Below are 55,150 nucleotides of genomic sequence, written 5' to 3' on the forward strand. Positions count from 1 at the left end.
AAAGACGTTCGGGCCGGCGACGTCACCTTCCACACCAACACGCCGCCGCCGCCGATCCGCGGCGGACTGCCGACCGCACAGCCGATCGCCTCGCCCAGCATCGCGCCGCATGCGCCGCTCGAGGCGACCGCGCACCATCTGCTTGATGATACCGATGCTGCCATCGCGCGGCAGACGCTGCTGCAGGTCGCCTCCTTGCCCGATCGCATCGATGCGGGGCCGAAAGCTGACGTCACCGCGCCACGCTGGAATTTCGAAATTCCCTTCGTGACGCCGCAGGGCACCGCGATGGCGCAGTTCGAGATTTCCCGCGATAGCGGCAGCGAAGCCGTCGAGGCGGTCAAGCGGGTGTGGCGGGCGCGATTTTCGCTCGACGTCGAGCCGGCCGGCCCGGTTCACGCGCTGATATCGCTGACCGGCGAAAAGACTTCGGTGCGGATCTGGGCGGAACGACCGGCGACCGCAGAGCAACTGCGTGCCGGGACCTCGCAGCTGAGCGAGGCGCTCAGCCGCGCCGAGTTGCAGCCCGGCGATATCGTGATCCGCGACGGCGCGCCGCCGCAGGCCGCACCCGCGGCCCGTGCCGGCCATTTTCTGGACCGCGCGCTATGAGCGTCGAGACCAGAAGCAAGCTTGCGGTCGCGCTGCATTATGACAAGACCGGCGCGCCGCGGGTCGTCGCGAAGGGCAAGGGCGTCATCGGTGCGAAGATCATCGAGCTCGCCCGGGAACACGATATTCCGATCGAGGAGAACGAGGTGCTGGCGGGCGCCTTGTCCCATGTCGAGATCGGCGACGAAATCCCGCCGGAGCTCTACAAGGCAGTCGCCGAAGTGCTGATCTTCGTGCTGCGGCTGTCGGGCCGGATCCGGTGATTGCTGTGGTTTTTCGCGCGAGCGGATGCCGGCTTGCGCCGGGAACACGGATCAAAGTAAGGGCCACTTGTCATAGTTTTTCCACGATGCCATCCGCATCGTCGGCATTCCTCAACCAGTTCGGATATCCTCGTGATCAATCGTCGTCATGCGCTCGGCCTGCTTACTGCGACCACGCTGTTGCCCGCGCGCGCCCTTGCCAACGTCTCCTATCAGCGCAGCGAGTTTCGCGACGATCTGGCCAAGCGCTTTTTCGATCTCGGCACGACCGGCACCTTCGTTGGCTACAAGGTGGATGATTACCTGATCATCGCCAGCGACAAGGTGCGCTCGGGCGAGGGCAGGCTACCGGCCTCGACGTTCAAGATTCCGAATTCGATCATTGCGCTGGAAACTGGCGTGGTCGAGGACCCCGACAAGGACGTCTTCAAGTGGGATGGCGTAAAGCGCAGCATCGAGCCCTGGAACAAGGATCACACGTTGCGCTCGGCGATCGCGGCCTCCGCAGTGCCGGTCTATCAGGAAATTGCCCGGCGCATCGGGCAGGAGCGCATGCAGAAATATGTCGACCTGTTCGACTATGGCAACCGCGACATCGGCGGCGGCATCGACCAGTTCTGGCTGACCGGCAACCTGCGCATCGACCCGATCCAGCAGATCGATTTCGTCGACCGGCTGCGGCGCGGCGTGCTGCCGGTCTCCAAGCGCAGCCAGGAATTGACACGCGACATTCTTCCCGTGACGAAGGTCGGCGACGCCACCATCCGCGCCAAGAGCGGCTTGCTGGGCGCCGAGCAAGGCAAGCCGTCCTTGGCCTGGATGGTCGGTTGGGCCGAGAAGGGCAGCCAGCAGACGGTGTTCGCCATGAACGTGGACTGCAAGGAGCAAAGCCACATCGCCGCGCGCATGACGGTCGTGCAGCAATGCCTAGCCGATATCGTGGCGATCTAACCTAACTCGCTGCTAGCGCCGGTTGAGCGCCAGCGAGACCGCCGTGACGTTGGTGCCCTGGGGCTGGATCGACACCGTCTGCCTGCCGCCGCGGGTGGTCAGCGACAGATGGGCCGAAAAATTGTCGCCTCGGGCGGCAGCCTCGACATGATCGCCGGCGGCGCGCCCGGTAAGCGTTCCGGAAGCGTTGCGGCTCGCTTCGCTCCATGAGCCCGAAATCGCGCCGCCACGGTATTCGACTTCGCTTGCGAGATCGAAATTGTAACTCTGGCTCGCGCCTCTCAGATTGAGTTGAAGCTGATCGCCCCTTCCAGCGACGTCGTACGACGCGCGGCAGCGCAATTGCTCGCTTTGTCCGTCACTGGTGCTGAGCACGCCGCCGCCCGACCATGTACCCGCCATGGCGGCGAAGGGCGAGGCGGATGCGGCGAGCGCTGCGCTGCCGGTCAGGCTGAGCGATGCCAAGAGAAGCGCTGCTCTCGTGAGACTGGATCCGTACATCTGATTGCCTCCTTCGGTTTGGCAACTAACGTCCAAACCAGCAGCGGGTTCATGGTTCCGCCGTCGGCACGCTTTGAAGGCGAGGTTCCGTTGCCTGAGATTGCAGCAATGCCTCTCCGATATCCGGACGGAGCAATCGCATATGCGGTCATTCTGCTGGTTCGGTAGCTGATCGGTCCACAAGCCCGGCCGTGACGCGAAGAAGCTGCTCGCAAAGAGCCTGAAAATGCCGGTTGCATTTTCAGTCAGGCTCTAAGGGCAGGTACGACTACCCGAGCTTCAACAACGCCTGCAGGAAGTCGCTCACCGCTTTCCGCGCTTCCTGCGCGGTGGCCGGGTTGCCGCCGACGTGCGGATTGAGCGCGATGCAGGCATCCTTGTAGGTGAAGGGCGCCTTGGTGTCGTCGTTCATCAACACGCCGCCTTCGCCTTCCTTGAGGCGACAATTGCGCGCGGTTTGCGCATTGGCGGAAACGGCAAGCCTGCTGACGCCGAGCAGGCCGACGTCGAAGCCGTGCGGCGAATCCGGATATTCGGTCAGCACGACGTCGCGCTTGGCTTCCTGCAGGCGGACGAGATAGGCCTTGCAGCTTGCGACGGGATTGTAGTCGTCGGGCGTGCCGTGAAAAATGCGGATCGGGCGCGCCACGACGTCGGTGTCGGTAGCATAGGTCGTGGAGCAATCCGGATAGAACGGAATATAGGCGGCGAATTGCGCCCCGGACTTGTTCCAGAGCTTGTGGAAGCGCTCGAGGCTGGCGTAGAGCGTGGCCTGTCCGCCGCGTGAAAATCCCATCAGCACGATGCGATCAGGGTCGACGCGCGGATGCTTGGCAAGAATATCCAGCGCGCGGTAGATGTCGACGATGAAGTTGAGCCGGCCTAGCAGGGCCTGGTTCGGGCCGACCATCGTCAGCCCGCGCCCGCTGAAGCCGTCGATGACGAAGGTCGAAATCCCCATTGCATTGAAGTGGCGCACCCACGGATCCATCGCGGCGCCGACGCCGCTCGAGCCGTGCATCAGTACCACCACGGGGAGTTTGCCGGTGCCTTGCGCGATGCGGAATTGGCCGGCGACGGTGACCTGCTTGCCGTTGGTATCGCCGGTCAAAAATTGCTGGTCGGAAATCGTCAGCGACGGGATCGCGTAAATCTCGGTGCGCGCGGCGACGTCTTTCGGGATCGATTGCGCTGACGTTTCGATGCAGGTGAATAGCGTAGCGGTACAAAGAATCGCAGCTCCCGCTGCGACGCGCCAACCCGTCAGCATCTGTTTCCCCCAATATTGGCCGTCCTGCGGCAGCCTTAGGGAGACTACATCAAGCTACAGATCGGCTGTCAATTCGAAGGCTTCCCGATCCGGCCCAGATGCGTGAAACCAAAACCGGTGGCGTATTTCAGCCCGTAGCCCAGCGCGCGGTCGAAGCCGATATGGGCCAGCCAGATCATGGCGATCGAGAGTGTGAGCGGCGCGGCAGTGGCAAATCCGGTCGTCATGATCGCCATCGGCGCGAGGTAGCTGTGGGCGGTGTTGTAGACGAGGGCGCCGGTTCGCGGTCCTCCCAGATAGGCGGCAAAGCTCAAGTCCGGCACGAAGAACAGCAGGGCGTAGACCCACCACGATCCGTCCCAGATATAATAAAGCAGCGTCATACCGATAAAGAGCGCTAATCCCTCCAGCCGCAGCACCGTTCGCGCACCCCCTGTAACGGCGCCCGAGGTGTCGGCGCTTGCGGTATCGGTCATTCCGTTCCCCATAGTCAGGATGCGCATATAGGGGGCGCCGGACCGCGGTACCAGAGGCGGGATGAGGGTGTTTCCGCTTCCGAAAATGCCGTGTTAGAAGGCCTTCAAATCGTTACTCAAAAGGCGGGCGGAAGCAGCATGAAGGATATCCTGGACACCCTCGAAGAACGGCGCGCCGGCGCCAAGCTGGGCGGCGGCGAAAAGCGCATCGAGGCGCAGCACGCTCGCGGAAAATTGACCGCGCGGGAGCGCATCGAGCTTCTGCTCGACAAGGGCTCGTTCGAGGAGTTCGACATGTTCGTCGAGCACCGCTCGACCGAATTCGGCATGGAGAAGACGAAGGTGCCGGGCGATGGCGTCGTCACCGGCTGGGGCACCGTCAACGGCCGCAAGACCTTTGTGTTCGCCAAGGATTTTACCGTGTTCGGCGGCTCGCTGTCGGAAACCCACGCGCTGAAAATCACAAAGCTGCAGGATATGGCGATGAAGGCGAGGGCGCCGATCATCGGCCTCTACGATGCCGGCGGCGCGCGCATCCAGGAGGGCGTGGCGGCGCTCGCAGGCTATTCCTACGTGTTCCGCCGCAATGTCATTGCCTCGGGCGTGATCCCGCAGATCTCCGTCATCATGGGGCCATGCGCCGGCGGCGACGTCTATTCGCCCGCCATGACCGACTTCATCTTCATGGTGAAGAACACCAGCTACATGTTCGTGACCGGACCCGACGTGGTGAAGACCGTCACCAACGAGGTGGTCACGGCCGAAGAACTCGGCGGCGCCTCGGTCCACGCCACGCGCTCCTCGATCGCGGACGGCGCGTTCGAGAACGACGTCGAGACGCTGTTGCAGATGCGCCGGCTGATCGATTTCCTGCCCTCCAACAACACCGACGGCGTGCCGGAATGGCCGAGTTTTGACGACATCGGCCGCGTGGACATGTCGCTGGACACGCTGATCCCGGACAATCCGAACAAGCCCTACGACATGAAGGAGCTGATCCTCAAGGTGGTGGACGAGGGCGACTTCTTCGAGATCTCGGAAGCGTTTGCGAAGAACATCGTCACCGGCTTTGGCCGCATCGCCGGCCGCACCGTCGGCTTCGTCGCCAACCAGCCGATGGTGCTGGCGGGTGTGCTCGACAGCGACGCCTCGCGGAAAGCCGCGCGCTTTGTCCGTTTTTGTGATGCCTTCAACATCCCGATCGTGACGTTCGTCGACGTGCCGGGCTTCCTGCCGGGCACAGCTCAAGAGTATGGCGGCCTGATCAAGCACGGCGCGAAGCTGCTGTTCGCCTACTCGCAATGCACGGTGCCGCTCGTCACCGTCATTACGCGCAAGGCCTATGGCGGCGCCTTCGACGTCATGGCGTCCAAGGAAATCGGCGCCGACATGAACTACGCCTGGCCGACCGCGCAGATCGCTGTCATGGGCGCCAAGGGCGCCGTCGAAATCATCTTCCGCAGCGACATGAACGATCCCGAGGCGATCGCCAAGCGCACCAAGGAATACGAAGACCGCTTCCTGTCCCCCTTCATCGCCGCCGAACGCGGCTATATCGACGACGTCATCATGCCGCATTCGACCAGGAAGCGGATTGCAAGGGCGCTGGCGATGCTGAAAGACAAGAAGGTGGAAATGCCGGCGAAGAAGCACGACAATTTGCCGTTGTGAGGGCACGCAAATGCCGGCCGACATCGAGTTCGATTTCCATATTGACATCGATCGACTGGTACGGGCGATGGATACGCCAGATGATGTTGGCACAGTCTTACGGGTCCATCTTGAGCTTGAACGCGTATTAGATCACGTGATTGGCAAAATACTGCCAAAACCGGAGAAAGCTCAGTGGCGGTGGGGTGATTAGCGCAGCAACCCACCGGCCGAACCAACCGCGCGTTGAGAGTTTGGTACGTTACGCTGCGCTAACGAACAGTTCGAAAACTCAGGACCGCGCCCCCTTTTCGAGAAATGGCCGCCAGGAGAGCGCTTCCCTCCTGGCTTCGCTAAAATCGCCATCCTCCAGAAGCCTGCCGACGCATCTGAGGTATTCGCAAAGGAATGACGCATCCGGCAACTGGTACACGTGCTCGTTCGGGACCCACAGTTCGAATTTCCTGGCTGAGCTCAATACAGACAGCAGTGCAGGCTTGAGATCAGGCACACTGTCCGGCCACCCTGACGACGCGGTCCGAGTCCTGATGCTCTCTGAAAGACTGCGAAACTTCCAGCCGAGGCTGCGCAGCTCGGAGGCTTTCTTCTCGTCCGACCTCCGGCTCAGCCATTCCAGCGAGACGCCGGCGACAATTCCGGTCAGGAAGACCAGCGCGAGTTTGAACCAGGGCTGTTGGCCCAGCGCCAGGAAGTAACTGAAAACGGGCGTGGCCATCGCGTCACGAAAGGCCGCTGTGGCCATACCCTCAGGATCGGAGAAGATGTTTTCCTCCAACCATTTTTTGACGGCAGGCGCGATCAGCGGGACGAGCAGAACACCCCAAATCCCGAACAGAAGCTTTTTGAGCCACCTGGACATAGGGCTCTATTGTCTAGCATGCCGGCGCAGCGATCCAGCCGAATTAGAGGCCAAATCATTCCAGCCACCGCCGGAAAACCCAAGTGCGGCTGCCGCCTGCCGCAGCGCATCTTGCCTCTCCTCCTGAACTCAACCCCCGGGCCAATAGTGCGTGGGGCGGGTTGGGCGGAGCCGTTACCCGCCGCCTACGTGACTGGCAGATTGGCGGATTACGCTAACGCTGATCCGCCCTACGAGTTCTGACGAAGCTTACGAGCTCCGCCTACGCCGCCTTGTGCTGCTGCTTCATGAACTCCGTCGCGCGCTTCTTGAGTTCAGTCGGCGATACGTCCTCGATGTGGGTGCCGATGTGCCAGCTATTGCCGGCCGGGTCCTTCACGCCGCCGCTGCGGTCGCCATAAAATTGATCCGCGGGCTCCATCAACGATGTTGCGCCGGCCTTAAGCGCCTTCTGATAAACTGCGTCGACGTTGGGCACGTAGAGATACAGCATGGTGGATGTCGGTTGTGCACGCTCCGAGGAGTCGGAAATCATCACGATGGAATCTCCGATTTTGAACTCCGCATGCATGACCTTGCCGTCGGGCCGCATCATCGGCTCGAATACTGGTTCGGCTCCGAAGGCCTCCTTCATGAAGCGAATGACCTTCTCCGCCCCATCGACGACGAGATAAGGCGTGACGGTGTGAAATCCCTTGGGAACCGGCTTTACCTGTGTTGCCATGGCTGTCTCCTCTGGTTTGATGGATTTAAATCCATGCAGGACGGCCCAGCCCGCTTATTGTTTTGCCCGCGATGTTCGATCCAGTCTTTGAGCAAAGTGTGGCGGCTGCGGTCCGCGCACTCGTGGTCGCGTCAACGTGTTCCGCTGCCAAGTTCCCCTAACTGGCGAAGCTAGCTCGGCAAGGGGGATTATATACTTTGACCACAGGCCCCCAAAGGTAGTTCGGCAAGCGCGGACAGTGCTTCGGCACTGGATGCTGGCGCGCCAGAGGTTATTTTTTCTGCCCCGGTTTGTAGGGGTTGTCAGCTTCGTCCCCAAATAGCCCTGCCCATAATCCAAGCGGAGTTGGAGTTGTGGGACTGGACGCCTTTTTTGAGTGCAGAAGTAGCGGAGTGGATTCTGGAAGCGCTAAATTCTTCAGACTGACGCTGGGCTTATTCAGCAAGCCGAGAATGCCCCCGAAATTCTGGTTCTTTGCGTTATGTCGCCTCATCCAAGCTTTGTGGGCTGCCGTTCGCGCGCCATGCCTCTTCTTGCTCATTATTCCAACGGAATGGAGGCAGAGCGATATGTATTTCCATTGGGGGTCGAAGGAAGCGGTTGGAGCAAGTTTCCGCTTTTGGCCTCTTGGGAATGCCATTTTCGCCAATTCATCTGCGATGATGGAATGATCGAAGCTAATCAGCCGCTTAGTATGAGCAAACCTGTTCCGAACATTCCGGATGATGTCCAGGTTGGCTCGGATTTGCTCATCTAAGAGGCCGAGATAATTCGCGAACTTTATCTTTCGGTCGAAAGAACCTAAGGGGCCTTCCTTGTCCGAGAGTATCGCCTCCCATTCTTTTTGCGATATCTTGCGCAGGCGGGACTTGATCAACAATTCCAATTCATGCTCGACGGTTAACGCGCCAATGATGCCATATGAAATGGCAATGGGTGGTTTGAGCAAAGCGTCGAGCATGGCGCTTCGTTCTTCGAGGGAAAGTTCGCGTGTTAAGAGATCGCGTTTCTCTCTGGTTTTTTTGCCCCTGTTTCGCGACATGAGTTCTCCATGAACAAAGAGAAAGATGACAAGTACGGCGAGAAAGAAGCCCAAGCCCGCTTTGAGGCAGCATTGCGCGGCGCGCTCAAGACGCCCCACGCGCCTTAAAAAAAGAAACGCGATGCGAAAACTAAACGCCGCCCGATAAAGAAAAAACCAAACACCGGGATTGATTGAGCTCCTCTGCCAGTGCTTTATCCCAGCCAAGCAGGGAGGGCACAATATGGCGGAAGATGCAAAGGCGCCGGAAGAGCAAAAAACTGACCCAGAAGCAGCGCCAGTTCGTTGCAGATTGGGTGTTTTCTAAGGGCGGGACCCCGGCAAAGGGGTGTGCAGTCTGTGGCGCGGTAAAGTGGGTTGTCGGCGAGTACATTGTCGCTCCAGTGCGACTGCAGGGCGCGTCAGTGATGCTGGGTGGCGGGTCGCTCTACCCTCTCGTTCCGTTGATCTGCGGAAATTGCGGAAATACTCAGTTTTTGAACGCAGTCATAATGGGCCTCAAGGAAGATGGAGGCGAATCGTGACTGTAGAGGGGGGCATTTCAACTGCTGCGCCGCCAACCCATTTCGTCACACACGAAACGCAGGTTATTGACCACTGGATAAGCGATGACCAACTAATGGCTCTTTCAAGGGGTGGGAAGGACAAGTCATTCGATGTTGCGCTCGCCGCAAGCGGTGCCTCGTTGGGTTTTCTGCAGAACTTCATCACTATCGTTTCAGAGGTCTCCGCAAGCAAAGCGTTAGCTGCCGCTCAGCTCAGTGGCGCTTTTGCATTCGCTATTGCCGTTACAATAGCCGGTTTTTCCTTTTGGTCCCACTTCTCAACAAAAGCTAACGTTGATGATCTCGTTAACAAGATCAAGTCTCGCACCCATGCGAGGGTACCTAGCCCAGCGACAGAGGGATAGCTGGCTGTTTTGTCTGCCGCCTACGAAACGGCTATCGTTCACTCCTCTTCGTCCCTTATGCGCTGCTCGCCCTCGCGCAGCCGCTGGGCGATTGCCTTTCGCCTTGGGATCAGCGCGGCTTCGTCGGCGAGCCGTTGCGCAAGGTCGGAGTGATATTGCTGTACGACGTCGAGGACCGCTTCCTTGGCGAGTCTTCGGTGGTACTCGGCCAGGAATTTGTGCAAGTCAGCAAGCTGTTCGTCATCCATTTCTATCGCGCCTCAGCCGCGATATCGGAGTATACAGCAACCCGTTGATCCCGCACAGCTTGCACCATCCCAATCTCGGTGGGGGTCACCACCCGGCCGGGCAAAGTGGCGGCCGCGGCACGCTGAAGTCGGCACCCGGCTGTCCTTTAACTGTTTGTTAACCATGATCCCCCTAACTTAGGGGGACTATCCGGTCATCATCAGACGATTCCAGCGCGGTTCGTTCGAGGAGAACAGCCGATGTCCGTTGAGATTCTGACCTACGCAGCCCTGGGCGCGCGCCTGAACATCTCGGCCGCGGCCGCCCGCTCGCTCGCCAGGCGGCTCCGATTGCCGCGTTCGCTTTCCGATGATGGGAAAGCCCTGGTGAGCGTCGATCTCGCCGAAGTCAGGCATACGCCACACCCACCGGGCGGTCACCGGGCGGGCGAGGCCGCTCAGTTGAGGGCAGTCATCGCGACGCTGCAGGCCGAGGTCGCGCGGCTGGAGGCCAGGGCCGCCGGTCACCGCGCGGACTTCGAGCACGAACGCGAGCGCGCCGATCGCCTGATCGCTGAGCTGCTACAGGCGACGGCCGAGACCAAAGCCGCCGGGGAGGCAACGGCGCGGCTCGAGGGGGAGGTGGCAGCTCTGCGGACCGCTCTCCGAACTAGCAGTTCGAACGAGAATCACGGACATTCTGCACGCCGGGTGGGGCATCTGGCTGCGAGCTTGGTGGAAGCAGACCGCAAGGCTGCTCGTGGGTAACAAATCTCTTCCTATTCCGCGGTTTGGCGGAGCAACCGTGGGGCAAAAATGGGTGGCACTGATATTCGCGAGTTGAGGGCGCGCATTATCGTGTTCGGGGTGGGCGGTGCCGGCGGCAATGCCGTCAACAACATGATCGACGCGGGGCTTGAAGGCGTCGAGTTCATCGTCGCCAATACCGACGCCCAGGCGCTCACCAGTTCGAAAGCCAGGCGCGTCATCCAGATGGGCACGCAGGTGACCGGAGGCCTTGGCGCCGGCGCGCAGCCCGACGTGGGGCGTGCCGCAGCGGAAGAGACGACCGACGAGATCCGCGACCATCTGACCGGCGCGCATATGGTGTTCATCACCGCCGGCATGGGCGGCGGCACCGGCACGGGGGCCGCGCCCGTCATCGCCAGGATTGCGCGCGAGCTCGGCATTCTCACCATCGGCGTCGTCACCAAGCCGTTCCAGTTCGAAGGCCAGCGCCGCATGCGCTATGCCGAAGCCGGCATTGCGGAACTGTTGAAGGCGGTCGACACGCTCCTGATCATCCCGAACCAGAACCTGTTCCGGGTGGCCAACGAGAAGACCTCCTTTGCCGATGCGTTCGCGATCGCCGATCAGGTGCTCTATTCGGGCGTGGCCTGCATCAGCGACCTCATCGTCAAGGAAGGCCTGATCAATCTCGATTTTGCCGACGTTCTCTCGGTGATGCGCGAGAAGGGCAAGGCCATGATGGGCAGGGGCGAGGCTTCCGGCCAGAAGCGCGTGCTGAACGCTGCGGTAGCTGCGATTTCCAACCCGTTGATCGAGAATCCCTCGATCAAGCGCGCCAGCGGCCTCATCGTTTCCATCACCGGCGGCCGCGACCTGACGCTGTTCGAGGTCGACGAAGCCGCCACCCGCATTCGCGACGAGGCCGATCCGGACGCCAACATCATCGTCGGCGCGACCTTCGATGCCAGCCTCGAAGGCATCGTCCGCGTCTCGGTGGTAGCGACCGGCATCGATAATCTCGACGTGGCAGGCCAGACGCAAGCCGCGGAAGGCCTGCTCACGGACCTCGCCGGCAGGCTGAGCAACGACCGGCGCCGCATCGCCGAGCGCAGCGTACCGCCGCCGCAATTCGCCAGTCCGCCTTCGCTGATTCCGGCACGCCACCTCGAAGGACGGCCGCCGATCGTCGAACAGGCACGGCACGTGGCGCCGCAGCGCCTCGATCCGTACGGCCGCGCCTCACCCGCGCGCAACCCGATCGAGGAACAGGTTCTGGATATCCCGGCATTTCTGGGCGGCAAGGGCAACTGACTGGCGTAAGCGCCAACCCGCTTCAAGGTGGGCAGACCGCCGCACCGCGACTTCAACAGGTCCGTCGTCGAGGCCCCCAAGGCGATGGCTGAAGGGTTTTGCCTAGAATCGGTCCCACACTTTCCATTCTCCAGCCTTGCTTTGGTCAAAACGGCGGGAGGAAGTGTCCAGAATTCGACGACCGTCGATTCAGGTGATCGCAAACCGGGCAGGAGGCGCTCATGGATACCGCGGTAAATACCAGGCAAACCGATCCACGCGATGGCAATCCGGGACTGTCCACGCAAGACGTCGAGCTGGTCGCGCGCGCCGATGAACGGCTGGCGCATGCTTATGAAAAGATCGCTCGCGCGGATGAACAGCTCGCGCTCGTCAATGAACAGATTTCCAGGCTGGAGAAGAAGCCCGTAAACGGGGTTCGTCGGCCATCACGCGGCAGGCCGGCGCTGCGCGGCTTTATCGGCCTGCTGTTGACAGCGGGTATTTGCCTCGCTGCTTTCGCTTCGCAATCCTATGGCGAGGCGGCGAGGCTGATGATCGCTCCGTGGGTACCGCAACTGGCTCCGGCTTCCTCGTTGCCATCGGAAACACCCAAGCTCGCCGCCCAGCAGAGCGAGCCTGCCGTTCAGGTGGCTGCGGCGGATGCAGCGGTTTCGCAATTGCCGGCTCAGACTGTAGCGCAAGATGCGGCAGCCGCCCCGATCCCTCCCGAGGTGACACAGTTGCTCGAAACGATGGCGCGCGATCTTGCCAACATGCAGCAGGAGATCGAACAGCTCAAGGCTGGCCAGGAAGGATTGGTCCGCGAAAATGCCAGCACCGCCGAGCAGCTCAAGGCAAACCAGGAGCAAATGGCGCGCTTGATCGCCACCGCCGCAGCGCAGAAGCCGCGGCCCGGAACATCTGCGGCGACATCACCTAATCCGCCAGCGCCGCTCGCCGCTGCGCCTTCGCGTAAGCCCGCGCCGACGCTTCCACCGACACAAGCCAGAGCGCAAGCGCGAGCGCCAATGCAGTTGCAGTCCGGACAACAATAACTTTCGGCGTTGGCAGAAGGCTTGTCTTTGCCGGGAGAGGGGCAACCCGACAGTGGGAAGTCGGGCGGAGTGTGTTCACTCTGCCCAAGGAACGACTTGTTCCACCAGGGCTTCGATCCTAGATAGCGGACGGTGCCTTCGATTTTGGATGGCCGCATGATCATGAAGATCCTGCTGCTGCTCGTTCTGTCCATGGTTGTCGTCGCGCGGGAGGCGACAGCACAGGAACCACAATGCGACCGCGAACGCGCCGCCATGGTGGAAACCATCCGGACCTACGCCCGCTCCGACGCCAGTGTTTTGGGGCGGCAGGGCCCGTCGGAGAGAGTCCTTGAGGCCATCGGGCGAACGAAACGCCATCTGTTCATCCCCGAGCGGTCTTGCTCCATCGCCTATGCGAACAAGCCGGTTTCGATCGGCCACGGCCAGACCATATCGCAACCGTTCATCGTGGCCTTGATGACGGAGTTGGCAGAGGTCGCGCCCGATCATGTCGTGCTCGAGGTCGGTACGGGCTCGGGCTATCAGGCCGCCATCCTTGCGCATCTGGCGCGGAAGGTCTGTACCATCGAGATCATCCCGTCATTGGCCGAGACCGCCACGAAAACACTGCGCGGCCTCGCGTATGAAAACGTGAGCGTCAGGCTGGGCGACGGCTATGCAGGCTGGCCCGAATGCGGTCCTTTCGACGCCATCGTCGTAACCGCGGCACTGGGCCAGGTACCGCCACCGCTGATCGAGCAGCTCAAGGTGGGTGGCAGGCTCGTCATGCCGGTGGGATCGGCCTACACCAGTCAGCAGCTCACGGTCGTTGAGAAAACCGCCCCTGACAAGACGACGTCGCGCGCCGTTGCCCTCGTGCGCTTTGTGCCCTTTACGCGTTCAAAAGAGTAAGAGCCGGTACGGTGGCTCAGATGGAAAATAGCAGGGAGGAGGCCGTGAGCGGTGCAAGGCTAAAACATTACGGCTGGGGCCGCGAAGACGAAGGCATGACTACCGAGGAGCGGGCCTTTGTGCTCGGCCGCTACAGCGAAAAATTTGCGCGCGATGCATTTGAGACAAAAGTCGTCCCGCGTCTGGAGGACCTGACATTGCGCGCGCCGCGCGTGGCGCCACCGGCCTCACTTGCCGCTATTTGCACGAGCGACCGATACGACCGCGCCGCGCACGCCTACGGCAAATCCTATCCGGACTACGTGCGAGCCATGCTCGGCGATTACGATAGCGCGCCCGACGTGGTTGGCTATCCAAGGAACGAAGCAGAGATTGCCGCTGTCATGGACTGGGCCGGCGGCGTCAGCGCGTCGCTGACGCCGTTCGGGGGCGGGACGAGCGTCTGCGGTGGTGTCGAGCCGCGCGTTGACGGTATCAGCTACAAGGCGGCCGTCACACTGGACTTACGCAATCTCGGCAAGGTCGTCGAGGTGGATCAGATATCGCGCGCCGCACTGATCGAAGGCGGTGCCTTTGGTCCGTCTCTGGAGAACCAGCTTAAGCCGCATGGCCTCACGTTGCGTCATTTTCCCCAGAGTTTCGAGTATTCAACCCTTGGCGGCTGGATCGCGACGCGGTCGGGCGGTCATTTCGCCAGTCTCTACACGCATATCGACGATTTCGTTGAAAGCCTGCGCGTCGTGACGCCGCGCGGCACATTGGAAACGCGTCGCTTGCCGGGATCAGGTGCTGGGCCGAGTCCCGACCGCATGTTCATAGGCTCGGAAGGAACGCTCGGGGTGATTTCGCGCGCCTGGATGCGATTGCAGCCACGTCCGAAATTCCGTGCCGGCGCATCGGTTCGTTTTCACTCGTTCTTCGGTGCGGCCCGCGCGCTGCGCGCGATCGCACAGGCCGGCCTCTATCCATCGAACTGCCGCATCCTTGACGCGCAAGAGGCGTTCAACACCGGGGCGGCCGACGGCAGCGTCGCGATCATGGTGCTCGGCTTTGAATCGGGCGACCATTCGCCGGATGCCTGGATGGCACGCGCGCTCGAATGCTGCGCCGACCATGGCGGGACACCGGAGGCGGCAAAGGCCGGCGATTCACATCTCGAAGGCGCGGCAGGAATCTGGCGTAACGCATTCATTCGTATGCCCTATGCGCGCGAGTTTCTGACCCCGGCCGGCATCATCAACGACACCTTCGAGACCGCAATCACCTGGGATCGGTTCGAAAGCTTCCACGACAAGGTGAAGGCGGCGACAGAGGATGCGATCCTTGAGGCGACGGGCGTAAAAGGCGAGGTTACATGCCGCTTCACCCATGTCTATCCTGACGGGCCCGCGCCCTATTTTTCTTTCCATGCGCTCGGCCGCCACGGTGCTCTGCTGGAACAGTGGCAGGCAATCAAGAATGCGGCCAGCGATGCGCTGATCGAGGCAGGCGGGACGATCACGCATCATCACGCCGTTGGCCGTGATCATCGTCCCTGGTACGATCGTCAGCGTCCGGAGCTCTTCGCGGCCGCGCTTCGGGCGGCAAAAAGAGAACTCGATCCGCAAGGCATGCTCAACCCCGGAGTGCTTATCGATCCGTAAGGCTGATCGGCGCGGCAATAAGGAGTGCGCTCTTTGGTCGCGGTACAGGGCTCGGCGGAAGGTCCTATGGTCGCCACGACATGATCCACGTCCTCGACATCGATCCGCGCACCGCGCGACGTTGCTTGCACGCCGGACGCCTCCAAGCAGGAGCTTAGCCGGACGGTAGTTGTGCCGTCCGGATACTCCCTTCCTTCATCAAACAGCTTTGGTGTGAGGCTCTCCCGCGAGGGGAGCCCAAGCAAGGAGGCATGTCGTGAACAACCCCTCTATCCCGGACATCACTCTTCCGGCGTCTGACCATCGCCGCTTGGAACGGCTCGCGCGGGTGGGCGCAGATCAAGGCGACTTGGACGCACGCTTTCTGTTGAGTGAGATCAACCGTGCGGAAATCGTCCCTGATCGCGCAGCCAGATTGGACAACATCGTCACCATGGGTTCGTGGGTGACGTTCTGGATCAACTTGGGCTTCCCTCGCGAGACGAGGCAACTGGTTTACCCCGAAGACTACACGTCCGAGCGAACCCAGATCCCCGTGACGTCACCGTTTGGCGCAGCGTTGGTGGGGCTGAAGGTCGGAAGCGAAATCCCCTTCTTCACCGCTGGGCGCACCAACGTGGTCAGGATCGAACGCGTCAGTCGAGGTGATCCGAATGATGTTGTCAGGGCTCTGTTTAGCAATCCGGTGGTCCAGGGCCAAAAGCTCTTTGATGACGATGATCCAGGACCATCAGCCGCTTAGGAAAGGAGAGCAGGTAATGAGCAAGACCAATCGCAAGAGCAAGCCTGAAATCGTGTTGCCGCCCATCACGGTGATGGAGGATGAGGCCAGGCGTCTGAACGCCCTGGCCAGTTCGAGCGCGGTGCTCTTCCCTCGCGTGGCCCATTTCCTTGCACAGGAGATGGAGCGTGCAAGCGTGGTGGCGGACAATTCCGATCTGCGCGGCGTGGTCCGGATGGGTTCGCAGGTCCGGTACTGCGATGACAAGACCGGTGAAGTCCGCGACGTGGTGTTGGTATATCCGCACGAAGCGGACATAACGCTAAAGCGCGTCTCGGTTCTTACGCCGGTTGGAGCTGCGTTGATCGGCCTGTCGGTTGGCCAGGCTATCGAGTTTCAAACGCCGGGCCACAACAAGCGCTCTTTGAGAGTGCTAGGCGTGTCCGATTGAAGGAGGCGTTTGATATGCGCGACGTTTCAACTAAACAGGCCGCCTTGACAGTCATCGGTATGACTGTCGTTTTGGCTGCCGTGTTCTATCTTGCGACCGTCTTCAATGCTTGAAGGCCCAACCTCCAAGGTGGCCCCTCTCGGTCTATGATTGAGCTGGGGCCACCTTCCACCGCCACCTGCTTCACTCGGCCGCCACGGTGCTCTGCTGGAACAGTGGCAGGCAATCAAGAATGCGGCCAGCGATGCGCTGATCGAGGCGGGCGGCACGATCACCCATCATCACGCCGTTGGCCGTGATTAGGGCCACGAAACTCGCAATTGATCCTGACCGTGCTGTTCGGCTTTAAGCATCCATGACCTACGAACTCGAACGGTTCCCGCCGGGACCGCCATCTTCCGTAAACATGCCGTTGCTTGTCCTGGCTCGGGCATGCACGACCGCGGTATTCATGACTTATCCCGCGTGTCTGAGTTGGCTCATGGACGCTTGGCAAATGACAGCAACCCGGGCCGGTTTGGTTCAGGGGGCATTCACAGCTTCGTTTGCCGTCTCCTTGCTCGTCGTCTCCTTTCTGTGTGACAGGTTCGGCGCAAAAAGTGTGTTCGCCTGGGCGGCTATCTCCTGCGCCGTTTCAGCTTTCCTCTTTGCAGCGTTCGCACGATCTTTCGAGAGCGCACTTGTATGCATGACGCTTTTGGGGCTGGCCCAGGGTGCCACTTACACGCCCGCCATCATGCTCGCTTCGACCAGTGCACCGCCGAATCGGAGGGCTTCGGCTGTCGGATGGATTCTCGCCGGCATGTCAGCCGGCTACGTAGCGTCCATTCTTATTGCAAACGCCATGCTCGCAGTCGCGGACTATCGACTGTCGTTCGCCGTTACGGCTGGCGTCGCGGTTGTCGGCTCGGCGCTCAGCATTGCCGCTACGCGAAACGCACGCGATCAGGTCGCGCAAATGGACCTGGTCAAGACGTCGTACGATCGGTCTTGGAAGCGCCAGGCCCGTCTTCTCACTCTCGGATACATTGGCCATACGTGGGAGCTGTTGGGAGCGTGGGCATGGATCCCTGCTTTTCTGACAGCGTCGTTGCTATCCCAAGGTCGAATGACCGGCATCGAGGTTGGCGTCTGGACAGCGGTCACGCTCCACGTCTCGGGCTTCTTCGGCTCCTTCCTGTCGGGTTACGCAGCCGATCACTTTGGCGCTAAGCCGGTTCTGGTGACGTTTGCACTGGTCGGCGCCGCCTGTTCCCTCGTCATGGGCTGGCTGAGTGAGCTCAACGCTGCGCTATTGCTTGCTCTGGTTTGGATCTACGGCTTCGCGATCATTGGCGACTCATCGGTGCTTTCCTCAGCCATGACCGAGGCAGTGCCTGCATCGCAACTGGGCCGGGCACTTGGCTTGCGATCAATCTTGGGCGTTGGCGCGGGTTCCGTGTCACCCATTGCGTTCGGCATGGCACTCGACATGGCACCCGCTACTGTGTCGTGGGGTCTGGCCTTTTGCACTTTAGCCTTTGGCGGGGCGCTGGCGTTGGCCAGCGCCATAGCATTGCGGAAATGACTCCTATTGGCGCCAACAGCAGCCATTCATTGATCAGAGGTAACGCAAAGGACTGACTTCGAAGGTCGCCATTTGTGCCGCGCGTTGGTGTATTGCGGCAAAGCGGGTGCAATAGGGAACTCGCTACTCACGGATGAGTTTATTCGCAGGGATTCACAGACCTTCAACCCGGAGGGAAGCCATGGAGCATCTGCGCTACCCGAACGAAACCGCCGAGTATCGCGCTGCCAGAAACGCGCTTCTAGACGACGAGATCGCGCTTCGTGCCCATATTGAAGCTGTTGCAGCCAAGCGCCGCGCCTTGCCGCTCGGCGGCGAAGTACCGGAAGACTATGTATTCGAGCGGATCGGCAAGAATGCGGCGCCTGAGAAGGTCAGGATGTCTGAGCTGTTCGGCCCGCATGACACGCTCATTCTGTACAGCTTCATGTATGGACCCGAGCGGGAGCTGCCATGTCCCGGCTGTACGCACCTGCTCGATGGGCTCGATGGCGCGGCAAGGCACATCGGCCAGCGAGCTGCACTTTACATCATCGCGAAATCCTCAATCGCGCGTCTCACCGCGTGGGCTCACGAGCGCGGCTGGGATCATCTGCCGCTGGTGTCTACGGCGGGCAATAGCTACGACGCGGATTATTTTGGTGACACGTCGAAGTTTCCCAAGGGCTTGCGTGCACAGCATCGCGTTCCGGACGGCGAGAACTGGGACGAAACGATCTTCAACGTATTCAAGAAGAATGGCGGAGCAATTCGTCACTTCTGGGGTTCAGAGATGAGCTTCGCACCAACCGAACCCAATCAACATCATCGCGCCGGGGATCAGGTCGACCCCTTGTGGGGTCTGCTCGATATGACCCCCGAAGGCCGCGGAGACTTTTTTCCCAAGGTAAACTACGATTGATCTTCGGCCCCTGTGACCAGCGGAACTTTGTGCCGTCACACTCAAGCTCATGCGCTGGAAAAAGAACGTCGGCTTACCTACATTGACGGCGAGTGATCAAGGGAGCGACACGATGTCGGCGGCACCGGAAGTCAAATCCGCGGACGCAAACGACCGAGCAAACGCGATCAGCACCATTGTGCTCGGCTTTGCGGCCGACCCGATGGCGCGTTGGGCTTGGTCCGATCCGTCCGAATACCTCAGAATAATGCCTCGGTTCGTCAACGCTTTCGGCGGCCGTGCTTTCGAGTATGGCACAGCCTACGTCACTGAAGGGGCCCGCGCCGCCGCCTTATGGTTGCCACCGGGCGTCGAGCCGGACGAAGCAGAAATGGACGCAATCATGGAGGAGTCCCTGCGCCCGGAGATCGCCGGGGATATCGGGGCCATCATGAAAGGAATGGCCGAACATCATCCGCTTGAGCCGCATTGGTATCTGCCTCTTATCGCCGCCGATCCGACCTGGATCGGGCAGGGGCTTGGCACGTTGCTGATGAAACATGCGCTTCGCCGATGCGACGAGGAGGGCATCGCGGCCTACCTCGAAAGCTCGAACCCGCGTAACATTTCGCTCTATGAACGCCATGGCTTCAAGATTGTCGGCAGGATCCAAAGCGGCTCTTCTCCGGTGGTGACGCCGATGCTGCGGCCCGCATCCTGAACGTTCGAGTTGACCGAAACCCTTGAAGTTGGAACGCGACACGTGCGGGCAGGATGTACGCTCCGACGGCCACCCTTTGCCAACGCGCGCGAAGCGCTACGCGGCCTGCTAGTCTACAGCGACCTTCGCATTGACCAGAGGATAGCGCTGGTGAGGAGACGCTGGTAGCGGGCGTCCTGCCAAACTGACGGCTCGTGGCCTAGTGCCGTATAGAACACGCGTCCTTCGCCGTAGAATCGCGTCCATGCGAGAGGCCAACCATAGAATCGTTGATGCACGCCGGCCTTGCCAAGGTCCACCGAGCTTGGGTCGAGGCGCAGGAGCACGCGTGAGCGACGGTAGTCGAAGTCGCTGATCTGGTAGATCTCGTCCTCGACCTGCAACGAATTCCCGAGAAAAGCCACCAGAGGATCGCTGGGATCGACCACCTCGATGGTCACGCTCTGATGCCAGGGATGACCATTGAAGTAGCCGCCGACGAGGTCGAGATAGTCCGGCCAGGTGTAGAATGTGTCCGTCGCCGAATGAACACCGAGGAATCCGCGGCCCGAGCGCACGAAGTCGAGAAGAGCGTTCTTTTGCGCCTCGCTCATCGGCAGTTCTCCTGACGTGTAGAACATCACCGCGGCGTAGCGCCCAAGGTTGTCGGCGGAGAATTCAGACGTGTCTTCCGTTGCCGCGACTTCGAAGACGCCCGAATCGCTTCCGAGCCGGGTCAGGATGGCCTTGGAAAGCGGTATGACATCATGCCGGTAGCCGGCCGAGTGCGTGAAATAGAGGACGCGCTTTCGCGGGGCTTCCGCATGCGCGCCGAGTGGCCGGATGGCCGCCGCGCCGCCGAGGAGCGCGATGAAATCACGTCGCCGCACAATCCCCTCCGCTAAACCCCACCAGCAATGTGTTGAAAGAAGCTTAGCACGGATCGGCGGCACTGGCCCCCCGGGGCATCGCTACTTCCTGCCGTCCAATGCAACGCCCATGGCCAGCGGACGCTATCCATATTTTCGCCGCTCGGAAAATAGCAATCGCGAATGCCTTCCTTCGGGTCGGCCCGCCTGCGAAAGCCCAAACTTCGAGTGCGCCAATCTGTCCCGCCTTGCGGCTATGGCAGGGACGGGACGATGCGCTACGCTCGTTGAAAATCAGGGAGCGAACATGCCAGTGAGAATCATCACCCGCCGTCACTTCATCGCCGCCGGTACGGCCGCCGCCGCGACGCCTTTCCTCGCGCGCGGCGCCTCCGCGCAAGCCGCCTGGCCGTCGCGAAATATCCGCATGGTCTGCAGCTACCCGGCGGGCGGGCAGACCGACCTCCTGGCGCGCGCCTTCGGCGATTTTATCTCCAGGCAGGTAGGGCAGACCGTCTTTATCGAAAACAAGGCGGGCGCCTCCGGCTCGATCGGCGCGGCGGAAGTCGCACGCGCCGCGCCCGATGGCCACACCATCCTGTGCTCCATCTCGACGACCTACGTGATGAACCGGATCATGATGAAGAACCCCGGTTACGACATGGACAGAGACCTGACGCTCGTCAGCATCATCCCGGGCGCCGGGCTGCTGCTGGTCGCGAGCCTGGCGTCCGGCGTCAAGACGCTGGACGATTTCGTCGCGTTCGCGCGCAAGAAGGGCCAGGTGAACTTCGGCACCTATAGCGCCGGCTCGGCCCCGCACATGACCATCAACGAACTCAACAAGCAGTACGGCCTCAAGATCGAGCCGATCCATTACCGAGGCGAAGCGCCGATGTGGACGGGGCTGTTGGACGGCACGCTCGATGTCGCGATGGGCAGCTACACGGCGGCGCAGGCCGTCCTGCAGGGCGACAAAGGCGTCGTGTTCGCGGTGCATTCGAAGAAGGTGAGCGCGATCCCGAACGTCAAGACCCTTCCCGAACAGGGCGCGACATCGAAGTTCTTCACCATCAGCGGCTTCACGGGCTGGGCGGTGCCGAAGGCGACGCCCCAGCCGATCGTCGACCGGCTTTCGGAACTCTGCGTGGCCGCCAACAACGATCCCAAGGTGAAGGAAGTTCTCAGCACCTTCGTGCTGGACCCGGCGCTCGGCTTCAAGGAAAGCAATGCCTTGTATCAGCGCGAATTGCCGACCTGGATCGAGAGCGCGCAGGCCCTCGGCCTTGAGCCGGCGTAAGCGAAGGATGTCGGGTGGGCAAAGGCGCATTGCGCCGTGCCCACCACTACCCGCGGAGTGCTGATGGTGGGCACGGCGCAAGAGCGCCTTTGCCCGCCCACGAAGTCCGAAATCACTTTATCCCCGTGCAACTCGCATAGAACGTCGTCGTTGCCGGCCAGTCCGAGAACATGCCGCGGATGCCGACCTGCTTGGCCAACACATCCAGCACCGTCAGCGTATCGCCGTCACGGTCGACGGCCGATTTGATCGACTTGTGATAGAAGCCGCCGCCCTTGTCGAGCGGGCCGTCGCGTTCCAGCGACCAGCCGATCAGGTCGAGGCCGGCGGCCTTGGCCGCCTTGGCGTATTCGGACGGGACGATTTCCTTTTTGTCGTTCAGCGTCAGCATGGTCCAGATCGGTGGGCCGAGGATTGCGACGCCTTGCGCCTTCAATTCCGTCATCGAGGGCTTCCACGTCTCCGGCTTGTTGGGATCGAGGCCCTGCTTCTGGTAGCGCTCCTCGAGATACACCGCCTGCCTGCCAAATTCCGGCTCGGTCTTCACCCAGTGGAGCACGTCGGCGAGATCAAAGCTTTGCGCGAACACGTCACTCGCCGGAATGCCGGCCTTCTTGTAGGCATCCAGCATCTGGCTCGCATATTTCTCCTGCGTGTAGTCGCCGTCGAACGGCATCGGTACCTCGGGCGCTTTGAGCTCGGGCGTGAATTTGGCGCCGAGACTCTTGATCAGCACGATGCTCTCGTCATGAGTCATCAGCGTGCCGGAGTTCGCATAGAGGTCGGTGCGCCAGCGCGGCGTGCCGTTCTGGTATTCCGCCGGCGTTTTGGCATCCGGATTGAAGCCGTCCATCTTCGCGCTCAGCCGGCGGAATTCGGCAAGCGTGATGTCGCTCGTGCAGCATTTTGCGGAGGCTTTCCTGCCGGCCGCGGGATCAGCGGGGCTGAAGGCTTGCGAGCATTTTGCGGCAAGCTCCGGCACGGTCAGTATGTTGGTCGTGGTGTGCAGGTCGCACTGCGAATGCCGGCACACGAGTTGCCGGTCTTTCGTAAAGGTGACGTCGCATTCGATGATGCCGGCGCCCATCCGGGCGGCGGCGATATAGGACTCCCTGGTATGCTCGGGAAATTCCAGCGCGGCGCCGCGGTGGCCGATGGAGAAGTCGGTCTTGCGAAACGGCCCGGTGCACTGGCTGAGCTGTTGCTTCAGCGGCCCGTCCTTCATCTTGTCGACGAGATAAAACGGCCGCGGCCCGATCTGCGGCTCGCGCGGCAGCACGACGTCCTCGGCCGTGGCGGGAAGGATTGCAGTCAAGAGCCAGAGCGCTGAGACGAGGGGGGAGCGGTGGCGGACGAACATAGGTGGCACCTCGGATAACGCATTGCGCGCGGCCTTGATATCACGGAGCATGTGACAGTTGCGTGTTGGGAGGTGTTGTAGGGTGGCCAAAGCGCAGCGTGCCCACCATCATCAGAATGGGTGCAAGAATGGTGGGCACGGCGCAAGCGCCTTTGTCCACCCTACAAAGCGAATAAATTGGAGGGAATAAAATGCCCGCAGCCTTCTTCGTCGTCCGCGCCACCGTGTCCGATCCCGCCAGGCGTCAGGCCTTCGACGCCTGGTATTCGCGCGAGCATCTGCCGGATGCCATGAGATCGTTCGGCGCCGTGAAGGCGTGGCGCTACTGGAGCGCGACCGATCCGGCGCTGCACCACGCGATGTATCGATTTCCGGACCAGGCAGCGCTCGATCGCGCGATCGATGGGCCGGAGATGAAGCGGCTGGTCGCCGATTTCAACCGCGATTGGCCCGACGTGACACGCACGCGCGAGGTGCTTGTGCTGGCCGAGGAGCTTGTAGCGTAGGGGAATAGTTCAGGCGAACTCGCCGCCGGAGTTCGGCGAGCGACGGCGGATCGTCACAACTGCGCATGATGCAGAAATGCCGCAAAGCCGACGAAAGTTCCGCTGCAAGCAACAGTGCGCGAAAATAATCTTGGATCGACTCCGTTCGCAGCAAAGCTGAACACGCAGTTCACCGCGCATTCATCTCGGCGCATCGAAACTCTCTTTCTCGCACACAGCAAACGGGGAGGAAATGTGATGGAGCGCCGCCACTTTCTGAAACTCGCCTTTGGATTTGCCGCGGGCGGCGTCGCGCTCGCGGCGAGCGCGCAGGCCGCGCCGCTGATGCCGGCACCGCTCGCCGATGACGCGAAGCTACCCGCCAACAAGGATGCGCAACCCGCTGTCACCTCTGGCGCCGAGGTCGATCGCCTCACGCCCGAAGAAGTAGGCTGGCGTCGCCGTCACTGGCGCCGCCGTCACTGGGGCTGGCGCCGTCGTCGCTGGCGCCGCAGGCACTGGGGATGGCATCGCCGCCGCCGTCGTTGGCGCCGCCGTTACTGGCGCCGTCGTCGTTACTACTGGTAAGACTTCGCCGTGGATTGTTTAGAGAAGAAATAAAAAAGCCCCGCGCGAGCGGGGCTTTTTCGGGCTTTGAAAAATATCAGTAGGCGCGGCAGCGTCCATAGCGCCACACGGTGCCGTAGGGGCACACGCGGCCGGGCCGCACCACGACGGCCGGAGCTGCAGGCCGCACCACGACGACCGGGGCCGGCCGCCGAACAACGACCCGGCGATTGGGTTGGCAGCCTCCATAGGGGCCGCGATGCCAGCCGGGGCCGCATCCGCCCGCGGCTTCCGCCGCGCTGAAGCTGGCAACCGTGCCCAGGGCCAAAACTGCTGCGAAAAGGTACTTCATGTTTTCTCCCGTTCTTGGCCGCAAGGCGGCACGTTCGGAACCTAGTCACGAACGCCTGAATGGAACATGAATGTCGTGATTTGTAATGGCGCGATTTGTCATGGGGCTACAGCGAGAAATCCGAGCACCAGCTCGCCATATTTCGCCGGCGCTTCCAAAAAGACCAGATGCCCGGTGTTCGGGATCACCTCGGTCCGTGCGTGCGCCATTTTTGCGGCGAGCGCCTTGGCCAGCTCGGCGTTCTGCCCCATTTTCGGGCGCAGCGCCTCCGGTGCATTCGCTCTTCCCGGCGCGTTGTGATCGTCGGCGCCCATTACGAACAGCGTCGGCTGCGTGATCAGCGGGATCTCGTGCACGACCGGCTCGCGGTAGATCATCTGTGCAGAGCTGACGAACGCGCGCAGCCAGCGCGGATATTCGGCGCTGCCCTTGATGTTGAAACGCGCATCGATAAAGGGCGTGATCTGTTCTGGCGGCAGTTTTAGCGCGTAATTTCTCTCGAGCTGCTTGCGATAGGCTTCCGCTGTAAGTCTATCTTCGTTCTCCAAAATCTTCTCCGTCGGCGTCGGCGGCACGTAGAGCCGGTAATCCTCCAACCCGATCGGAGCCGTCAGCACCAGATGCGCGATCCGGTCGGGGTAGGCGCGTGCGATCCGCACCCCGAGCATGCTGCCGAGCGAATGGGCGACGATGTCGGCTTTGGCGATCTGCAGATGATCGAGCAGCGCGATCGTGTTGCGCGCCAGCGTATCGAAATGCAGCTCGCCTTGCGGCTTCGATGACTTTCCGAAGCCGATCTGGTCCGGCACGACGACACGATAGCCGGCATCGCTCAAGGTCTTGATGACCGGCGCCCAGTAGCTCGATGGAAAATTGCGGCCGTGCAGCAGCACCACGCTGCGTCCGTTCGGCTGCGCGGAAGCGACGTCCATATACGCCATCCGCACCTGCTCGCCGTCGTTGACGAGCGGCAGCATGTGGACGGGGTAGGGATAGGCAAAACCTTCGAGACCAATGCCGTAGGGTTCGCGCTGCGCGGATTCCGCGGCTCCGGCCGGCAGCAAGGGCTGAATGCAAAGGGCGGCGGTGAGCACGCCGGCAAGAATTGGTCGCATCGCAAACTCCATCTGAAGACGAAGTTGTATTGATGCCGATGCCAGGTGCCGTAAAGGCCGCGCAACTTCACATTTTGCGGAGATCAGGCCGCCTCATTCGGCGTTCAGCGCGGTCTTGAAATCGCCGCCAGTGTCGGTCGTGTGAAGATGCCTACGTCCAAGAAGCCATCACGAGAAAGCTTCGCTGCTCCCAAACAGCGCCGCGAACCGCTTTTCGCCGGTGCGGGTGAAATTCACGACGCGGCTGCCGGGCGCGTGATCGCGCGCCGCCCAGTTCAATTCGGTGAAGCGGTTCATCAGCGCGGCACCCAGCGTGCCGGCGAGATGGTGCCGCCGTTCGCTCCAGTCGAGACAGGCCTTGCATACGGGGCGACGCGGGTGGGCGAGCCTATCGGCGTCGATCTGCAGCGCCTCGGCCATGAAGCGCTTGCCCTCGCCGGTGAGTTCGATGGCCTGTCTGGTCTGGCGGACCAGCTTTTGCTTTCGCAAGCTGTCGAGCATCTGCACGCCGAGATCGCCGGCCAGATGATCGTAGCAGATCCGGGCGCGGCGCAGCGCCGGCTCCTTCGGCCCGGTGCGCACGCGCGTGTGCCCGGCGCGCTCGGCAAGGCCCGCCAGCCCTTCGAGCACGCCTGCAACATCGGGGCCGGTGAGGCGGTAATAGCGGTGACGGCCCTGCTTCTCCGGCTCGATCAGGCCGCCGGTCTCGAGCTTGGAGAGATGCGAACTCGCGGTCTGCGGCGTGATGCCGGCCTGGTGCGCCAGCTCGCTCGCCGTCAGCGCGCGGCCGTCCATCAGCGCGGTCAGCATGTTGGCGCGGGCGGGATCGCCGACCAGGGAGGCGATCATGGCGATGTCGGGACCTGCTTTCATAGTTCGATGATAGACGAAGCATCGGCGTGAGGCAAGCCGCTATGACGGAGAGAACCATCGGAGCACCACAATGACCGTCACCGTCTTCATCCGTTACCAACTCGACCCGTTCAAGCGCGCCCTGTTCGAAGAGTATTCAAGGAACTGGCTCACCATCATCCCGAAATGCGGCGGCGATCTGATCGGCTACTGGATGCCGCACGAAGGTACCAACAACATCGCCTTCGCGCTGATCTCGTTCGACAGCCTCGCGTCTTATGAAAGCTACCGCGCACGTCTCCGGACCGACAGCGAAGGCAAGGCCAATTTCGATTTTGCCGAGGCGAACAGGTTCATCCTCGCGGAGGAGCGGACGTTTCTGCGCAAGGTGGTGGCGTGAGACGTCTGGCGGAGCAGGCGCAGCGTTCCTATGTAGTCGGCGCCAACAAACGGAGGGGAGCGACCCATGCTGACATCTGCTGACAAACGCGCCGCATTCAGGAAGTTGCACGAGAGCGGATGCTTCATCATCCCCAATCCATTCGACGTCGGCAGCGCGAAGGCGTTGCAGCATCTCGGCTTCAAGGCGCTGGCTTCGACCAGCGCGGGCTTTGCCTGGACGCTGGGCAAGGCCGACAACCGCGTCACCGTCGACGACGTCTGCGCCCATCTCGCCGCGATCTGCGCGGCGCTCGATATTCCGGTCAATGCCGATTTCGAGGACGGCTTTGCGCACGAGCCGGACAAGGTCGGCGCCAATGTCGCGCGCGCCGTCAAGACCGGCGTGGCCGGCCTGTCGATCGAGGATTTTACCGGAGACAACGCAAAGCCGTTGTTCGATCATGCGCTGGCGGTCGATCGCATCCGCGCGGCGCGCCAGGCAATCGATGCTGACAATAGCGGCGTCCTGCTCACCGGCCGTTGCGAGGCATTCCTGCGCGGGCAGAAGGATTTGAAGCTCGTGATCGACCGGCTCACCGCCTATGCCGAAGCCGGCGCCGATTGCCTCTATGCGCCGGGCATCGCGACGGCGGAAGAGATTTCCGCCGTGGTGAAAGCGGTGCATCCAAAGCCCGTCAATCTCCTGGTCGGTGCGGCCGGCCCGTCGCTGCAGGCGGCCTCCGATCTCGGCGTCCGCCGCATCAGCGTCGGCGCTTCGCTGGCGCGGATGGCGTGGGCCGGCTTCATGAAGGCATCGAAAGAGATGGCGGAGAAGGGCACCTTCGGCGAATTCGCCAACGGCTATCCCGGCGGCGAGATCAACAAGATGTTCAGCTAGCCGCGCAAAGCGAAGCGCAAAAGAAAGCAGCGGGCGTTGGGCCCGCTGCAGTGCCAGTGTGTGTCCACTCTACTGCTTCGCGCGATCGACCTCCGTGCCGGTCGGGTTCTGCGACGGCTGCGTCGGGCGATTGGTCGCGGCGCCGGTGGTGGTACCCGGCTCGGTGTTCGCGCGCGGCGTTACGTCCCGCATGCCCGGAGGCACCGACGGATTGGCCGGCTGCGTCTGCTGCGCGGTCTGGTTGGTCGACGAGGTGCCGGCCTGCTGCACGGTGGTGTTGTTCAGGCCGTAGAACAGCGCGCCGAGTACGAGCGCGATGGCAACGGCGAATATCGCGACCCTGGTGCCACTCGGCGGACCTTCAGCCAGCGCGGGGTCGGGCTGCAACTCGTTGTCAAGATTGTTGAGCCGGGCCTGACGGCGGACTTCCTCATCGCTCAGGCCAGCGCGGTAGGGATCGTTCGGATCGGGTTGATGTGCCATGAATGGGTTCCTCCGTTAGGTCCCGAAGTCAAGCGTCGGGACAATGGCTGGCGTGCACGAATGTTCCGCGCCAACGTTGCAACCTCGTAATGTTGGAACCGATGTTCCGCGTTCCTCGGATGCTGCGCAGCGCCACAAGCGCGTTCACGCGCGTCTTCGACGCGCTCTGGCGGTGCGCTGCTGTTCCGGGCCCAGTTATCGAGGAAGCATCGGGTCCCGGCTCTGCGCTGCAGCGCTGAAGAAGCGCTGCATCGCGTCCGGGACACGATCATTTACGCCGCGCGTTCGCGACTTCCGCTGCCGTCACCAGCGGGGCAGCGTTGCCCCAGGCATTGCGAATATAGTTGGTGACGTCGGCGATCTCCTGGTCGGTCCACTTCGCATAGGCCGGCATCGATCCCTTGTTGGGCGCGCGCGGCGTCGTCACGGTCTCGGCGCCGTCGAGCATGATGCGCAGCGCAGAGGAGGCATCGGCCGACTGCAGATTGGCGTTGCCGGGCAGCGGCGGATAGATCCGCGGCGCGCCCGATCCGTCCTTTTCGTGGCAGGCGACACAGGCGCCGTTGTAGAGCTTTTCGCCCGCGGCCATTTGCGAAGGCAAGGGCGGAGTGACCTTCGGCTCCGGCGCACCCGCCGGCAGGTCTTTCAAATAGACCGCGATGGCGCGGACATCCGCATCGCTCATCTTCGAGGTCGAATTGACCACGACCTCCGACATCAGCTCTCCGGCATGGCTCTTGGCGTTGCGGCCGCTCTGCAGATATTCGGCGATATCTTCCACGCTCCAGGATTTCAGGCCGCTGCGCTCGGCGGCATCGAGCCGCGGCGCGAACATCCCCGCCACGCGCCCGCCGCCATAAGCCTGGCCGCGCTTGTCCGCGCCGAAAAAGTTCTTCGGCGTATGGCAGGCGCCGCAATGGGCGACGCCTTCGACCAGGTAGCGGCCGCGATTCCATTCCGCGCTCTTGGCCTGGTCCGGCATCAGGATGCCGGGCTTGAAGAACAGCCAGTTCCACCCGCGCATCACGAAGCGATAGCTGAACGGCCAGCGCAGCTCCGGCGCACGCGGTGCGTTTTTGACCGGCGTCAGCGTCGCCAGATAGGCGCGGATCGCAAGAATGTCCTGCCGCGTCAGTTTCGTAAAATTCGGGTACGGGAAGGCCGGGTAATAACGCGAGCCGTCGCGCGCCACGCCGAGGCGGAGCGCGCGGTAGAAATCGTCATCGCTCCACGCCCCAAGCCCGGTCTCGCGATCCGGCGTCAGGTTGGGCGCGTAGATGCCGCCGAACGGCGTGTCGATCCGCTTGCCCCCGGCGAACGGTTTTGCCGGATCGGCGGTGTGGCAGCTTGCGCAGTCGCCGGCTTCCGTCAGCGCCTTGCCGCGCGCGATGTTCTCGGCCGTCGCCGGTTCGCCCTTGGGCTGGGCATGACCTTCGCCGGCCATGAACGCAGTGCACAAAAGCAGTCCCGCGAGAATCGCCCGCATGGTCGTCCCTGCACCGATTGACCTTCCGGAGCGTTATAGCGCGAAAGCGTACACAGCGGGGGGCGCCATGCCGTTTCGCGCCGAGGCTTCCGGACGACACAAACCGAAAAGGGCTGCCGTTATTCCCGGCACGAAATTGCGATCTTTGAAAGCACGGCTCAGGCGGCGAGATTTGTGGTGCGCCCGCGGAAAAAATCGACATAGACTGGTTCTAATGAGTTCAGATGACTAGCTAAAAAAGCGTCGTCGCGATCAAGGCTTACCGCCAAAGAGGGCTGCAATGGGAATTAACCAGGGTCCGATCAGTCTCGATCAGAAGTACACGCAAGGGTCCGGCCACATCTTCCTGACCGGCATCCAGGCGCTGGTCCGCCTGCCGATGGCGCAAATCCGCCGCGACCGCGCCGCAGGGCTCAACACCGCAGGCTTCATCTCCGGCTACCGCGGCTCGCCGCTCGGCGGTTACGACCAGCAGCTCTTCGCCGCCCGAAAACATCTCGAACAATACAACATCATGTTCCAGCCCGGCGTGAACGAGGACCTCGCGGCCACCGCGATCTGGGGCTCGCAGCAGCTCAACCTTTCACCCGGCGCCAAGTACGACGGCGTGGTCGGCATCTGGTACGGCAAGGGCCCCGGCGTCGACCGCTGCGGCGACGTGTTCCGGCACGGCAACACGGCGGGCTCCGCGAAGAACGGCGGCGTGCTCTGCCTCGCCGGCGACGACCACGGCGCAAAGTCCTCGACCGTGCCGCATCAGTCGGACCACGCCTTCATCTCGGCGCTGATGCCCTATCTCTATCCGTCCAGCATCCACGAAATGATCGAGATGGGCCTCCTGGGTATCGCGATGTCGCGCTACTCCGGCTGCTGGGTCGGCATGAAGGTGATCACGGAGACGGTGGAGACCACCGCCGAGATCGACCTTACCGACGAGATGACCCCGTTCGCGATCCCGACCGATTTCGAGATGCCGCCTGGCGGCCTCAATTTGCGCTGGCCCGACGATCGCTATGCGCAGGACCTGCGCCTGCAGGACTACAAGGGCTATGCCGCGATCGCTTTCGCCCGCGCCAACAAGATCAACCGCATCACCATGGATTCGCCGAACGCCCGCTACGGCATCATGGCGTCCGGCAAGAGCTACGAGGACATCCGTCAGGCGCTGCGCGAACTCGGGATTACCGAGGAGGTCGCCGCCAAGATCGGCTTGCGGCTTTATAAGATCGGCATGCCCTGGCCGCTGGAGCCGGAAGGCGTACGGCAGTTCGCCGTCGGCCTCGAGGAAATCTTCATCGTTGAGGAACGCCGCGAGATCGTCGAGAACCAGGTCAAGCAGGAGCTGTTCAACTGGCGCGACGACGTCCGCCCGCGCATCGTCGGCAAGATGGACGACCACGACAAGCGTTTTCTCACTTTCGCCGCGGAGCTTTCCGTTGCCTCGTTGGCGAGTTCGCTGACCGAGCGCCTGCTCCGACTTAACCTCAATCCCGAAATCGCCGCGATGCTGCGTGCCAAGGCCGACTGGTTCAACGGCCGGCAGGCGACCCAGATGCAGGCGGTCGCCCCCGTCACCCGCACGCCGTATTTCTGCTCGGGCTGCCCGCACAACACTTCGACCAAGGTACCGGAAGGCAGCCGCGCCTTCGCCGGCATCGGCTGCCATTTCATGGCGCTGTGGATGGACCGCAACACCGAGACCTACACCCACATGGGAGGCGAGGGCGTGCCGTGGATCGGCGTCGCGCCCTTCACCAAGGAAGAGCACGTGTTCGCCAATCTCGGCGACGGCACCTACTTCCACTCCGGCAGCCTCGCGATCCGCCAGGCGATCGCCTCGGGTGCCAACATCACCTACAAGATCCTCTATAACGACGCGACCGCGATGACCGGCGGCCAGCATGTCGACGGCGAATTGTCGCCGCAGCAGATCACGTTCCAGCTTCACAGCGAGGGCATCCGCAACATCTATCTGGTCTCGGAAAACCCCGACGCCTATCCGGCCTCGGAGATCGCGCCCGGCGTCAAGACCGCGCACCGCGACGAGCTGCAGGACGTCATGAAGACCTGCCGCACGCTGAAGGGCACGTCGGCGATCGTATTCGTGCAGACCTGCGCCGCCGAAAAGCGCCGCCGCCGCAAGCGCGGCCTGATGGAGGATCCGGCCCGCCGCGTCATGATCAATCCGGCCGTCTGCGAAGGCTGCGGCGACTGCTCGGTGCAGTCGAACTGCATCTCGGTTGAGCCCTTGGAAACCGAGATGGGCCGCAAGCGCACCATCAACCAGTCGACCTGCAACAAGGACTATTCCTGCCTCAAGGGCTTTTGCCCGTCCTTCGTCACCATAGACGGTGGCAAGCCGCGCCGCCGTGCGCCGGCCAGCCTTGATGGTAAAGGTCTTGGCGACATCGGCGATCTGCCGGAGCCGACCTCACTCCCGTCGTTGGAGCGCCCCTACAACATCGCGGTCGGCGGCGTCGGCGGCACCGGTGTCTTGACCATCGGCGCGCTGCTCGGCATGGCCGCCCATATCGAGGGCAAGGCCAGCATGATCCTCGACATGTCGGGCCTGGCGCAAAAGGGCGGGGCGGTGCTCAGCCACGTCCGGCTCTCCGAACATACTGCCGACGTGACCTGTTCGCGGATCGTCACCGGCACGGCCGATCTCGTGATGGCCGCTGACGAAGTGGTCGCCGCCGCCAAGGACACCATCACGCTCTGCGAAGCCAGCCGCACCGTCGGCGTCATCAATACCCACGTGATCCCGACCGCCGACTTCATCCTCAACCGCGACTTCAATTTCCAGAGCCGCAAGGTCAACCACGTGCTGGAAACCGAGTTGCGCAAGGATTCCTCGTTCTACGATTTCACCAAGCCGGCCGAAGCGCTGCTCGGCGATTCCATCGCCACCAACATCATGATGCTGGGCTATGCCTACCAGAAGGGCCTGCTGCCGCTGTCGGCGAAGGCGATTCTGCAGGCAATCGAGGTCAACGGCGTCTCGATCAAGATGAACACGCAGGCCTTCCAGCTCGGCCGTCTCGCCGCGCACGATCCCGCGCGGCTTGAGGCGATGATGAAGGGCCAGGACGAGCCGGTGGTGGCGAAGGCGCTGGAGACGATGACGCTGGATGAGGTCATCGCCCACCGCAGCGCGTTCCTGACTGACTATCAGAATGCCGCGCTAGCCGGGCGCTATCGCGCTCTCGTGAAGCGTGTTCGCGATGCGGCGATCGACGGCGGCTATGGCGAGGCGCTGCCGCGCGCGGTTGCGATCAACTACGCAAAGCTGCTCGCCTACAAGGACGAGTACGAGGTGGCGCGGCTATTCACCGACGGACGGTTCGAAAAACAGCTCCGCGACCAGTTCGAAGGCGAGTTCAAGTTCAACTTCAATCTGGCGCCGCCCATTCTCGGCGGCGGCCTCGATGCGCTGGGCCGACCGAAGAAGCGCGCCTTCGGCGCGTGGATGATGCCGGTGTTCCGGACGCTGGCAAGGCTGCGCTTCCTGCGCGGCACGCCGCTCGACATCTTCGGCTACAGCGCCGACCGCAAGATCGAGCGCGAGTTGATCGCAGCGTACGAGAAGGACGTCGCCGCCGTGCTCGGCCTGTTGTCGCCGGTCACCCACGATACCGCGGTCGAAATTCTCTCGCTGCCCGACCGCATCCGCGGCTACGGCCCGGTGAAGGAAAAAGCGGTGCAGGACGCGAAAGCACGCCACGCGCGATTGACGGCCGATCTCGCCAATCCTCCGCCCGCGCCAAGGCAATTGGCAGCGGAGTGACTCTCGTGTCCCCGACGCGGTGCAGCGCTCTCGTCCGGTGCGTTGCGCCGCAGAGCTGGGGACCCATCTCGCCGCATAGGCCCCGGCTCAGCAGCGCTCGCGCCGCGCTGCGTCGGGGCACGAGAGCTGCGCAGGGTGGGCAAAGGCGCTCTTCGCGCCGTGCCCACCATCCAACGCTCCGCTCGTGAATGGTGGCGGAGCCTGTCATCGGGTGCGCATTCGCGCGACCCGTTGGCTTTGCCCACCCTACGAATTGCCCAATTGAATCAAAGCTTGTCCCCAGAGCTACGATAGGCTGTAGTCGCCATCAGCTTGCCACTGCGTTGACGCATTGCCTGCTTCGCACCAGCAACGGGTTAGCAGATGGACCAGCCCCTCGCCGACATCGGCATCATCTCCGCCTATCGCTTCGAAAGGGACGGCTCTGCGACGAAGCTCGACGTCGCCAACCTCGATGCGGAACTCGCCGATCCGCACGGCTGGCTGTGGCTGCATTTCAATCTATCCAACCGTCGCTGCCACGACTGGCTCGCCAGGGGTGCGCCGCTGTCCGATGTCGCGCGCGAGACCTTGCTCGATCCCGACGAGCATATCCGCCTCGATATTTTCGACGAGGAGATCGCCGGCGTTTTGCCCGACTTGCATCAGGAGTTCATGCAGGAGGGCGACGATCTCCTGCGGGTGCACTTTGCGATATCGTCAAGGCTGATGATCACGGCTCGGCGCAAGCCGCTGCGCGCGATCGAGCTGACGCGGCGTGCGCTCGATAGCGGCCGCAAGTTTCCCACCCCGGTGTCACTGTTCGATGCGATCGTCGACCAGTTCGCCGATGTGATCGGACGCTATTCGGCGAGCCTCGGGGACGAGCTCGACATCGTCGAGAATCATGTACTGCACGATGAGATCGACGATGAGCGGCTGCGGCTCGGCCGCGTGCGCTTGCAGGCGATCCGCACGCGGCGGCAGTTGTCGCAGATCCGTGCTCTGTTTCATCGCATGGAGGCGCGCGAGGACGTCGAATCCGAAATCCTGCTGTCGGCGATGCGCAAGCTTGCGCAGAAGTTCGACGCGCTCGACTACGAGTTCAGCGCAATCTACGAGCGCGCGCGGCTGCTGCAGGACGAGATCGCCGGCCGCATGACGGCGATCACCAACCGCCGCCTGTTCACGCTGTCGGTCCTGACCGCGTGCATGCTGCCTTCGACGCTGGTCACCGGCTTCTTCGGCATGAACACCAAGGACATGCCATTCCAGACCGGCGACGGCGGCACCTGGTACGCGCTTCTGCTGGTGATCGCCGCGGGAGCACTGACCTGGTGGCTGCTCAGGCGGACCAAGGCCCTGTAGGCCGATCGACGCCGAAACCGTACTCGGCGCGCTATCGCCGGTGACACATGACGCCGCCGTCGAGCTCCTGTCCTTGCCCGACCGATCGGTCCGTGTCCCGGACGCGGCGCAACGCGCCGTGCCCACCGTCTCACACTCCACTCGTGAGGGTGAGCAACGACTAGCCTGTCGCTGGCAGTCGATGTATAATCATCGCCATGGGTTGGGATGCGAACGACGTAGCACTGCTCAAGAAACTCTGGGCCGATGGCCACAGTGCCGGGCAGATCGCAAATCGGTTAGGCCTTAGCCGCAACGCCGTGAGCGCCAAGTTGAAGCGCATGGGCCAGAAGCGCGGTCGTAAGCCGCCAACCGCAAACCCCAGGATCGTGTCGGTGCCGAAGCGAAAGGTGGCGCCGTTGGTGGCCTGTGCGCGCCCGGCGGACAAGGTCGTCTCTCAGCGCAAGCCGACAGCAACGCAGCCCAAGGAATTCACCAAGCGCCAGCTTTACGCCATGCTGGTCGATGCGGTCAGGAATACCGGCTGACGCACATCGGCGTGCGCCGATCATGCGGCGCGCATACAAGACCGCCCCAAAACCCGCTGCGCCAAAACACGAATTTCACCAGCCGATTCAACGTGATTTGGGTCGTCCAGATCGCACGGCGAAAATAAACCGTTTCTCATTACCCCCAAATCAGTTCCATGTTCGCGCCATCCCGCCTCATCGAAGAGGGGCGTACGCGTCGTCACGATACGTGGAGTGCGGGGAGCGGTGGACGCGAGGGCGCTCGCGCGCGCGAGGCATTGCAGGGCGGCCTCAAGCTTGGTCTTGGGGCTGAGAGCAATCAATCAGCGCAGGACGAGCGGCGCATTTCGCGTACGGCAAAACCGTGTGGTCCTGGCACCCGTGGCTGGTGTCAAGCCGGCGGAAGATTTGCGATCCCAACCGGGCTCGCCAAAACCTTCAATCCGCCGGCGATGGAGGCAAAACGAATTGGTCTCCAGGGAGAGCGCGGCATAAGCTGTCAAGCCACTGCGCAGGGAAGGCCGGTTGTTTCGGCTGATACCTGTATGCTCGTGTGCGTATCTTTGCGCATTGCCTGCACACAAGACCGCGGGTGCCAGCCAGCACCCGGCGTTTCCTGCGCCCTCTCGACAAGGAGCGGGCAAGCGATCAGGTACAACTCGGGCGCGTCGCGCCGCGAGAACGCATAGGCGTGAAACGTGAAGCCGAACGGCGGAACGCTCGCTTCGGCCTGATACGATTTCCGCGGATAATCATCCCGACTTGAGTCCAGTCGCTACCCTCTCGCCCGGCGGAATATTTCCGCGCTTGCCAAGGTCCGCCCGACAGGCCAGAAAACTTTCGGAAAGAAGAAACGCCAACGGAGAACGATTTGACCATCAAAGGCAAAGCCTACATTGCCGGAATCTACGAGCATCCCACCCGGCACGCACCCGATAAATCAACGGCACAGTTGCACGCCGAGGTCGCCAAGGGTGCGATCGAGGACGCCGGGCTCACCAAAGCCGATATCGACGGCTATTTCTGTGCCGGCGATGCGCCCGGCGGTGCTTGGCCGATGGTCGATTACCTCGGATTGAAGGTGCGCCACGTCGATTCCACCGAAACCGGCGGCTGCTCCTATTTGATCCATCTCGGCCATGCAGCCGAAGCGATCGCCGCCGGCAAGTGCTCGATCGCGCTGGTCACGCTCGCCGGCAAGCCGCGCACCGGCCCGATGCCGCCGCGTGCCGCTGGCGCGGAGGCTGATTTCGAGGCGGCCTATGGCGCCACCACCCACAATGCCTATGGCATGTGTGCCATGCGCCATATGCACGACTACGGCACCACCAGCGAGCAGCTCGCCTGGATCAAGGTCGCGGCTTCGCATCATGCCCAGTACAACCCGCATGCGATGCTGAAGGAGGTTGTCACCGTCGAGGACGTCATCAACTCGCCGATGATCTCCGATCCCTTGCACCGCATGGACTGCTGCGTCGTCACCGATGGCGGCGGTGCGATGATTGTGACCACGCCGGAAATCGCCAAAAGTTTGAAGAAGCCGCTGGTGCGCCTGATCGGCCATGGCGAGGCGATGAAGGGTCCGCGCGGCGGCAAGGATCTCGATCTTACGTATTCCGCCGGCGTTTGGTCCGGCCCGCGCGCCTTCGAGGAAGCGGGCGTGACGCCGAAGGACATCAAGTATGCTTCGATCTACGACAGCTTCACCATCACGGTGCTGATGCAGCTCGAAGATCTCGGCTTCTGCAAGAAGGGCGAGGGCGGCAAGTTCGTCGCCGACGGCAATCTGATCTCCGGCGTCGGCAAGCTGCCGTTCAACACCGACGGCGGCGGTCTCTGCAGCAACCACCCCGTCAACCGCGGCGGCATGACGAAAATCCTCGAAGCCGTCCGGCAACTGCGCGGCGAAGCCCATCCGAAGGTGCAGGTGCCGAACTGCGACCTCGCGATCGCCCATGGTACGGGCGGACTTCTCGGCGTGCGTCACGCCGCCTCAACCTGCATTCTGGAGCGCGTGTGATGGCTGAAACGAAGAAATATCCGGCGCCGGTGACCAATCCCGAAACCGCGCCGTTCTGGGAAGCGGCCAAGGCCGGCAAGTTCATGATCAAGCGCTGCACGGCTTGCGGCGAGGCGCACTACTTCCCACGCTCGATCTGCCCGTTCTGCTTCTCTGACAAGACGGTGTGGGAGGAGGCTTCCGGCGAGGCCACGGTCTACACCTACAGCCTGATGCGCAAATCGCCGACCGGGCCGTATGCGATCGCCTATGTCACCTTGAAGGAAGGCCCGTCGCTGCAGACCAACATCGTCGATTGCGATCTAACGAGCCTGAAGATCGGCCAGAAGGTGAAGCTGGTGTGGAAGCCGACCGACGGCGCACCGCTACCGTTCTTCACCGCGGCTTGACGGAATTGTCCGCACTGCGCGCCAAACCAAAGGTCGTCATCCCCGCCATCGGGTCGCGCGAATGCGCGCCCGATGACAGGCTCCAGCGGGGATTCACTAAACGCCGGTGGTTACTGGACGCCCGCTTTTCGCGGGGGTGACGAGGAGCGATTGGGGAGAAGAAACGAAATGCCTATCAACTACGAACAGCTCATGGCCCTGAAAAATCTCGGCCAGAAGTATGCCTATACCGATCGCGAGGTGATGCTCTACGCCTACGGCATCGGCATGGGCGCCGATCCGATGGATGAGAACGAACTCGCCTTCGTCAACGAGGGCACGCTGACGCCGCGGCCTCTGAAGGTCGTGCCGACCTTCGCCTCGGTGGCCGCCTGGGGCTCGAGCCCCGGCGAGATGAACCTCAACCGCGTGATGGTGGTCGACGGCGAGCGCGACATCACGTTCCACAAGCCGCTGCCGAGCGCGGCCAAGATCACGGCCGACTCCACCGTGCTCGACGTCTTCGACAAGGGTAAGGACAAGGGCGCCGTCATCCGGCACCAGACCGTGCTGAAGGATGAGAACGGCGAGAAGCTGGCGACGCTCGTCGCTTCGCGTTTCGCCCGCGGCGACGGCGGCTTTGGCGGCCCGTCCGAAGGCCAGCCCGAGCCGCACAAGGTGCCGAGTCGGGCGCCCGACAAGATCGTCGACATCACGACGCGGCCGGATCAGGCGCTGGTCTACCGCCTGTGCGGCGACCGCAATCCGCTGCATTCCGATCCCGAGTTCGCCAGGAAGGCCGGCTTTCCGCGGCCGATCCTGCACGGCATGTGCACCTACGGCATCACCTGCCGCGGCGTGCTGCAGACCTACGCCGATTACGATCCGTCCGCCTTCAAGCAGCACGTCGCGCGGTTTTCCTCGCCGGTCTATCCCGGCGAGACCGTGACGATGGAGTTGTGGAAGGACGGCAACGTCGTCTCGTTCCAAGCCAAGGTGAACGCGAGGGGCGTCACCGTGATCAAGAGCGGCAAGACGGTGCTGGGTTAGAGGCGAGGGCGGTGCGCTCCCTCGCCCCGCTCTTGCGGGGAGAGGGTTGGGGTGAGGGGCTCTCACCGCGAGCTGTGAAAGAGGTGAGACCTGTACCCCTCACCCGGATCGCAAGGGCGATCCGACCTCTCCCCGCAAGCGGGGCGAGGTAAGGAAGAGAAGGAAGAACGGGAGAACGCACCATGGGATTGCTTGACGGCAAGGTTGCCATCATCACCGGCGCAGGCGGCGGGCTCGGTGAGGCCTACGCCAAATTGTTCGCGCGCGAGGGCGCGGCGGTCGTAGTCAACGACCTCGGCGGTCCCCGCGACGGTTCCGGCGCCGATGTGTCGATGGCTCAGAAGGTGGTCAACGCCATCAAGGAAGAGGGCGGCCGCGCAGTCGCCAATGGCGCCGACATCTCGACCATGGCGGGCGGACAATCGGTGTTCGACGACGCCATCAAGAATTTCGGCCGCGCCGATATCCTGGTCAACAACGCGGGCATCCTGCTCGACGAGACGTTCGCCAAGGCCAAGGAGGCCAATTGGGACAAGGTGATCAGGGTGCATCTTAAAGGCACGTTCTGCTGCACCCAGCCGGTGTTCAAATGGATGCGCGAGAACGGTGGCGGCGTCATCGTCAACACCTCCTCGACCTCGGGCCTGATCGGAAATTTTGGCCAGACCAACTATGGCGCCGCCAAGGGCGGTATCTGGGGGCTGTCGAATGTGCTGGCGATCGAGGGCCGCAAGTACAATATCCGGATCTGGACGCTGGCCCCGGGCGCGCTGACCCGCATGACCGCAGACCTGCCGCGCTATAAGGAGAACCCCGGCGCCGCGCTCGGCCCGGACGGCATCGCGCCCGCCGTGCTATACATGGTCAGCGATTTGTCGGGCGACCAGACCGGCAAGGTGCTCGGCGTCTCCGGCCCGCGCGGGGTGCGCGAAATGCGGATGATGGAAATGGAAGGCTGGAAGCCGCCGTTCACGGGGTGGAAGGCCGAGGACATCGTGACCCATGCCAAGGAGATCTTCTTCTCCGAAGAGCAGATCAAGATGGGCGCGCGCCGGTTCTAGTTCTTCCCGGTAGAGGAGAGGTGCGCCATGCTCGCGTTGCGCCCTGCACGTCCGGAAGAAGGGCCTGCTCTCACTGAGCTGTGCCTGCGCTCCAAAGCCGTGTGGGGATATGACGACACGTTCATGCAAGCCTGCGGCAAGGAGCTCACGCTGACACCGGCGACCATTCTGGCGTCCCACGTGCAGGTGGCCGAGCTGGACGGCCGTCTCGCGGGCGTCGCGGAGGTGAAATCCAGTGGCGACACGGCCCAGCTTGAGAAACTGTTTGTCGAACCGGGCTTGCTGCGCACCGGTGCGGGCCGAAAGCTGCTCGATTGGGCCAAAGCCACCGCCCGGGCGGCCGGCGCTACTGCGCTGGTCATCGAGGCTGATCCTGACGCGGCCGACTTTTACCGCCGCATGGGGGCCGTCGACGACGGCCTTGTTCCATCGGGCTCCATCCCGGGCAGGCTCATTCCGAGGCTCAATCTGCCGCTTTGAGGCACAGGTTAGTTGGTGATATCCATGCCGCAGATGCTCCATTCCGTTAGCCCCTGCCAAAGAAGGTAATCATGAAACTCACCGCCCAGGCTGCAGGCACCTTTGCGATTGCGCCGACACCGTTCCACGATGACGGCCGGATCGACGAGAAATCCATCGATCGCCTGACCGACTTCTACGCCGAAGTCGGCTGCGACGGCGTCACCGTGCTCGGTATCTTGGGCGAGGCGCCAAAGCTCGATGCCGCCGAGGCAGAGCAGGTGGCGATCCGCTTCGTCAAGCGTGCCAAGAACATGCAGATCATTGTCGGCGTCTCCGCGCCGGGCTTCGCCTCGATGTGCTCGCTGGCGAAAGCGTCGATGGATGCCGGCGCCGCCGGCGTGATGATCGCGCCGCCGCCGCACCTTCGCACCGACGACCAGATCACGGGCTATTTCAAGCAGGCGCAGGAAGCGATCGGCGACGAGATTCCCTGGGTGCTGCAGGATTATCCGCTGACGCTCAACGTCATCTTCACGCCTGCCGTGATCCGCAAGATCGTGATGGATAGTCCGTCCTGCGTCATGCTCAAGCATGAGGACTGGCCGGGCCTGGAGAAGATCTCCACGCTCCGTAACTTCCAGAAGGACGGCTCGCTGCGGCCGCTCTCGATCCTGGTCGGCAACGGCGGACTGTTCCTCGATTTCGAAATGGAGCGCGGCGCCGACGGCGCCATGACCGGCTACGCATTCCCGGAACTTTTGATCGACGTCGTCAAACTGTCGAAGGCCGGCAAGCGCGATGCCGCGCACGATTTGTTCGACGCGCATCTGCCGTTGATCCGTTACGAGCAGCAGCCAGGCGCGGGCCTGTCGGTGCGTAAATACGTGCTGCAGAAACGTGGCATCATCTCCTCCAGCGCGCAGCGCAAGCCGGGTGCGACGATTACGGCGACCGCAAAGGCGGAAGTCGACTATCTGTTGTCGCGGGTGGCGCGCGTCGACCGCCGTGCCAACCTGCAACCGCAGTCCAGCGCAGCGGGTTAGTCCAATGGCCGAAGCCGTCGCCCCGCGTCCTGCATCCACCATCCTGCTGCTGCGCGACAGCGCGGAGCGAGCGGAGATCGAGGTCTTCATGATGGTTCGCCATTATGAGATCGACTTCAATTCCGGCGCGCTGGTGTTTCCCGGCGGTAGTGTCGACAAGGGCGACAAGGAGATCATCGCTAGACCCGAACTCTATTCGGGCGGCGAGGGGCTCGATGAAGCCACGCTGAGTTTCCGTATCGCGGCGATCCGCGAAACGTTTGAGGAGAGCGGCATCCTGCTGGCGCGGGCCAAGGGGGCGACGGCGCTGGTCGATGCCAAGCGTGCCAGCAAGATCGAGGCGGCGCATCGCGCCGACCTCTGCGACAGCAAGATCAGCTTCCTCCAGGTGCTGACGGACAACGGCATGGTGCTGGCGCTCGACGAGCTCGTTCCTTACGCGCACTGGATCACGCCGGAGGGCATGCCCAAGCGGTTCGACACCTGGTTTTTCCTCGCCGCTGCCCCGCCTGAACAGGTCGGCGCCCATGACGGCAGGGAATCCACCGACTCGATCTGGGTGTCGCCGCGTGAAGCGCTTGAAGGCGGCGAGAGCGGGCGCTTCAAGCTGCCGTTCCCGACCACCCGCAACCTGATCAAGCTCGGCAAGCAGGCAACCGTAAAGGCTGCGTTGGATGACAGCCGCGGAAAATCCGTCGTCACGGTGACGCCTGTCATGACGAGGAACAATGGCGGCCGGCAGCTCCGTATCCCCCTCGAAGCCGGTTATGACGGCGACGTGTTCGAGGTCGGCTCCGTCGGCTGACGCGTCCCAAATCGCCTCGGTGTCCGCGGGCGGTCTTGCCGGCCGTCCCCATCGGGAAAGGTTAACGGCCAATCTGCCTTGGCTGGTGCCGCCTCTTTGGTGTCCTGATGGCGAATCCGGCCGATTCCGGCATGTTCCCCACGGCCCGAAATCCATCGTATATTGCGCCCGATTGGAGCCCGGCCCCGACCCACATGACCGCTGAAACGCCGCCGAATTCGCCGCCGCGATCGTTCTCGCTTTCGATCGGCCAACTGACATTCGGCAGTTTCATGCTGGTGCTGGCGGTGATCATCATCACCTCGACGGCCAGCGTCATCGCCATCCGCCACATCGATGCGACCTTTGCCGAGCTGCAGCGGCTGCAGAGCGTCGGCGATCTGGCCGAGGACATCGACCGCCGCATGAACGAATTGCGGCTGGCGGCGCGGGATTTCGTCACCGATCGCGGCAACCAATCGCTCCAGGTTGGCGAAGCCGCCAACGCGCTCGGCGAGATACTGAAGAAGACGCGGCTGGAGCTAGCGCCAGAGCAGCAGGACATGATCGACGGCGTCACCGAGCGCCTGGCAACCTACCGCACCGGCATCGAACGAATTTCCGCGCTGATCAACCGCCGTGCCGAGATGATTGTCGCGTTGCCGCCCTTGCGCGAGAAATTCGATACGGCGATCGCCGAGGCATCCGATCCCCATCTTGCGACGGCCCTGGCTCAGACCCAGAGCCGCATCGCTTCGGCGTTGCTGGCGCATAACCCTTCGGCGGCCGAACAGGCTGCGGAAACGATGCGCTCGATGACGATTACGGACCCAAAGCTGCGCGCGCTCGTCGACGACTATGCGTTGGCGATCGTCAACATATCGATCCGGGAACGGCAGATATCCGACATAGACAGGGAGGTGCTCGGTGCGGAGGGCCGCCTGATCCAGCGCGTCACCGAATTGTTGCGCGACGTCAGCGAGCGGCGGGGGCGCGTCCTCTCACGCGATTTTGCGCGGACCCTGACGGAAGCGAAGTGGCAGAGCATCGTCCTCGGCACGGCCGGTGTCCTGATCGGGCTGTTCGCCTCGTTGCTGGTGGTTCGGCGCACCGTGCGTCCGCTTGCCGCGATCGCAGCCTCGATCCGCGCGGTGGCCGGCGGCGAGAAGAGCGCCTCGATCCCGGCGACCGACGTGGACAACGAGATCGGCGACATCGCCCGTGCCGCCGAAGTATTCCGGCAGACGCTGGTCGATGCCGACACCGCACGCGAGGCGGCGGTGCGTGCGCTCGCCGAACAGCGGCTTGCGGAGGAAAGTTACCGCAAGCTGTTCGAGTCCTCGGTCGACGGAATCTACGTCACGACGCCCGGCGGCGCGCTGCTCAATGCTAACCCGGCGCTGGCGCGGATGATGGGCTATGCCACGCCGCAGGATCTGATCAATGGCATCGGCGACATCGCAGATACCGTTTACGTTCAACCCGAAGCGCGGGCGGAGTACGCGCGGCTGATGCAGCGCGACGGCATGATCCGCGAATATGAGTACCAGGTTCGCACCTGCACTGGGGCGGTGCTCTGGCTCTCCGACAGCGCCAGCGCGGTGCGCAACGAAGCGGGGGAGATCGTCCGCTACGAGGGAACGGTGCGCGACATCACCGACCAGAAGCGCGCCGAGGATGCGATCGCCGAAGGCCGCCGCCTGCTGCAGATGGTGATCGACACCGTACCTGCGGTCATTAACGTCAAGGACAAGCAGCTCCGTTACGTTCTGATGAACCGCTACATGGCCGGCATTTTCGGGGTCGAGCCCGGGGATGCGATTGGCCGCACCACGGCCGAACTGATGTCACGTTACGGCGCGGAAAAGACAGACGAGCCCGACAAGCGGGTGCTGGCGGCCGGCAAGGAACTCGGGTTTTACGAGGAAGAATACAAGGACGCGTCCGGCCATATGCGGCAATGGCTGGTCAACAAGCTGCCGATCCTGGATGCGGTCGGCGAGATCGAGAACATCGTGACCGTCGCGCTCGACATCGGCGAGCGCAAGCGCGTCGAATCCGAGATGCGCAAGGCCAAGGATGCGGCGGAGGGAGCGCTACGGAACCTGCGTGAGACGCAGAATTCGCTGATCGAGGCGGAAAAACTCGCCGCGCTGGGGCGGCTGGTGGCCGGCGTCGCCCACGAGGTCAATAATCCCGTCGGCATCAGCCTGACGGTGGCATCCGCGCTGGAGCGCAAGACGTCGAACTTTGCAGCCGAGGTCGCCCGCGGCGAGCTGCGCCGCTCCAGTCTCAACGATTTTCTCGACACCAGCCGCACGGCGTCGTCGCAACTGGTGGCCAATCTCAATCGCGCTGCCGAGCTGATCCAATCGTTCAAGCAGGTCGCCGCCGACCGCAACTATTCGGATCAGCGCACCTTCGATCTCGGCGATCTCACCGAGCAGGTGGTGATGTCCTTGCGGCCGGGCCTGCGCAAGCACAATCTGACGCTCAATGTGGAGTGCCAGCCCAACCTGATGATGAACAGCTATCCCGGGCCGTACGGACAGGTGCTCACCAACCTGTTCCTCAATTCGGTGGCGCATGCCTTCCCGGACGGCAAGCCCGGCACGGTCGATATCCAGGTGCGGGAGTCCGGCAAGGACAATGTCGAGATCATCTTTTCAGATAACGGCATCGGCATGAGCCTCGATGTCCGCCGCCGCGCCTTCGATCCGTTCTTCACCACGCGCCGCGATCAGGGCGGCACCGGGCTCGGCCTGCACATCGTCTACAGCATCGTGACGACCCGCCTCGGTGGCCGGCTCGACCTCGATTCCGAGCCAGGCGGTGGCACGCGCATCCAGATGATCCTGCCGCGCGTTGCACCGCTGGAGCTGGCAGCGGAGTAGGCGTACGCCGGGAGCCGCTAGTTGATGTCCGCCAGCTTGTGCAATGTGGCGCCGAAGATCTGGCTCGCCTTGCCGACGAGCGCGGTTCCATTCATGCTGCCGCGGGTGTCGGTGAAGGTTCCGGATACGCCGATGCCGACAGGGCTGGGGCCGCCGAACAGTGGATTGTCATTATCGCGCGGGGTGGTGTGACGCTGCACCAGGACCTCGCCCTTGAAGGTGTCGCCCTTCACGGTGTAGCTGCCGGTATAAAACAGATAGGCGTCGCCGCCGAGAATCTGGCCGTCCCGGAACAGGATAACGCCGCTGCCCTTGCCGATGCGCCCATCCAGCAAGGTGACGTGGATCGAATACAATCCGTTCTTCATGGCGTCCCAGGTGCCGGCCGCAGCGCCCACCGAAGCCGGTCAAGGAGTTATGCCAAAGCGCGACCGGCACCGTCAACGCGTCAGGTTGCCCGCCTGTTCCCAATCTTAAACGTACCACCCCCGACGTGACGCGGGGTTGACTTGCGGGCCACCGAATCGAGTTGGCCCGCGAAATGCATAGTTCGCCCTGGCACCGGCCGGCGGGTGCTGGAGCAAGAGAACAGGTGACCAACTGGATGAATACAGGCGGCCACGTGCCGCACCCACACGCACAGAAGAGTAGCAATCGTGAAGCCACGCGCCGCCATCGTGCGGACCGCTGGAAAGGGCCGCTGATCATCGGCCCCGTATTGCTGATGTTGCCGCTGGCCGCAGTTCCCGGCGAGGCCCGCGACCCCGACGGGCGTTATGCCAACTCACCGCTGAAGCAGTGGTTCGACAGTCTAAGGAGCGGAAAGGGACCGTGCTGTTCCGACGCGGACGGCAGCGCCGTCAGCGACGTGGATTGGGAATCGAAAGGCGGGCGCTACCGCGTTCGCATTGACGGCGAGTGGTACGAGGTGCCTGAAGACGCCGTCATCACCGAGCCGAACCGGGCAGGGCGAACCATGGTCTGGCCGATCCGCGGCTATCAGGGATTGAGCATTCGCTGCTTCATGCCGGGATCGATGACGTAACGCACGAGCCCTGGCCGACCCACGACCGTCCTGTCATCGGGCTCGCCGAAGGCGAGAGCCGGCGGCAGGCGATGACAATTTCAGAAAGATATCCTCAGTGGCGCGTCATGCGTACTTCTTGTCGCGCTCGAGCAGTTCGATCGAGATGCCCTGCGGCCCGCGGATGAAGCAGATGCGAACGCCAGGCCGTATGGTGGTCGGTTCCTTCGTAAACTCGACGCCCTTGGCCTTGATCTCTGCGGCGACCGCGTCGATGTCTTTCACCGTCAGTCCGAAATGATCGAGCCCCTGATAGGGCGTCGCTGGCGGCGCATTGACCCCGTCGCCGGCGCTGACGGGTGCGATGAACACATTGGCGCCGCCGAGTTTGACGTCGATCCGTCCCGGGGCACGAACGATCTCGCCGCCCAGAATGTCTTCCAGCCAGGCTGCAGTCGCTTCGGGATCGGGGCTGCGCAAATGCACATGGTCCCAGGTAACGGTCGGCATCTCGATCGGTCTCCCTATTATTGTTGTTGCGGCGCTGAAGGCCGGTCGCGGCGCGGCGGCCAATCGCCGCCGGCCATCCACAATCCCTGCAAGCCTTGCCACCCCTGCAAGCCTTGCACTGCCGCCGCAATATTGTCGAGGTGGTATGAAACCAATCCTGTCATGGATGATTGTTGAGGGGCGGCGGGATCCGTACAGCGGCGGTCGTGACAGAAGCCGTGCGGGAAAACGCCCGTATGGCTTTTTTCATGCGCGGCACGGCAATCGCCGACGCTGCGGGGTGAGGACGCGGCTATGAGAATCGCCGGCTGGTCGTTCGGAAAGTCCGAAGCGCGGCTTGCCGTGCTGCCGGCCATCGCCATCGCCGGATGCACCATATGGTTGATGCTACCGCAAGCGAGCGACGCCGAAAGCCGTTCAGCGGCGACGCCGTCTGAAGTCACCGGTGTCACGCAAAACAGATCCAGCACGAATGATACGGCCGCGACGCAGGCGACCCTGTCGAACCCGGCGCCGGCAGCAGCTTCTACCGATCCCAACCAGGCGGTTGGCGCCGCCGTGCCTCTCGACATCGCGCCGCCAGAAACGGTTGACCCTGCCAAGTCGCCGCTCGACGGCCTGAAAATCGTCGCGCAGTCATGGCGAAGGGGCGGGCTCGGCTCGAAAGCGCTGGTGACCTTCACGCTTCGCAATACCAATGACTACGCGGTGAAGGACATCGAGATCGCCTGCAGCTTCATCCGCCGGGATGGCAGCCATCTGACCGACCGCCGGCGGATCATTCGCGATACCGTGAAGATGAAGAGCCGGAAGCGATACGCCGGCATGCTGGTCGGGTTCGTCAACGTCAACGCAAGCAAGGCGAAATGTTCACTGGTGGCGGCCAGCCGCATTTAACCCTGTGCGGCCGAGCTGGCGTTCCGTCTCCGGAAAATGTGACTGGCGCCTTTGAACCTTGCCGGATGGGTAGGAACTAATCGCTATATCGCCCGTTGGGCGACTGAACCGCGCGCTACTCGCGCGGGGGGAGCGAGTCCGATGCCTGTTGTGCGTTATTTCCTGTTTGTCGGCGGAGTGCTGCTCGTGCTGTTGTTGGCGATCGATGCGTTCGCCCCCCAGCAGGCGGTCGTGGCCAGCCAGGCCGTTTCGTCGGTCGACAAAACCGTCGTGCGCATTCGTTCCGACCAGAAACTGCCGGAACGGGTGGTCTTTGACACCAGCCTTCCGACCATTGTTCCGCCGCCGGCCATGACCGCCCAGGCCGCTGCGCCGTCCGCGCCTGCCGTGGCCCCTGCCTCGGCCGACGCTCAGGCCCGTGCGCGGGAGACATTTGCCCAGTTCGTGCCGGCCGAGGCGAAGAAACCGGAGCCGCCGATCCAGCGCAAGCGCAAGGTGGTAAAAAGCCGTCCAGCGCCGCAGCCGTCGCAAATGCGGGTCGCGCAGCAGTCGCACTTCGGCTTCTTCGGTGGTCCGAATTGGAACAGCACTTGGTAAGCCGCGCCGCCTGATTTAGCGCGGTAGCTTCGGAAGCTTATCCGCAAAACCATTATAGCAGGTCAGCCGTTCGTCTTCCTCCTTGACGAAACGACAATCATTGACGCCCTTTGCCGTCGGCGCCTTCGGTTTGGGCTGTGGCGCATAAATGGCGTCGTAGCAATTCAGGCGTTCTTTGGTCGCATCGTCGATGTCCTGGCAGGCCTGCAGCTTCTGGGCGACAGATAAGGGCTTTTCTTTTTTGCCCGCCGTCGGATTCTTCGAACCGACTACAACCAGCGGCTTGCCGCCGACCGTCGGAGGGTTGGCTTGGGCGGCCGGGGTGTTCGTTCCCTGGGCCAGCGCCGCCGCCGGATACAGGATCGCCAGCGTCAGGATGATCTTTTTCATATCGAAATGTCCGAATAGCCGTAAGCTGAACAAGCGCCTCTGGGGGAGACTGCAACTCCCGACTCTCGGAATCGAAAATCCCGCTGTGCGCCTGCGTTCTCTAGCATCATCCCCGAGCATCTGTCTAACCTGTTGATTCAATAGCCATTCAATTGAGACCTGCGCGATGGTCCGGAGGGTGTCAGGGAGCTCCGCTTAACGTCCCCCGGAGCGCCGCGGCTTACGGTGGGGGGATTGCCGGCGTCTCGATGCGGCTTGAGCCTGGCGCGGGGCGCGAGTTGCTGGCACGCCACGGCCGCAGAGTGGCCTTTCGTCATCGAGAGACGCGGCACCTTCAGCGTCACTGACTGCATCGGTCATACGCCGCCGGGGTTGCCGGCGAAGAATTTCGGCCTGCCGGAGTCGGCGTTCGCAACGTTCCCGAAGGAGGAAGTGTATTTCGCGCGCGGCAAATACCGCCTGTTGGCGCAGTCGCCGCATGCGACTTATCGAGGTGGCCGCGAGTGGCGCGTCGATTCCCGCCGCTTCCCGATTGCGGAGAGCACGAAATTTCCGGATCGCGACGTGTTCATCGCCGGCAAGGATGGCTCTCGTTAGGAGACGGCCGCCTGCCGCACACCAGATGTCACCGATCTCGCGGTGCATCCTGTCCGTGCGGCGTTGCGCCGATCTAGCGCAGGCGATAGGCGTCAAATGCGTGGGCCAGGAATATGCCGATGCTGACGAAGATGAGGAATGCCGCCACGACTTCGGTCATAGCCGTCCTCCCTGGATTGCCATGCCGGAAAGGGCACGCTTGAGGAATTCGCGATAGATGAGGTTGAGGACCGCTACCAACATGATCTAACCCCGTTGTTCGATTGGCCAGACCCTACCGGCGCTTTGTTTCCGGAGCGCTTCGCGGCGGAATAGAATGGTTTCGTCGCGCCTGCTCTCGATCACAGAATCGCGACGGAACCGGAACGATCCAAAACAAGCTCTATCAGCGATCGGCCCGCCCTTTTCTCGCCATCCTAATTCGGGAGACGTGCGGGGCGGTGCTACGGGGCAATGTTCCCAAAGGTCCTACGTGATCATCCGACATTTGCAGCAAAACGAGACGTTTAGGTCACGCCGCGCGTTCCTGCGCGGAATTGTGTCTTCGGCCAGCGCGCTTGCGCTCGGCGGATGCGCCAGTCTGGGCGCGACGGGCGCGCGCTACGATGCTTCGTCGCTCTCGGTGGAGCCGACATTGCTCGTCGCGACCACGCGCAAGCCGGCGAGCGGCGGCCGGGCGAAACCGTGGTTTGGTCCGGAGCGCGCTTCGAAGATGACCGTGGCACGGGCGAAACTGGTGCCGCCCGACGAGAATCGTTTCTCCCTCGCCGCAGCCGGACTTGGCGATTGGCGTCTCGATACGGTCGAGCCGGTATCGGGAGAGGTCGGTGATCTTCTCGGGCAAGCCAGCGGCGGCCCGGACGTGCTGATCTACGTGCACGGTTTCAAGCAGACGTTCGAGACGGCGGCGCTCGACGCTGCGCACCTCGCCGACGGCATCAGATTCCGCGGTCAGACGATGATCTTCTCCTGGCCATCCAAGGCGGGACTGTTCGATTACGACTATGACCGCGACAGTGCGATGTACTCCCGCGATGCCTTCGAGCGCGTGCTGCATTCCCTCGCCACCGCCCCGAGCGTCGGCCGCGTTCACATCGTCGCGCACAGCATGGGAACCATGCTGACCCTCGAAGGGCTGCGTCAGCTCTATGCGCGATATGGCGACAGCATTGCCGGCAAGATCGGGGCCGTGGTATTCGCCTCACCGGACATCGATATGGATGTGTTCTCTTCGGCGACCCAGAATATCGGACCACTCACCCGCAAGATTACCGTCGTCGCCTCGACGAATGATCGCGCGCTTGCGTTGTCGGGACGATTGGCCGGTGGGATGACGCGGGTCGGCGCCGCAGAGAAGGCCACTATCGAGCAACTCGGCGTGCGCGTCATCGATGCGTCCGATTCAGGCTGGGGTATCATCAACCACGATCTGTTCCTATCCAACGCCGAGGTACGGAAGGTGATCCGCCGCTCGATCGATACCTCGGCCGCGTGAGCTCGCCTTCGGCGCGACGGGATCGCACGGCAATGATGGTGCCCGTCCATCGCCGGCAAGCGGCCACCACAACGTCACGGTGTCGTCACCCATAATCTCGCCAAATTGACGGAACAATTATTCGTGGCCGGCACGGTGGTGCCCGGTCTCGCCTCGAACTGCTCAACGCTTGAATTGCTCGACGTCCGCAACGCCGACCGGTTTTCGGCGCGCGATGCTTTGCGACTCGATCAGGGAGATATGGGCGACAGCGGGCGTTTGTCGGCGATCCAGATTGTTCAGTTGTTACAGAGGAATAAAAATCATGCGTCAAGCAACATCCAAAGCCGGGACGGGTTCGAGCGCGAACCGTCAACAGGTGCTATCACTCGCGGCGGGCATCGCCTTGCTCGCGGGCGTCACCACGGCTCATGCGCAGAGCACGGGCATCGCCTCCTGCGACGACTTCCTGACCAAATACGACGCCTGCGTCGTCTCCAAGGTCCCCGAGGCACAGCGCGCGATGTACAAGACGCAGATCGACCAGACACGCAAGGCCTGGGTCGACATGGCCAAGAATCCGTCGACCAAGGCGACCATGGAAGCGACCTGCAAGCAAACCCTGGACGCGACGAAGGCCTCGCTCACGGCCTATGGCTGCTCCTTCTGATCGGCGCGTGCGTCGCTGAAGGGAGTGGCGTCGAATGGGCGCCACTCCTTGAAGGCGGGCGGGCCGAATCGGGAGGCGCGGCCGATGATGACGGCGTGGCGCGCTTTGCGGAACTTCGATCGAACCGACATGTGCTGCGCTCGCGCATGCTCATCTGGATTAACCTCTTGTTAACCATAACGCCCCAGCATTGCCGCTTCACAGCGAGTCGCCAAGGACCGTAGTCCGAAGGCGCGATTGACCGTTCATCTTGGGGGCGAGCAGTGCTCGCGGGGCTCCAAGGAGTAACGTCATGTCATCATCTGGCGTACGCCTGCTGTCCGAATTCGTCCCGGCGATTTTCGGAGCACTTGGTTTGGGTATCCCGATTGCGGTTGCGATTATCTGGATTTGTTCCTGATCGGCGTGCCCTTGTCTTCCACGGTGCCCGTCTGAAGCGGGCGCGGCGAAGCATGGGACGAAGCTAATCGTGCGTGCGGGGATCGTGATGATTTCAATAGGTCGGGATGCATCTCAACACGTGATGCGAGCGTCGAAGCAATCTCCTGAAATTCTTAAGCTTTTGCCAGCATCCCGTGCGAGAAACCGGGGTAGGTCTTCAGCGTGCCGTTCGGCAGCAGCTTGATCGCCTTCAAGGCCGAAGCGGCGATCGGAACGACCTGGTCGTCCTCACCGTGCAGCACCAGCGTCGGCACGGTGATCGCCTTGAGGTCCTCGGTCTGATCAGTTTCCGAGAAGGCCTTGATGCCGTCGTAGTGCGCCTTGGCGCTGCCCATCATCCCCTGCCGCCACCAATTCTGGATCACGCCCTCATGGACCGTCGCGCCCTCGCGATTGAAGCCGTAGAACGGCCCGACGGGACGTCACGGAAGAACTGTGCACGGTTGCTGGCCAGCACCGTCCGAAAGCCGTCGAAGACCTCCATCGGTGTGCCCTCGGGGTTGTCGTCGGTCTTCAGCATCAGCGGCGGAATGGCGGCGACGAGAACGGCCTTGGCCACCCGGCCCGCCGGTTCGCCGTGTCGCGCCACGTACCGCGCGACTTCGCCGCCACCGGTGGAATGGCCGATATCAACCGCGTTCCGCAAATCCAGCGCCTTGGCGACGGCAAAGGCGTCGGCCGCGTAGTGGTCAATGTCGTGACCCTCGGCCACCTGCTCCGAGCGTCCGTGGCCGCGTCGGTCATGCGCGACGACGCGATAGCCCTTCGACAGGAAGAACAGCATCTGCGCGTCCCAGTCATCGGAACCGAGTGGCCAGCCATGGTGAAAAACAATTGGCCGAGCGTCCTTGGGACCCCAATCCTTGTAGAAAATCTGTACGTCGTCGTCGGTGGTGACAAAGCCCATAGTATGCTCTCCTTCTTGAACATCGTGGGTGCTTCAGCGGCCCTTTTTGGATATTTGCCTACTTCGGCGCCGTTGTTCCGATCAGCGGCTCCGGGATGGGCTGGGTGAACAGCCGGTCCCGGCCCGACATGACATCGCCCTGCACCTGCTCGGAAAGGCGTTCGGTGTCGCGCTGACGGATGTCTTCGATTGCCTCCTCGACATCGACCTCAGCGAAACCCAATGCACGAAGCCCTTCCGCCCCCATCCGGTAAGCGGATTCGACCGTCTCGCGGATCTGATAGTCGACACCCGCCCGGATCAGCTCCGCGGCATGTCCGCGATCGTAGCTTCGCACCAGCAGCCTCGCCTGCGGAAATTCGCGCTGCGCCAGTTCCACGATCTGCAGCGCGGCCTTCGGGTCGTCGATGCAGACCATGATCGCATCCGCTTCTGCCGCGCCCGAGTGGCGCAGGGTGTCGAGCCGGACGCCGTCGCCGAAAAAGACTTTGAACCCATATCGGCCTGCATCGCGGATCCGGTCGGGGTCCCGGTCGATGACGGCAAGGTCGACGCCCCTTGACAGCAGAAGTTGCGAGGCGATCTGGCCGAAGCGGCCGAAGCCGATGAGGAGGATCCGCCCCTTCAGATCGCGTGCGACATCGACGCCGTCCATTGACGTCTCGCCATGCAAGAGCCGGTCGGCCGCCAGCATGAACAGCGGTGTCATGGCCATCGAGAGGATCACGACGGTGACGAACAGCGCATTTTCCCGCGCATCGATCACGCCGCCCGACGTCGCCGCGGCATAGAGCACGAAGGCGAATTCGCCGCCCTGCAGGAACATGGACGCCCGGCGCACGGCCTGATGGTTGGAACCGCCGAATAGGCGCGCCACCACATAGACCATGGCACCCTTCGCCACCGTAAACGCAGCCAGCATGGACAGCAGAAGCCGCCATTCGGCCGCGACGACGGAAAGATCGAGCGACATGCCGACGGCGAGGAAGAACAGTCCCATGAGCAGGCCACGAAACGGTTCGATGTCGCTCTCGATCTGGTGGCGGTAACTCGAGCTCGACAGCATTACGCCGGCAAGGAATGCGCCCATGGCCATCGACAGGCCGGCCGCGTCCATCAGGAGCGCCGCGCCGAGGACCACCAGCAACGCGCCGGCCGTCAGCACCTCTCGCGTTCGTGCGCGCGCCAGCAGGGCGAAGAAGGGGTTCAGTGCCCAGCGCGACACCCCCAGCAGCGCCACCAGCGCAGCCGCTGCCAGCATGGCGTCGGTCCATCCGGCATGCCCGTGCGAGAGTGGCGACAGGAAGGCGACCACCGCCAGCAATGGCACGATCATCAAATCCTCGAACAGCAGGATCGCGACCGATTTCTGGCCTTCCGCGCTCGAAAGCTCACCTCGGTCCTGCAGCACCGACATGATGACGGCTGTCGAGGACAGAACGAAGCCGGCCCCGGCAATGAAGGCGACCGGAGCGGAAAAGCCGAAGATCGCCGCGCCTGCGAGCGCCAGGGCGACCGTCGCGCCGGCCACTTGAACAGAGCCAAGTCCGAAGATCTGGCCACGCATCGCCCATAGTTTTTGAGGGCGCAGTTCCAATCCGATCACGAACAGGAACATCACCACCCCGAGTTCGGAGAAATGAAGAATGGACTGGGCATCGGTGATCAGGCTCAGCACCGATGGCCCGACCAGCAGACCGGAGGCGAAATAGCCCAGGACCGATCCAAGCCCGATCCGCCGGAACACCGGCACGGCGACAACCGCCGCCCCCATCAGGACGACCGCAGGTCCGATCACCTGCCCAAGGCTCGCTTCAGCCATCAACACGTCTTTCTGATCTCATGCGCGAGGCATGTCGGACTGGGCCGCAGGGTGGGGATGACGAGGCTCGATCAACCTTAGCTTTCGCGATGCATCGCTCGCCATCCCAGCTCAGTTCACTCTGCGGCGCGTGGAAGCGGCGTGTTGAGAAGCTGCTGCTCCCAAAGATACGCGATGCCGCTGCCGCCGAAGTGCTGGATGAGAATCTCGGTCAGCTCCTCGACATGCTCGGTGCGCGCCCAATCGCGTTGCCATTCGCCAGCGAGCGCCATCACGGTCATCACGTTCGCGCCAGCCGCGATCATTCGCTGGATGGCAACTTCGTGAGACTCCTTCGAAATCCCGCCCGACGCGTCGGTGATCACGGTCACGTCCCAGCCTCCGCCGGCGGCTTGGATCACAGGCATTGCGACGCAGACCTCGGTCCACAGGCCGGCGATGATCAGCTGCTTGCGGCCGGTCGCCTTGACGACGTTCACCACATTCTCGTCCTGCCAGGTGTTCACCCAGGTGCGATCGATGACTTCCTGGTCCGGAAATACGTCGGTGATCTGCTTAAAGAGAAGTCCACCGCGCGCCGCGATCACGCTGGTGAGAATGGTCGGAACATTGAAGGCTTTTGCTAGCTTCGCTAGCGCGGTCGTGTTGTTGACCACAGCTTGCGGATCGTGGCTGTTCAAGTTCGCGAGCTGATAGGGCTGGTGATCAATCAGAACGAGGACCGAGTCTTCGGGGCGAAGAAGCGAATCAAGGCCGTTGCGAAAAGCCATTACGACTTCCTTTCCTGCTGTTGTAAGCGGCATCGGGTTTTCCGGTAGGCATCCGTCAGCGGCGACGTCGCCTGGCCGCAATTTGTCGTTCCCCACCGCGATGCGGTAGTGCCATAGT

At 62.7% G+C, this 55,150-nt stretch carries 58 protein-coding genes and 1 pseudogene (1 of these 59 only partly in view); 38 read left to right on the forward strand and 21 right to left on the reverse strand.

The genetic code is table 11. From position 1 onward, the window contains the following. From fliK to LMTR13_RS16965, 3 genes are all read left to right on the forward strand, one after another. Positions 1 to 612, forward strand: the 3' end of a protein-coding gene (gene fliK / locus LMTR13_RS16955; protein WP_065728845.1) for a flagellar hook-length control protein FliK. It extends 975 nt beyond the left edge of the window; the window shows 612 of its 1,587 coding nt (coding positions 976–1,587); its start codon lies beyond the left edge, outside the window; it ends in the stop codon at positions 610 to 612. Continuing rightward, a complete protein-coding gene (locus LMTR13_RS16960) occupies positions 609 to 875 on the forward strand; it encodes an EscU/YscU/HrcU family type III secretion system export apparatus switch protein (protein WP_028349018.1) in 267 nt (88 codons plus the stop codon). Before fliK ends, LMTR13_RS16960 begins: the two co-directional genes overlap by 4 nt. Before the next feature lie 132 nt (positions 876 to 1,007). Continuing rightward, the gene (locus LMTR13_RS16965) at positions 1,008 to 1,826 is read left to right on the forward strand and encodes a penicillin-binding transpeptidase domain-containing protein (protein ID WP_065728846.1); all 819 of its coding nucleotides are present in this window, start codon (positions 1,008 to 1,010) and stop codon (positions 1,824 to 1,826) included. Positions 1,827 to 1,838: 12 nt separating this feature from the next. On the opposite strand, the gene LMTR13_RS16970 is transcribed toward LMTR13_RS16965, so the two are convergent. The 3 genes from LMTR13_RS16970 to LMTR13_RS16980 form a co-directional block, all read right to left on the reverse strand. Beyond that, complete coding sequence (locus tag LMTR13_RS16970) at positions 1,839 to 2,327, reverse strand: hypothetical protein (RefSeq protein ID WP_065728847.1); 489 nt, start codon at positions 2,325 to 2,327, stop codon at positions 1,839 to 1,841. 268 nt (positions 2,328 to 2,595) lie between these two features. Then, complete coding sequence (locus tag LMTR13_RS16975; RefSeq protein ID WP_065728848.1) at positions 2,596 to 3,597, reverse strand: dienelactone hydrolase family protein; 1,002 nt, start codon at positions 3,595 to 3,597, stop codon at positions 2,596 to 2,598. Between the two features lie 68 nt (positions 3,598 to 3,665). After that, complete coding sequence (locus LMTR13_RS16980) at positions 3,666 to 4,073, reverse strand: DUF4260 domain-containing protein (protein ID WP_065728849.1); 408 nt, start codon at positions 4,071 to 4,073, stop codon at positions 3,666 to 3,668. Positions 4,074 to 4,211: 138 nt separating this feature from the next. On the opposite strand from LMTR13_RS16980, the gene LMTR13_RS16985 reads away from it, so the two are divergent. Together LMTR13_RS16985 and LMTR13_RS16990 are read left to right on the forward strand one after the other, a co-directional pair. Continuing rightward, complete coding sequence (locus tag LMTR13_RS16985) at positions 4,212 to 5,744, forward strand: acyl-CoA carboxylase subunit beta (protein WP_065728850.1); 1,533 nt, start codon at positions 4,212 to 4,214, stop codon at positions 5,742 to 5,744. Positions 5,745 to 5,754: 10 nt separating this feature from the next. Next, positions 5,755 to 5,937, forward strand: a complete 183-nt coding sequence (locus tag LMTR13_RS16990) for a hypothetical protein (RefSeq protein ID WP_065728851.1) — start codon at positions 5,755 to 5,757, stop codon at positions 5,935 to 5,937. A 78-nt stretch (positions 5,938 to 6,015) separates the two neighbouring features. Here the strand turns inward: LMTR13_RS16990 and LMTR13_RS16995 are convergent, their stop codons facing one another. From LMTR13_RS16995 to LMTR13_RS17005, 3 genes are all read right to left on the reverse strand, one after another. Further along, on the reverse strand, positions 6,016 to 6,603 hold the full coding sequence (locus LMTR13_RS16995) for a hypothetical protein (RefSeq protein ID WP_065728852.1): 588 nt from the start codon (positions 6,601 to 6,603) through the stop codon (positions 6,016 to 6,018). Positions 6,604 to 6,865: 262 nt separating this feature from the next. Next, entirely contained in the window at positions 6,866 to 7,327 is a 462-nt protein-coding gene (locus tag LMTR13_RS17000; RefSeq protein WP_065728853.1) for a VOC family protein, read from the reverse strand. Positions 7,328 to 7,598: 271 nt separating this feature from the next. Further along, positions 7,599 to 8,369, reverse strand: coding sequence for a hypothetical protein (locus LMTR13_RS17005; RefSeq protein WP_156795653.1), 771 nt, complete (start codon positions 8,367 to 8,369; stop codon positions 7,599 to 7,601). A gap of 520 nt (positions 8,370 to 8,889) precedes the next feature. Here LMTR13_RS17005 and LMTR13_RS40825 point away from each other — a divergent pair. After that, entirely contained in the window at positions 8,890 to 9,279 is a 390-nt protein-coding gene (locus LMTR13_RS40825; RefSeq protein ID WP_156795654.1) for a hypothetical protein, read from the forward strand. A gap of 38 nt (positions 9,280 to 9,317) precedes the next feature. Here the strand turns inward: LMTR13_RS40825 and LMTR13_RS17015 are convergent, their stop codons facing one another. Next, complete coding sequence (locus tag LMTR13_RS17015; protein WP_065728856.1) at positions 9,318 to 9,527, reverse strand: hypothetical protein; 210 nt, start codon at positions 9,525 to 9,527, stop codon at positions 9,318 to 9,320. A 240-nt stretch (positions 9,528 to 9,767) separates the two neighbouring features. Here LMTR13_RS17015 and LMTR13_RS17020 point away from each other — a divergent pair, with 240 nt between their 5' ends. From LMTR13_RS17020 to rnk, 7 genes are all read left to right on the forward strand, one after another. Then, positions 9,768 to 10,274, forward strand: coding sequence for a hypothetical protein (locus LMTR13_RS17020; protein ID WP_065728857.1), 507 nt, complete (start codon positions 9,768 to 9,770; stop codon positions 10,272 to 10,274). Positions 10,275 to 10,322: 48 nt separating this feature from the next. Further along, the gene (ftsZ, locus tag LMTR13_RS17025; protein ID WP_065728858.1) at positions 10,323 to 11,567 is read left to right on the forward strand and encodes a cell division protein FtsZ; all 1,245 of its coding nucleotides are present in this window, start codon (positions 10,323 to 10,325) and stop codon (positions 11,565 to 11,567) included. A gap of 221 nt (positions 11,568 to 11,788) precedes the next feature. Next, on the forward strand, positions 11,789 to 12,604 hold the full coding sequence (locus LMTR13_RS17030) for a hypothetical protein (RefSeq protein ID WP_065728859.1): 816 nt from the start codon (positions 11,789 to 11,791) through the stop codon (positions 12,602 to 12,604). A 156-nt stretch (positions 12,605 to 12,760) separates the two neighbouring features. Then, positions 12,761 to 13,498 carry a protein-L-isoaspartate(D-aspartate) O-methyltransferase gene (locus tag LMTR13_RS17035; protein WP_156795655.1) on the forward strand — a complete coding sequence of 246 codons (738 nt, stop codon included), beginning with the start codon at positions 12,761 to 12,763 and terminating at the stop codon, positions 13,496 to 13,498. Between the two features lie 20 nt (positions 13,499 to 13,518). Beyond that, on the forward strand, positions 13,519 to 15,141 hold the full coding sequence (locus LMTR13_RS17040) for an FAD-binding oxidoreductase (RefSeq protein WP_065728860.1): 1,623 nt from the start codon (positions 13,519 to 13,521) through the stop codon (positions 15,139 to 15,141). 256 nt (positions 15,142 to 15,397) lie between these two features. Next, complete coding sequence (locus LMTR13_RS17045; RefSeq protein WP_065728861.1) at positions 15,398 to 15,883, forward strand: GreA/GreB family elongation factor; 486 nt, start codon at positions 15,398 to 15,400, stop codon at positions 15,881 to 15,883. A gap of 16 nt (positions 15,884 to 15,899) precedes the next feature. Beyond that, positions 15,900 to 16,313 (forward strand): nucleoside diphosphate kinase regulator, encoded by a 414-nt coding sequence (gene rnk, locus LMTR13_RS17050; RefSeq protein ID WP_065728862.1) that lies wholly within the window; start codon positions 15,900 to 15,902, stop codon positions 16,311 to 16,313. Between the two features lie 183 nt (positions 16,314 to 16,496). Here the strand turns inward: rnk and LMTR13_RS43160 are convergent, their stop codons facing one another. After that, entirely contained in the window at positions 16,497 to 16,622 is a 126-nt protein-coding gene (locus LMTR13_RS43160; RefSeq protein ID WP_257784732.1) for a hypothetical protein, read from the reverse strand. Between the two features lie 46 nt (positions 16,623 to 16,668). Here LMTR13_RS43160 and LMTR13_RS17055 point away from each other — a divergent pair, with 46 nt between their 5' ends. From LMTR13_RS17055 to LMTR13_RS17065, 3 genes are all read left to right on the forward strand, one after another. After that, positions 16,669 to 17,880: an MFS transporter gene (locus tag LMTR13_RS17055; RefSeq protein ID WP_065728863.1), complete on the forward strand. Its 1,212-nt coding sequence runs from the start codon at positions 16,669 to 16,671 to the stop codon at positions 17,878 to 17,880. Positions 17,881 to 18,061: 181 nt separating this feature from the next. Then, positions 18,062 to 18,781, forward strand: a complete 720-nt coding sequence (locus LMTR13_RS17060) for a DUF899 family protein (RefSeq protein WP_065728864.1) — start codon at positions 18,062 to 18,064, stop codon at positions 18,779 to 18,781. A 112-nt stretch (positions 18,782 to 18,893) separates the two neighbouring features. Continuing rightward, positions 18,894 to 19,481 carry a GNAT family N-acetyltransferase gene (locus LMTR13_RS17065; RefSeq protein ID WP_065728865.1) on the forward strand — a complete coding sequence of 196 codons (588 nt, stop codon included), beginning with the start codon at positions 18,894 to 18,896 and terminating at the stop codon, positions 19,479 to 19,481. Between the two features lie 113 nt (positions 19,482 to 19,594). Here the strand turns inward: LMTR13_RS17065 and LMTR13_RS17070 are convergent, their stop codons facing one another. After that, positions 19,595 to 20,413 carry a ThuA domain-containing protein gene (locus LMTR13_RS17070; protein ID WP_236843409.1) on the reverse strand — a complete coding sequence of 273 codons (819 nt, stop codon included), beginning with the start codon at positions 20,411 to 20,413 and terminating at the stop codon, positions 19,595 to 19,597. Positions 20,414 to 20,636: 223 nt separating this feature from the next. On the opposite strand from LMTR13_RS17070, the gene LMTR13_RS17075 reads away from it, so the two are divergent. After that, entirely contained in the window at positions 20,637 to 21,629 is a 993-nt protein-coding gene (locus tag LMTR13_RS17075; RefSeq protein WP_065728867.1) for a Bug family tripartite tricarboxylate transporter substrate binding protein, read from the forward strand. 112 nt (positions 21,630 to 21,741) lie between these two features. On the opposite strand, the gene LMTR13_RS17080 is transcribed toward LMTR13_RS17075, so the two are convergent. Beyond that, entirely contained in the window at positions 21,742 to 22,989 is a 1,248-nt protein-coding gene (locus LMTR13_RS17080) for a glycerophosphodiester phosphodiesterase family protein (protein WP_065732749.1), read from the reverse strand. A gap of 191 nt (positions 22,990 to 23,180) precedes the next feature. Between LMTR13_RS17080 and LMTR13_RS17085 the strand changes: the two genes are divergently transcribed. Both LMTR13_RS17085 and LMTR13_RS17090 read left to right on the forward strand, forming a co-directional pair. Further along, positions 23,181 to 23,495 carry an EthD domain-containing protein gene (locus LMTR13_RS17085; RefSeq protein ID WP_065728868.1) on the forward strand — a complete coding sequence of 105 codons (315 nt, stop codon included), beginning with the start codon at positions 23,181 to 23,183 and terminating at the stop codon, positions 23,493 to 23,495. A 237-nt stretch (positions 23,496 to 23,732) separates the two neighbouring features. After that, entirely contained in the window at positions 23,733 to 24,062 is a 330-nt protein-coding gene (locus tag LMTR13_RS17090; protein ID WP_065728869.1) for a twin-arginine translocation signal domain-containing protein, read from the forward strand. A gap of 76 nt (positions 24,063 to 24,138) precedes the next feature. Here the strand turns inward: LMTR13_RS17090 and LMTR13_RS17095 are convergent, their stop codons facing one another. The 3 genes from LMTR13_RS17095 to LMTR13_RS17105 form a co-directional block, all read right to left on the reverse strand. Next, on the reverse strand, positions 24,139 to 24,393 hold the full coding sequence (locus tag LMTR13_RS17095; RefSeq protein WP_065728870.1) for a GCG_CRPN prefix-to-repeats domain-containing protein: 255 nt from the start codon (positions 24,391 to 24,393) through the stop codon (positions 24,139 to 24,141). A 98-nt stretch (positions 24,394 to 24,491) separates the two neighbouring features. After that, positions 24,492 to 25,508 (reverse strand): alpha/beta fold hydrolase, encoded by a 1,017-nt coding sequence (locus tag LMTR13_RS17100; RefSeq protein WP_065732750.1) that lies wholly within the window; start codon positions 25,506 to 25,508, stop codon positions 24,492 to 24,494. Positions 25,509 to 25,676: 168 nt separating this feature from the next. Continuing rightward, positions 25,677 to 26,381 carry an ArsR/SmtB family transcription factor gene (locus LMTR13_RS17105; protein ID WP_065728871.1) on the reverse strand — a complete coding sequence of 235 codons (705 nt, stop codon included), beginning with the start codon at positions 26,379 to 26,381 and terminating at the stop codon, positions 25,677 to 25,679. Positions 26,382 to 26,451: 70 nt separating this feature from the next. On the opposite strand from LMTR13_RS17105, the gene LMTR13_RS17110 reads away from it, so the two are divergent. Together LMTR13_RS17110 and LMTR13_RS17115 are read left to right on the forward strand one after the other, a co-directional pair. Then, on the forward strand, positions 26,452 to 26,760 hold the full coding sequence (locus LMTR13_RS17110) for an NIPSNAP family protein (RefSeq protein WP_065728872.1): 309 nt from the start codon (positions 26,452 to 26,454) through the stop codon (positions 26,758 to 26,760). Between the two features lie 66 nt (positions 26,761 to 26,826). After that, positions 26,827 to 27,639, forward strand: a complete 813-nt coding sequence (locus LMTR13_RS17115; RefSeq protein WP_065728873.1) for an isocitrate lyase/PEP mutase family protein — start codon at positions 26,827 to 26,829, stop codon at positions 27,637 to 27,639. A gap of 69 nt (positions 27,640 to 27,708) precedes the next feature. On the opposite strand, the gene LMTR13_RS17120 is transcribed toward LMTR13_RS17115, so the two are convergent. After that, positions 27,709 to 28,122, reverse strand: coding sequence for a hypothetical protein (locus LMTR13_RS17120; RefSeq protein ID WP_065728874.1), 414 nt, complete (start codon positions 28,120 to 28,122; stop codon positions 27,709 to 27,711). 268 nt (positions 28,123 to 28,390) lie between these two features. Then, positions 28,391 to 29,608, reverse strand: a complete 1,218-nt coding sequence (locus tag LMTR13_RS17125) for a cytochrome c (protein WP_065728875.1) — start codon at positions 29,606 to 29,608, stop codon at positions 28,391 to 28,393. Positions 29,609 to 29,888: 280 nt separating this feature from the next. Between LMTR13_RS17125 and LMTR13_RS17130 the strand changes: the two genes are divergently transcribed. From LMTR13_RS17130 to LMTR13_RS17180, 11 genes are all read left to right on the forward strand, one after another. Then, the gene (locus LMTR13_RS17130; protein ID WP_065728876.1) at positions 29,889 to 33,395 is read left to right on the forward strand and encodes an indolepyruvate ferredoxin oxidoreductase family protein; all 3,507 of its coding nucleotides are present in this window, start codon (positions 29,889 to 29,891) and stop codon (positions 33,393 to 33,395) included. Positions 33,396 to 33,758: 363 nt separating this feature from the next. Beyond that, the gene (locus LMTR13_RS17135; protein WP_065728877.1) at positions 33,759 to 34,742 is read left to right on the forward strand and encodes a CorA family divalent cation transporter; all 984 of its coding nucleotides are present in this window, start codon (positions 33,759 to 33,761) and stop codon (positions 34,740 to 34,742) included. 197 nt (positions 34,743 to 34,939) lie between these two features. Then, positions 34,940 to 35,269, forward strand: a complete 330-nt coding sequence (locus LMTR13_RS17140) for a GcrA family cell cycle regulator (protein WP_065728878.1) — start codon at positions 34,940 to 34,942, stop codon at positions 35,267 to 35,269. 853 nt (positions 35,270 to 36,122) lie between these two features. Next, a complete protein-coding gene (locus tag LMTR13_RS17145; protein ID WP_065728879.1) occupies positions 36,123 to 37,271 on the forward strand; it encodes a thiolase domain-containing protein in 1,149 nt (382 codons plus the stop codon). Beyond that, positions 37,271 to 37,660 (forward strand): Zn-ribbon domain-containing OB-fold protein, encoded by a 390-nt coding sequence (locus LMTR13_RS17150; protein WP_065728880.1) that lies wholly within the window; start codon positions 37,271 to 37,273, stop codon positions 37,658 to 37,660. The genes LMTR13_RS17145 and LMTR13_RS17150 overlap by 1 nt, the downstream gene beginning before the upstream one ends. Positions 37,661 to 37,828: 168 nt before the next feature. Continuing rightward, on the forward strand, positions 37,829 to 38,689 hold the full coding sequence (locus LMTR13_RS17155) for a MaoC/PaaZ C-terminal domain-containing protein (protein WP_065728881.1): 861 nt from the start codon (positions 37,829 to 37,831) through the stop codon (positions 38,687 to 38,689). Positions 38,690 to 38,871: 182 nt separating this feature from the next. Further along, a complete protein-coding gene (locus LMTR13_RS17160) occupies positions 38,872 to 39,750 on the forward strand; it encodes an SDR family oxidoreductase (RefSeq protein ID WP_065728882.1) in 879 nt (292 codons plus the stop codon). A 27-nt stretch (positions 39,751 to 39,777) separates the two neighbouring features. After that, on the forward strand, positions 39,778 to 40,230 hold the full coding sequence (locus LMTR13_RS17165; RefSeq protein WP_065728883.1) for a GNAT family N-acetyltransferase: 453 nt from the start codon (positions 39,778 to 39,780) through the stop codon (positions 40,228 to 40,230). A 71-nt stretch (positions 40,231 to 40,301) separates the two neighbouring features. Next, on the forward strand, positions 40,302 to 41,255 hold the full coding sequence (locus LMTR13_RS17170; protein WP_065728884.1) for a dihydrodipicolinate synthase family protein: 954 nt from the start codon (positions 40,302 to 40,304) through the stop codon (positions 41,253 to 41,255). A gap of 4 nt (positions 41,256 to 41,259) precedes the next feature. Further along, positions 41,260 to 42,060, forward strand: coding sequence for an NUDIX hydrolase (locus LMTR13_RS17175; RefSeq protein ID WP_065728885.1), 801 nt, complete (start codon positions 41,260 to 41,262; stop codon positions 42,058 to 42,060). 194 nt (positions 42,061 to 42,254) lie between these two features. Beyond that, positions 42,255 to 44,933 carry a PAS domain S-box protein gene (locus tag LMTR13_RS17180; RefSeq protein WP_065728886.1) on the forward strand — a complete coding sequence of 893 codons (2,679 nt, stop codon included), beginning with the start codon at positions 42,255 to 42,257 and terminating at the stop codon, positions 44,931 to 44,933. A gap of 17 nt (positions 44,934 to 44,950) precedes the next feature. Here LMTR13_RS17180 and LMTR13_RS17185 read toward each other — a convergent pair whose 3' ends face one another. Continuing rightward, on the reverse strand, positions 44,951 to 45,301 hold the full coding sequence (locus LMTR13_RS17185; protein ID WP_065732751.1) for a GrlR family regulatory protein: 351 nt from the start codon (positions 45,299 to 45,301) through the stop codon (positions 44,951 to 44,953). Between the two features lie 224 nt (positions 45,302 to 45,525). Here LMTR13_RS17185 and LMTR13_RS17190 point away from each other — a divergent pair, with 224 nt between their 5' ends. Then, positions 45,526 to 45,978 (forward strand): hypothetical protein, encoded by a 453-nt coding sequence (locus LMTR13_RS17190; protein WP_083219470.1) that lies wholly within the window; start codon positions 45,526 to 45,528, stop codon positions 45,976 to 45,978. 105 nt (positions 45,979 to 46,083) lie between these two features. On the opposite strand, the gene LMTR13_RS17195 is transcribed toward LMTR13_RS17190, so the two are convergent. After that, positions 46,084 to 46,467: a VOC family protein gene (locus LMTR13_RS17195; protein ID WP_065728887.1), complete on the reverse strand. Its 384-nt coding sequence runs from the start codon at positions 46,465 to 46,467 to the stop codon at positions 46,084 to 46,086. A gap of 294 nt (positions 46,468 to 46,761) precedes the next feature. On the opposite strand from LMTR13_RS17195, the gene LMTR13_RS42565 reads away from it, so the two are divergent. Together LMTR13_RS42565 and LMTR13_RS17205 are read left to right on the forward strand one after the other, a co-directional pair. Then, complete coding sequence (locus LMTR13_RS42565; RefSeq protein WP_236843413.1) at positions 46,762 to 47,364, forward strand: hypothetical protein; 603 nt, start codon at positions 46,762 to 46,764, stop codon at positions 47,362 to 47,364. A gap of 141 nt (positions 47,365 to 47,505) precedes the next feature. Further along, on the forward strand, positions 47,506 to 47,961 hold the full coding sequence (locus LMTR13_RS17205) for a hypothetical protein (protein WP_065728888.1): 456 nt from the start codon (positions 47,506 to 47,508) through the stop codon (positions 47,959 to 47,961). 15 nt (positions 47,962 to 47,976) lie between these two features. On the opposite strand, the gene LMTR13_RS17210 is transcribed toward LMTR13_RS17205, so the two are convergent. Next, positions 47,977 to 48,351 carry a hypothetical protein gene (locus LMTR13_RS17210; protein ID WP_065728889.1) on the reverse strand — a complete coding sequence of 125 codons (375 nt, stop codon included), beginning with the start codon at positions 48,349 to 48,351 and terminating at the stop codon, positions 47,977 to 47,979. A gap of 255 nt (positions 48,352 to 48,606) precedes the next feature. On the opposite strand from LMTR13_RS17210, the gene LMTR13_RS17215 reads away from it, so the two are divergent. The 3 genes from LMTR13_RS17215 (at position 48,607) to LMTR13_RS17225 (ending at position 51,092) form a co-directional block, all read left to right on the forward strand. Next, complete coding sequence (locus LMTR13_RS17215; protein WP_065728890.1) at positions 48,607 to 48,948, forward strand: hypothetical protein; 342 nt, start codon at positions 48,607 to 48,609, stop codon at positions 48,946 to 48,948. 478 nt (positions 48,949 to 49,426) lie between these two features. Next, positions 49,427 to 50,443, forward strand: a complete 1,017-nt coding sequence (locus tag LMTR13_RS17220) for an alpha/beta hydrolase (RefSeq protein WP_236843474.1) — start codon at positions 49,427 to 49,429, stop codon at positions 50,441 to 50,443. Between the two features lie 304 nt (positions 50,444 to 50,747). After that, positions 50,748 to 51,092, forward strand: coding sequence for a hypothetical protein (locus tag LMTR13_RS17225; RefSeq protein ID WP_065728891.1), 345 nt, complete (start codon positions 50,748 to 50,750; stop codon positions 51,090 to 51,092). A gap of 554 nt (positions 51,093 to 51,646) precedes the next feature. Here the strand turns inward: LMTR13_RS17225 and LMTR13_RS17230 are convergent. The 3 genes and pseudogenes from LMTR13_RS17230 to LMTR13_RS17240 all read right to left on the reverse strand — a co-directional run bounded on the left by LMTR13_RS17230 (position 51,647) and on the right by LMTR13_RS17240 (position 55,032). Continuing rightward, positions 51,647 to 52,440: pseudogene (locus tag LMTR13_RS17230) on the reverse strand (alpha/beta fold hydrolase). 58 nt (positions 52,441 to 52,498) lie between these two features. Then, positions 52,499 to 54,262, reverse strand: coding sequence for a monovalent cation:proton antiporter-2 (CPA2) family protein (locus LMTR13_RS17235; protein ID WP_197521120.1), 1,764 nt, complete (start codon positions 54,260 to 54,262; stop codon positions 52,499 to 52,501). A 116-nt stretch (positions 54,263 to 54,378) separates the two neighbouring features. Then, positions 54,379 to 55,032: a hydrolase gene (locus LMTR13_RS17240; protein WP_065728892.1), complete on the reverse strand. Its 654-nt coding sequence runs from the start codon at positions 55,030 to 55,032 to the stop codon at positions 54,379 to 54,381. Positions 55,033 to 55,150 lie beyond the last annotated feature (118 nt).

The sequence above is a fragment of the Bradyrhizobium icense genome, assembly GCF_001693385.1.
Classification (GTDB): Bacteria; Pseudomonadota; Alphaproteobacteria; order Rhizobiales; family Xanthobacteraceae; genus Bradyrhizobium; species Bradyrhizobium icense.

Coding starts and splice junctions, on each gene's coding strand:
- LMTR13_RS17175 (WP_065728885.1), top strand. CDS start 41,260: ATGGCCGAAGCCGTCGCCCCGCGTCCTGCATCCACCATCCTGCTGCTG.
- LMTR13_RS17140 (WP_065728878.1), top strand. CDS start 34,940: ATGGGTTGGGATGCGAACGACGTAGCACTGCTCAAGAAACTCTGGGCC.
- LMTR13_RS17105 (WP_065728871.1), bottom strand. CDS start 26,381: ATGAAAGCAGGTCCCGACATCGCCATGATCGCCTCCCTGGTCGGCGAT.
- LMTR13_RS17225 (WP_065728891.1), top strand. CDS start 50,748: ATGCGTCAAGCAACATCCAAAGCCGGGACGGGTTCGAGCGCGAACCGT.
- LMTR13_RS16985 (WP_065728850.1), top strand. CDS start 4,212: ATGAAGGATATCCTGGACACCCTCGAAGAACGGCGCGCCGGCGCCAAG.
- LMTR13_RS17210 (WP_065728889.1), bottom strand. CDS start 48,351: ATGAAAAAGATCATCCTGACGCTGGCGATCCTGTATCCGGCGGCGGCG.
- LMTR13_RS17240 (WP_065728892.1), bottom strand. CDS start 55,032: ATGGCTTTTCGCAACGGCCTTGATTCGCTTCTTCGCCCCGAAGACTCG.
- LMTR13_RS17165 (WP_065728883.1), top strand. CDS start 39,778: ATGCTCGCGTTGCGCCCTGCACGTCCGGAAGAAGGGCCTGCTCTCACT.
- LMTR13_RS17030 (WP_065728859.1), top strand. CDS start 11,789: ATGGATACCGCGGTAAATACCAGGCAAACCGATCCACGCGATGGCAAT.
- rnk (WP_065728862.1), top strand. CDS start 15,900: ATGAGCAAGACCAATCGCAAGAGCAAGCCTGAAATCGTGTTGCCGCCC.
- LMTR13_RS17185 (WP_065732751.1), bottom strand. CDS start 45,301: ATGAAGAACGGATTGTATTCGATCCACGTCACCTTGCTGGATGGGCGC.
- LMTR13_RS16980 (WP_065728849.1), bottom strand. CDS start 4,073: ATGACCGATACCGCAAGCGCCGACACCTCGGGCGCCGTTACAGGGGGT.
- LMTR13_RS16995 (WP_065728852.1), bottom strand. CDS start 6,603: ATGTCCAGGTGGCTCAAAAAGCTTCTGTTCGGGATTTGGGGTGTTCTG.
- LMTR13_RS17015 (WP_065728856.1), bottom strand. CDS start 9,527: ATGGATGACGAACAGCTTGCTGACTTGCACAAATTCCTGGCCGAGTAC.
- LMTR13_RS17000 (WP_065728853.1), bottom strand. CDS start 7,327: ATGGCAACACAGGTAAAGCCGGTTCCCAAGGGATTTCACACCGTCACG.
- LMTR13_RS17060 (WP_065728864.1), top strand. CDS start 18,062: ATGGAGCATCTGCGCTACCCGAACGAAACCGCCGAGTATCGCGCTGCC.
- LMTR13_RS16960 (WP_028349018.1), top strand. CDS start 609: ATGAGCGTCGAGACCAGAAGCAAGCTTGCGGTCGCGCTGCATTATGAC.
- LMTR13_RS17005 (WP_156795653.1), bottom strand. CDS start 8,369: ATGTCGCGAAACAGGGGCAAAAAAACCAGAGAGAAACGCGATCTCTTA.
- LMTR13_RS17020 (WP_065728857.1), top strand. CDS start 9,768: ATGTCCGTTGAGATTCTGACCTACGCAGCCCTGGGCGCGCGCCTGAAC.
- LMTR13_RS17085 (WP_065728868.1), top strand. CDS start 23,181: ATGCCCGCAGCCTTCTTCGTCGTCCGCGCCACCGTGTCCGATCCCGCC.
- LMTR13_RS17135 (WP_065728877.1), top strand. CDS start 33,759: ATGGACCAGCCCCTCGCCGACATCGGCATCATCTCCGCCTATCGCTTC.
- LMTR13_RS17090 (WP_065728869.1), top strand. CDS start 23,733: ATGGAGCGCCGCCACTTTCTGAAACTCGCCTTTGGATTTGCCGCGGGC.
- LMTR13_RS17055 (WP_065728863.1), top strand. CDS start 16,669: ATGACCTACGAACTCGAACGGTTCCCGCCGGGACCGCCATCTTCCGTA.
- LMTR13_RS17035 (WP_156795655.1), top strand. CDS start 12,761: ATGATCATGAAGATCCTGCTGCTGCTCGTTCTGTCCATGGTTGTCGTC.
- LMTR13_RS16975 (WP_065728848.1), bottom strand. CDS start 3,597: ATGCTGACGGGTTGGCGCGTCGCAGCGGGAGCTGCGATTCTTTGTACC.
- LMTR13_RS17150 (WP_065728880.1), top strand. CDS start 37,271: ATGGCTGAAACGAAGAAATATCCGGCGCCGGTGACCAATCCCGAAACC.
- LMTR13_RS16990 (WP_065728851.1), top strand. CDS start 5,755: ATGCCGGCCGACATCGAGTTCGATTTCCATATTGACATCGATCGACTG.
- ftsZ (WP_065728858.1), top strand. CDS start 10,323: ATGGGTGGCACTGATATTCGCGAGTTGAGGGCGCGCATTATCGTGTTC.
- LMTR13_RS17075 (WP_065728867.1), top strand. CDS start 20,637: ATGCCAGTGAGAATCATCACCCGCCGTCACTTCATCGCCGCCGGTACG.
- LMTR13_RS17065 (WP_065728865.1), top strand. CDS start 18,894: ATGTCGGCGGCACCGGAAGTCAAATCCGCGGACGCAAACGACCGAGCA.
- LMTR13_RS17095 (WP_065728870.1), bottom strand. CDS start 24,393: ATGAAGTACCTTTTCGCAGCAGTTTTGGCCCTGGGCACGGTTGCCAGC.
- LMTR13_RS17170 (WP_065728884.1), top strand. CDS start 40,302: ATGAAACTCACCGCCCAGGCTGCAGGCACCTTTGCGATTGCGCCGACA.
- LMTR13_RS17100 (WP_065732750.1), bottom strand. CDS start 25,508: ATGCGACCAATTCTTGCCGGCGTGCTCACCGCCGCCCTTTGCATTCAG.
- LMTR13_RS17115 (WP_065728873.1), top strand. CDS start 26,827: ATGCTGACATCTGCTGACAAACGCGCCGCATTCAGGAAGTTGCACGAG.
- LMTR13_RS17080 (WP_065732749.1), bottom strand. CDS start 22,989: ATGTTCGTCCGCCACCGCTCCCCCCTCGTCTCAGCGCTCTGGCTCTTG.
- LMTR13_RS17130 (WP_065728876.1), top strand. CDS start 29,889: ATGGGAATTAACCAGGGTCCGATCAGTCTCGATCAGAAGTACACGCAA.
- LMTR13_RS17120 (WP_065728874.1), bottom strand. CDS start 28,122: ATGGCACATCAACCCGATCCGAACGATCCCTACCGCGCTGGCCTGAGC.
- LMTR13_RS17125 (WP_065728875.1), bottom strand. CDS start 29,608: ATGCGGGCGATTCTCGCGGGACTGCTTTTGTGCACTGCGTTCATGGCC.
- LMTR13_RS17180 (WP_065728886.1), top strand. CDS start 42,255: ATGACCGCTGAAACGCCGCCGAATTCGCCGCCGCGATCGTTCTCGCTT.
- LMTR13_RS17205 (WP_065728888.1), top strand. CDS start 47,506: ATGCCTGTTGTGCGTTATTTCCTGTTTGTCGGCGGAGTGCTGCTCGTG.
- LMTR13_RS16970 (WP_065728847.1), bottom strand. CDS start 2,327: ATGTACGGATCCAGTCTCACGAGAGCAGCGCTTCTCTTGGCATCGCTC.
- LMTR13_RS17110 (WP_065728872.1), top strand. CDS start 26,452: ATGACCGTCACCGTCTTCATCCGTTACCAACTCGACCCGTTCAAGCGC.
- LMTR13_RS17195 (WP_065728887.1), bottom strand. CDS start 46,467: ATGCCGACCGTTACCTGGGACCATGTGCATTTGCGCAGCCCCGATCCC.
- LMTR13_RS17155 (WP_065728881.1), top strand. CDS start 37,829: ATGCCTATCAACTACGAACAGCTCATGGCCCTGAAAAATCTCGGCCAG.
- LMTR13_RS17160 (WP_065728882.1), top strand. CDS start 38,872: ATGGGATTGCTTGACGGCAAGGTTGCCATCATCACCGGCGCAGGCGGC.
- LMTR13_RS42565 (WP_236843413.1), top strand. CDS start 46,762: ATGAGAATCGCCGGCTGGTCGTTCGGAAAGTCCGAAGCGCGGCTTGCC.
- LMTR13_RS17040 (WP_065728860.1), top strand. CDS start 13,519: ATGGAAAATAGCAGGGAGGAGGCCGTGAGCGGTGCAAGGCTAAAACAT.
- LMTR13_RS17235 (WP_197521120.1), bottom strand. CDS start 54,262: ATGGCTGAAGCGAGCCTTGGGCAGGTGATCGGACCTGCGGTCGTCCTG.